Source organism: Rhizobium sp. BR 250, assembly GCF_047445855.1.
In the GTDB taxonomy this organism is placed as follows: Bacteria; Pseudomonadota; Alphaproteobacteria; order Rhizobiales; family Rhizobiaceae; genus Agrobacterium; species Agrobacterium tumefaciens_I.
This window is the reverse complement of record NZ_JARWKW010000015.1, coordinates 1-57,374: the sequence shown is the minus strand read 5'-3', so window position 1 is coordinate 57,374 and position 57,374 is coordinate 1. Positions and strand designations below refer to the sequence as shown.

At 59.1% G+C, this 57,374-nt stretch carries 51 protein-coding genes, 1 tRNA gene and 2 pseudogenes; 27 read left to right on the top strand and 27 right to left on the bottom strand.

Annotated features, from left to right (window positions below; genetic code table 11):
- Positions 1–124: 124 nt before the first annotated feature.
- Genes bioZ through bioB form a run of 5 tightly spaced genes read right to left on the bottom strand, consistent with a single transcriptional unit; the run spans position 125 to position 5,235 of the window.
- Positions 125–1,111, bottom strand: a complete 987-nt coding sequence (bioZ, locus tag QD336_RS21355) for a 3-oxopimeloyl-[acyl-carrier-protein] synthase BioZ (protein ID WP_499172106.1) — start codon at positions 1,109–1,111, stop codon at positions 125–127.
- A gap of 38 nt (positions 1,112–1,149) precedes the next feature.
- Complete coding sequence (locus QD336_RS21350; RefSeq protein WP_499172104.1) at positions 1,150–2,442, bottom strand: adenosylmethionine--8-amino-7-oxononanoate transaminase; 1,293 nt, start codon at positions 2,440–2,442, stop codon at positions 1,150–1,152.
- Positions 2,439–3,077 carry a dethiobiotin synthase gene (gene bioD, locus QD336_RS21345; protein ID WP_499172103.1) on the bottom strand — a complete coding sequence of 213 codons (639 nt, stop codon included), beginning with the start codon at positions 3,075–3,077 and terminating at the stop codon, positions 2,439–2,441. The genes QD336_RS21350 and bioD overlap by 4 nt, the downstream gene beginning before the upstream one ends.
- The gene (locus QD336_RS21340; protein WP_499172152.1) at positions 3,074–4,219 is read right to left on the bottom strand and encodes an 8-amino-7-oxononanoate synthase; all 1,146 of its coding nucleotides are present in this window, start codon (positions 4,217–4,219) and stop codon (positions 3,074–3,076) included. The genes bioD and QD336_RS21340 overlap by 4 nt, the downstream gene beginning before the upstream one ends.
- Entirely contained in the window at positions 4,216–5,235 is a 1,020-nt protein-coding gene (bioB, locus tag QD336_RS21335) for a biotin synthase BioB (RefSeq protein ID WP_499172102.1), read from the bottom strand. The genes QD336_RS21340 and bioB overlap by 4 nt, the downstream gene beginning before the upstream one ends.
- 235 nt (positions 5,236–5,470) lie before the next feature.
- On the opposite strand from bioB, the gene QD336_RS21330 reads away from it, so the two are divergent.
- From QD336_RS21330 to QD336_RS21290, 9 genes are all read left to right on the top strand, one after another.
- A complete protein-coding gene (locus tag QD336_RS21330; protein ID WP_499172101.1) occupies positions 5,471–5,917 on the top strand; it encodes an acetyltransferase in 447 nt (148 codons plus the stop codon).
- 99 nt (positions 5,918–6,016) lie between these two features.
- Entirely contained in the window at positions 6,017–6,916 is a 900-nt protein-coding gene (locus QD336_RS21325; RefSeq protein WP_499172100.1) for a helix-turn-helix domain-containing protein, read from the top strand.
- A gap of 82 nt (positions 6,917–6,998) precedes the next feature.
- Positions 6,999–7,931 (top strand): hypothetical protein, encoded by a 933-nt coding sequence (locus tag QD336_RS21320; protein ID WP_499172099.1) that lies wholly within the window; start codon positions 6,999–7,001, stop codon positions 7,929–7,931.
- Between the two features lie 110 nt (positions 7,932–8,041).
- Positions 8,042–8,452, top strand: a complete 411-nt coding sequence (locus tag QD336_RS21315; RefSeq protein WP_499172098.1) for a hypothetical protein — start codon at positions 8,042–8,044, stop codon at positions 8,450–8,452.
- A gap of 87 nt (positions 8,453–8,539) precedes the next feature.
- The gene (locus tag QD336_RS21310) at positions 8,540–8,770 is read left to right on the top strand and encodes a hypothetical protein (RefSeq protein ID WP_499172097.1); all 231 of its coding nucleotides are present in this window, start codon (positions 8,540–8,542) and stop codon (positions 8,768–8,770) included.
- Positions 8,767–10,245, top strand: a complete 1,479-nt coding sequence (locus tag QD336_RS21305) for a TolC family protein (protein ID WP_499172096.1) — start codon at positions 8,767–8,769, stop codon at positions 10,243–10,245. The genes QD336_RS21310 and QD336_RS21305 overlap by 4 nt, the downstream gene beginning before the upstream one ends.
- Positions 10,246–10,259: 14 nt before the next feature.
- Positions 10,260–11,609: a multicopper oxidase family protein gene (locus QD336_RS21300; RefSeq protein WP_499172095.1), complete on the top strand. Its 1,350-nt coding sequence runs from the start codon at positions 10,260–10,262 to the stop codon at positions 11,607–11,609.
- Between the two features lie 54 nt (positions 11,610–11,663).
- Positions 11,664–12,140: a cupredoxin domain-containing protein gene (locus QD336_RS21295; RefSeq protein ID WP_499172094.1), complete on the top strand. Its 477-nt coding sequence runs from the start codon at positions 11,664–11,666 to the stop codon at positions 12,138–12,140.
- Between the two features lie 23 nt (positions 12,141–12,163).
- On the top strand, positions 12,164–12,448 hold the full coding sequence (locus QD336_RS21290) for a copper-binding protein (protein ID WP_499172093.1): 285 nt from the start codon (positions 12,164–12,166) through the stop codon (positions 12,446–12,448).
- Between the two features lie 86 nt (positions 12,449–12,534).
- On the opposite strand, the gene QD336_RS21285 is transcribed toward QD336_RS21290, so the two are convergent.
- Positions 12,535–13,347 carry a phosphatase PAP2 family protein gene (locus tag QD336_RS21285; protein WP_499172092.1) on the bottom strand — a complete coding sequence of 271 codons (813 nt, stop codon included), beginning with the start codon at positions 13,345–13,347 and terminating at the stop codon, positions 12,535–12,537.
- Positions 13,348–13,518: 171 nt separating this feature from the next.
- On the opposite strand from QD336_RS21285, the gene QD336_RS21280 reads away from it, so the two are divergent.
- From QD336_RS21280 to QD336_RS21270, 3 genes are all read left to right on the top strand, one after another.
- Positions 13,519–14,217: a response regulator gene (locus QD336_RS21280; RefSeq protein WP_269347405.1), complete on the top strand. Its 699-nt coding sequence runs from the start codon at positions 13,519–13,521 to the stop codon at positions 14,215–14,217.
- Positions 14,214–15,371, top strand: coding sequence for an ATP-binding protein (locus tag QD336_RS21275; protein WP_499172091.1), 1,158 nt, complete (start codon positions 14,214–14,216; stop codon positions 15,369–15,371). Before QD336_RS21280 ends, QD336_RS21275 begins: the two co-directional genes overlap by 4 nt.
- A gap of 151 nt (positions 15,372–15,522) precedes the next feature.
- Positions 15,523–16,476 carry a DUF535 family protein gene (locus QD336_RS21270; RefSeq protein ID WP_499172090.1) on the top strand — a complete coding sequence of 318 codons (954 nt, stop codon included), beginning with the start codon at positions 15,523–15,525 and terminating at the stop codon, positions 16,474–16,476.
- A gap of 42 nt (positions 16,477–16,518) precedes the next feature.
- Here the strand turns inward: QD336_RS21270 and QD336_RS21265 are convergent, their stop codons facing one another.
- Positions 16,519–18,039: an MFS transporter gene (locus QD336_RS21265; RefSeq protein ID WP_499172089.1), complete on the bottom strand. Its 1,521-nt coding sequence runs from the start codon at positions 18,037–18,039 to the stop codon at positions 16,519–16,521.
- A gap of 132 nt (positions 18,040–18,171) precedes the next feature.
- On the opposite strand from QD336_RS21265, the gene QD336_RS21260 reads away from it, so the two are divergent.
- Entirely contained in the window at positions 18,172–19,044 is an 873-nt protein-coding gene (locus QD336_RS21260; RefSeq protein WP_499172088.1) for a LysR family transcriptional regulator, read from the top strand.
- Here QD336_RS21260 and QD336_RS21255 read toward each other — a convergent pair.
- Positions 19,041–19,658 (bottom strand): 3'-5' exonuclease, encoded by a 618-nt coding sequence (locus QD336_RS21255; protein ID WP_499172087.1) that lies wholly within the window; start codon positions 19,656–19,658, stop codon positions 19,041–19,043. The two genes, QD336_RS21260 and QD336_RS21255, sit on opposite strands and share 4 nt — an antisense overlap.
- 225 nt (positions 19,659–19,883) lie before the next feature.
- Here QD336_RS21255 and QD336_RS21250 point away from each other — a divergent pair, with 225 nt between their 5' ends.
- Positions 19,884–20,666, top strand: coding sequence for a pyrroline-5-carboxylate reductase (locus tag QD336_RS21250; RefSeq protein WP_499172086.1), 783 nt, complete (start codon positions 19,884–19,886; stop codon positions 20,664–20,666).
- 54 nt (positions 20,667–20,720) lie between these two features.
- Here QD336_RS21250 and QD336_RS21245 read toward each other — a convergent pair whose 3' ends face one another.
- The 6 genes from QD336_RS21245 to QD336_RS21220 form a co-directional block, all read right to left on the bottom strand.
- Positions 20,721–22,319, bottom strand: coding sequence for an MFS transporter (locus tag QD336_RS21245; protein WP_269347415.1), 1,599 nt, complete (start codon positions 22,317–22,319; stop codon positions 20,721–20,723).
- Entirely contained in the window at positions 22,316–22,756 is a 441-nt protein-coding gene (locus QD336_RS21240; protein ID WP_499172085.1) for a DoxX family protein, read from the bottom strand. Before QD336_RS21240 ends, QD336_RS21245 begins: the two co-directional genes overlap by 4 nt.
- A gap of 216 nt (positions 22,757–22,972) precedes the next feature.
- Positions 22,973–24,955 carry an amidohydrolase gene (locus QD336_RS21235; protein ID WP_499172084.1) on the bottom strand — a complete coding sequence of 661 codons (1,983 nt, stop codon included), beginning with the start codon at positions 24,953–24,955 and terminating at the stop codon, positions 22,973–22,975.
- Positions 24,955–25,245, bottom strand: coding sequence for a XapX domain-containing protein (locus tag QD336_RS21230; RefSeq protein ID WP_499172083.1), 291 nt, complete (start codon positions 25,243–25,245; stop codon positions 24,955–24,957). The genes QD336_RS21235 and QD336_RS21230 overlap by 1 nt, the downstream gene beginning before the upstream one ends.
- Before the next feature lie 70 nt (positions 25,246–25,315).
- Complete coding sequence (locus QD336_RS21225; protein WP_499172082.1) at positions 25,316–26,005, bottom strand: hydrolase; 690 nt, start codon at positions 26,003–26,005, stop codon at positions 25,316–25,318.
- A 146-nt stretch (positions 26,006–26,151) separates the two neighbouring features.
- Positions 26,152–27,084: a VOC family protein gene (locus tag QD336_RS21220; RefSeq protein ID WP_269347474.1), complete on the bottom strand. Its 933-nt coding sequence runs from the start codon at positions 27,082–27,084 to the stop codon at positions 26,152–26,154.
- Between the two features lie 117 nt (positions 27,085–27,201).
- Here QD336_RS21220 and QD336_RS21215 point away from each other — a divergent pair, with 117 nt between their 5' ends.
- From QD336_RS21215 to glf, 6 genes and pseudogenes are all read left to right on the top strand, one after another.
- Positions 27,202–28,101: a LysR family transcriptional regulator gene (locus QD336_RS21215; RefSeq protein ID WP_499172081.1), complete on the top strand. Its 900-nt coding sequence runs from the start codon at positions 27,202–27,204 to the stop codon at positions 28,099–28,101.
- A gap of 681 nt (positions 28,102–28,782) precedes the next feature.
- Entirely contained in the window at positions 28,783–28,914 is a 132-nt protein-coding gene (locus QD336_RS21210) for a hypothetical protein (RefSeq protein WP_499172079.1), read from the top strand.
- A 9-nt stretch (positions 28,915–28,923) separates the two neighbouring features.
- Positions 28,924–29,004, top strand: a pseudogene (locus QD336_RS21205) (hypothetical protein); the annotation flags it as partial.
- Positions 29,005–29,019: 15 nt separating this feature from the next.
- Complete coding sequence (locus tag QD336_RS21200) at positions 29,020–29,709, top strand: hypothetical protein (protein WP_499172151.1); 690 nt, start codon at positions 29,020–29,022, stop codon at positions 29,707–29,709.
- Between the two features lie 308 nt (positions 29,710–30,017).
- Complete coding sequence (locus QD336_RS21195) at positions 30,018–32,063, top strand: O-linked N-acetylglucosamine transferase, SPINDLY family protein (RefSeq protein WP_499172078.1); 2,046 nt, start codon at positions 30,018–30,020, stop codon at positions 32,061–32,063.
- A gap of 98 nt (positions 32,064–32,161) precedes the next feature.
- Complete coding sequence (gene glf, locus QD336_RS21190; RefSeq protein ID WP_269347430.1) at positions 32,162–33,319, top strand: UDP-galactopyranose mutase; 1,158 nt, start codon at positions 32,162–32,164, stop codon at positions 33,317–33,319.
- A gap of 24 nt (positions 33,320–33,343) precedes the next feature.
- Here the strand turns inward: glf and QD336_RS21185 are convergent, their stop codons facing one another.
- Positions 33,344–34,975: an EAL domain-containing protein gene (locus QD336_RS21185; protein WP_269347432.1), complete on the bottom strand. Its 1,632-nt coding sequence runs from the start codon at positions 34,973–34,975 to the stop codon at positions 33,344–33,346.
- 370 nt (positions 34,976–35,345) lie between these two features.
- On the opposite strand from QD336_RS21185, the gene QD336_RS21180 reads away from it, so the two are divergent.
- Positions 35,346–36,425 carry a DUF7256 domain-containing protein gene (locus tag QD336_RS21180; protein ID WP_499172076.1) on the top strand — a complete coding sequence of 360 codons (1,080 nt, stop codon included), beginning with the start codon at positions 35,346–35,348 and terminating at the stop codon, positions 36,423–36,425.
- Positions 36,426–36,730: 305 nt separating this feature from the next.
- Here QD336_RS21180 and QD336_RS21175 read toward each other — a convergent pair whose 3' ends face one another.
- Positions 36,731–37,372 (bottom strand): hypothetical protein, encoded by a 642-nt coding sequence (locus QD336_RS21175; protein WP_499172075.1) that lies wholly within the window; start codon positions 37,370–37,372, stop codon positions 36,731–36,733.
- Between the two features lie 278 nt (positions 37,373–37,650).
- Between QD336_RS21175 and QD336_RS21170 the strand changes: the two genes are divergently transcribed.
- Entirely contained in the window at positions 37,651–39,084 is a 1,434-nt protein-coding gene (locus QD336_RS21170; protein ID WP_499172074.1) for a sensor histidine kinase, read from the top strand.
- Positions 39,081–39,722: a response regulator gene (locus tag QD336_RS21165; protein WP_499172073.1), complete on the top strand. Its 642-nt coding sequence runs from the start codon at positions 39,081–39,083 to the stop codon at positions 39,720–39,722. Before QD336_RS21170 ends, QD336_RS21165 begins: the two co-directional genes overlap by 4 nt.
- Here the strand turns inward: QD336_RS21165 and QD336_RS21160 are convergent.
- Positions 39,719–40,249, bottom strand: coding sequence for a hypothetical protein (locus QD336_RS21160; protein WP_499172072.1), 531 nt, complete (start codon positions 40,247–40,249; stop codon positions 39,719–39,721). The genes QD336_RS21165 and QD336_RS21160 overlap by 4 nt on opposite strands.
- Before the next feature lie 461 nt (positions 40,250–40,710).
- On the opposite strand from QD336_RS21160, the gene QD336_RS21155 reads away from it, so the two are divergent.
- Positions 40,711–42,732: an aq_1923 C-terminal domain gene (locus tag QD336_RS21155; RefSeq protein WP_499172071.1), complete on the top strand. Its 2,022-nt coding sequence runs from the start codon at positions 40,711–40,713 to the stop codon at positions 42,730–42,732.
- Positions 42,733–42,812: 80 nt separating this feature from the next.
- On the opposite strand, the gene QD336_RS21150 is transcribed toward QD336_RS21155, so the two are convergent.
- Entirely contained in the window at positions 42,813–43,271 is a 459-nt protein-coding gene (locus QD336_RS21150) for an Lrp/AsnC family transcriptional regulator (RefSeq protein ID WP_269347445.1), read from the bottom strand.
- Positions 43,272–43,394: 123 nt separating this feature from the next.
- Here QD336_RS21150 and QD336_RS21145 point away from each other — a divergent pair, with 123 nt between their 5' ends.
- Positions 43,395–44,678, top strand: coding sequence for a cystathionine gamma-synthase family protein (locus QD336_RS21145; protein WP_269347447.1), 1,284 nt, complete (start codon positions 43,395–43,397; stop codon positions 44,676–44,678).
- Between the two features lie 246 nt (positions 44,679–44,924).
- Here the strand turns inward: QD336_RS21145 and QD336_RS21140 are convergent, their stop codons facing one another.
- The 7 genes from QD336_RS21140 to QD336_RS21110 form a co-directional block, all read right to left on the bottom strand.
- Positions 44,925–45,662: an ABC transporter ATP-binding protein gene (locus QD336_RS21140; protein ID WP_499172070.1), complete on the bottom strand. Its 738-nt coding sequence runs from the start codon at positions 45,660–45,662 to the stop codon at positions 44,925–44,927.
- Positions 45,662–46,468, bottom strand: a complete 807-nt coding sequence (locus tag QD336_RS21135; RefSeq protein ID WP_499172150.1) for an ABC transporter permease — start codon at positions 46,466–46,468, stop codon at positions 45,662–45,664. The genes QD336_RS21140 and QD336_RS21135 overlap by 1 nt, the downstream gene beginning before the upstream one ends.
- Before the next feature lie 47 nt (positions 46,469–46,515).
- Entirely contained in the window at positions 46,516–47,484 is a 969-nt protein-coding gene (locus QD336_RS21130) for an aliphatic sulfonate ABC transporter substrate-binding protein (RefSeq protein WP_499172069.1), read from the bottom strand.
- Positions 47,485–47,812: 328 nt separating this feature from the next.
- Positions 47,813–49,066: an acyl-CoA dehydrogenase family protein gene (locus QD336_RS21125; RefSeq protein ID WP_499172068.1), complete on the bottom strand. Its 1,254-nt coding sequence runs from the start codon at positions 49,064–49,066 to the stop codon at positions 47,813–47,815.
- Between the two features lie 46 nt (positions 49,067–49,112).
- A complete protein-coding gene (locus tag QD336_RS21120) occupies positions 49,113–50,204 on the bottom strand; it encodes a rhodanese-like domain-containing protein (RefSeq protein WP_499172067.1) in 1,092 nt (363 codons plus the stop codon).
- Between the two features lie 38 nt (positions 50,205–50,242).
- A complete protein-coding gene (locus QD336_RS21115; RefSeq protein ID WP_499172066.1) occupies positions 50,243–51,850 on the bottom strand; it encodes an ABC transporter substrate-binding protein in 1,608 nt (535 codons plus the stop codon).
- A 299-nt stretch (positions 51,851–52,149) separates the two neighbouring features.
- Positions 52,150–53,001 (bottom strand): LysR family transcriptional regulator, encoded by an 852-nt coding sequence (locus tag QD336_RS21110; RefSeq protein ID WP_499172065.1) that lies wholly within the window; start codon positions 52,999–53,001, stop codon positions 52,150–52,152.
- Between the two features lie 90 nt (positions 53,002–53,091).
- On the opposite strand from QD336_RS21110, the gene QD336_RS21105 reads away from it, so the two are divergent.
- A complete protein-coding gene (locus QD336_RS21105; protein ID WP_499172064.1) occupies positions 53,092–54,339 on the top strand; it encodes an MFS transporter in 1,248 nt (415 codons plus the stop codon).
- A gap of 80 nt (positions 54,340–54,419) precedes the next feature.
- Here QD336_RS21105 and QD336_RS21100 read toward each other — a convergent pair whose 3' ends face one another.
- The gene (locus QD336_RS21100) at positions 54,420–54,746 is read right to left on the bottom strand and encodes a LysR substrate-binding domain-containing protein (RefSeq protein WP_499172063.1); all 327 of its coding nucleotides are present in this window, start codon (positions 54,744–54,746) and stop codon (positions 54,420–54,422) included.
- 501 nt (positions 54,747–55,247) lie between these two features.
- Between QD336_RS21100 and ggt the strand changes: the two are divergent.
- Positions 55,248–57,003 (top strand): annotated as a pseudogene (gene ggt / locus QD336_RS21095) (gamma-glutamyltransferase).
- Positions 57,004–57,245: 242 nt separating this feature from the next.
- On the opposite strand, the gene QD336_RS21090 reads toward ggt, so the two are convergent.
- Positions 57,246–57,322: transfer RNA gene (locus QD336_RS21090), tRNA-Met, on the bottom strand.
- Between the last annotated feature and the right edge of the window lie 52 nt (positions 57,323–57,374).

Genomic DNA, 57,374 nt, shown 5'->3' with positions numbered 1-57,374 from the left:
CAGGTTTGCCGAATTTTGACTTCGGGGCACTGTCGCACGGTCTAATGCGAGTTTTCGTGTAGCTGCGCCCGGAACCCGTGGCTCTGTCACCTGCGCATCGACCACTTGCCAGCATGCCAGACACTCAAACCCGATAAACGGCCGCCCCACCCGTCATGCCTGCGCCGGCAGCGGTCAACAGCAGGTTTTCGCCCTCCACGAAGGGTCTTTCGGCGTGGGCGACCGACAGCGAAAGCGGAATGGTTGCGGCAGAAGAATTGCCGAAGGTCTCCACCGTTCGCACCATCTTTTGCCGGTCGATGCCGAGATTGCCGCAAACCGCGTCGAACATGCGGGCGTTGGCCTGATGCGGCACGAAACGGGCGATATCGGCCGCTGTCATTTCCGCTTCCTGCAGAACCCGTTGCGAAGTCTGCGTCATCAGCGCCACGGCGCGGGAGAAGACCTCGCGGCCGTCGCGCATCGTCATCAGGGCATTTTCGGCAGGCATATCAGCGGAAAAGGGCTGGCTGCTGCCGCCTGCGGCAATCTGGATGAGATCGTAACCGCTGCCATCCGCCACGAGATCGGCCGATAACAGGCCACGCGGCGCCTCCCGACAGGGGCTGAGCACGACGGCGCCGGCCGCATCGGCGAAGAGGACCGCACTTGCCCTTTCCACGGGGTTGATGCGGCGGCTCAGAATATTGGCGGCGACGATGAGCACGGCACGGCCATGGGTGCGGACAAAACCATCCGCGAGGGTGAGCGCATAGAGAAAGCCGGAACAGGCCCCGGCAAGATCGATCGCGCCGGATCGCGCCAAACCGAGCCTGTGTGCCAGCAGCGGTGCGGAAGGCGGCAGAAGATGGTCCGGCGTGGAGGTCGCAAGCAGCGTCAATGCGATGTCATCGGCGTTGATTTTTGCATCTTCCAGCGCCATGCGGCCGGCTTTTGCGGCAAGGCCGCTCAGCGTGTCGCCCTCTTCCGCCCAATAACGCGTGCGAATGCCGGTTCGCCGCTCGATCCAGCCGGCTTCCAGCCCGAGGCTGGCCTCGATCTCGGCATTGTCGACACATCGTGACGGAACCGCATGGCCAAAACCGGCCATGCGGGAAGAACGTGTCCGCATCGTCAGAACTTTCGCAATAGTCTCAACATGGCTGCCCTCTATCTCCCGACGGTGCATGATTTCGCCGATGCAACGTCGGTGACGATCCCTGCAACCTCATCGATAACGTCAAAGGCGCGGGTAAGATCTTCGCCTGTCGAGCAATAGGGCGGCATCAGGTAAAGCACGTTGCCGAGCGGGCGGATGAGGAAGCCACGCTCGCGGAACAATTGCCGCATGCGGGGCCCTGCCTCGGCAAGATAACCGCCGGCCGGCACCACGAGATCGAGCGCGGCAATGGTGCCTGCCTGCCGGATGCCGGTGAAACGGCCATCATCCGCAAATCGCTCGAGATTGTCGCGCAGCGCCTGTTGCACCTGCCCGACGCGCTGGAGAACCGGTTCATCCCGCCAGACCTGAAGATTGGCGACGGCGGCAGCGCAGGCGATCGGATTGGCCGTATAGGAACTCGAATGGAAAAAGGTCTTGCGGCGGTCGGTCGAAAAATGCGCATCGAAAATCTTTGCGCTGCACAGCGTTGCCGCCAGCGGCAGGGAGCCGCCGGTCAGCCCCTTGGAGGTGCAGAGAATATCCGGTGGAACTCCCGCCTGTTCGCATGCGAACAGGGTTCCCGTCCTGCCCCAGCCGGTCATCACCTCATCGGCGATGACGAGGCAGCCGTGGCGTTCAGCGATCTGCTTCAACCCGGCCAGCACATCCGCGCCGTAAATCTTCATTCCGCCGGCCCCAAGCACCAGCGGTTCGATCAGCAGGGCGGCGACACGGCCGGAACGGCAAAAGGCCTCGAACATGTCCAATGTGCGCTGTTCGCTGCCCGCCTGCGGAAAGGCCAGTCGGTCGACGCCGAAGAGCAGCGGCTCATAGGCGGCATTGAACACGCCGCGCTCGCCGGTCGACATGGTGCCGATCGTATCGCCGTGATAGCCATGCTCCATCACCACGATGCGATCGCGCTTTTCACCGCAATTGTGGAAATAACCAAGCGCCATTTTCAGCGCCACTTCCACCGCCGTCGAGCCGCTATCGGAATAAAACACATGGCTTAGTCCGGCGGGGGCGAGTTCGATCAGCCCCTTTGCCAGCGTCTCGGCGGGTTCATGGGAAAATTCGGCGAAGATGACCTGGTCCAGGGTCTCGGTGGCGGCGCGGATGGCCGCCATGATCGCCGGATGCCGGTGCCCATGAGTGATAACCCACCAGGATGAAATGGCATCGAACAGGCGATTGCCATCCTCATCGACCAGAAAAGCCCCTTCCGCCGAGACCACACGTTTCATCGGCGGTTCCAGCCCATGCTGGGTGAAGGGATGCCAGACGGGGAAACGGCTCATGCCGGCACCTCCAGAAAATCAGCGAGATTGAAGTGTTGCGCGAAGGCCTGATGCAGCACTTCGGTGCTGATTTCCGGCAGGCGCGGCAAACGGCCGAGCGGGCGCACCGCGCCGATATCGATTATGACGCGCTCGTTTTCCCGATTTTCATCGCCGATGAAAACCACGCCCTGCACCGGAATGGCCCTGTGCCGCAGCGCCTCAAGCGACAGCAGCGTGTGGTTGATGGTGCCGAGCGCGGTTCTGGCGCACAGGATGAGCGGAATTTGCCAGCGGGCGAAAATATCGGCGAAGAGCACCGTGTCCGTCAGTGGCACCAGAATCCCGCCTGCCCCCTCGATCACCAACGCTCCATCGATTTGCGGCGGCTGTAAAAGCGCGGGATCGATCGTGATAGTGTCGAGGCGGGCTGAAAGATGCGGTGAGGCGGGCGTTTTCAAACGATAGGCCTCCGGCACGATGCGCGAACGCGGCACACCGCCCAGCCGCTCCACCGTCTCGCTGTCGGTCTCTTCCTCCAGTCCGGATTGCACCGGTTTCCAGTAATGCGCCTGTAGGGCATGGGTCAGCGCTGCGGCAAAAACCGTCTTGCCGATGCCGGTATCCGTACCGGAAATGACGAAACGCAGGCTCATGCCGCGTCCTCCTGCAGCGAAAGGGCGAGCAGCCCCACCATGGCGGCAATCTGGCTTTCATCCACATTGAGCGTGATGGCGATGCGCAAGCGCGCCGTTCCCTCCGGCACCGTCGGCGGTCGGATCGCCCGCACATCGAAACCGCCGTCTCGCAGACGCGCCGCGATTTTGAGCGCGCGGGCATTGTCGCCGATCATCACCGGCAGGATCTGCGAACCGCCGGGCGTCACGCCGAGCCGCGAGCGCAGTTCTTCGCCGGCAAAATTTACCAGTTCCGCCAGCCGTAGGCGCCGCCAGGGTTCATCGGCAATGATGCGCAGGGCTTCCCGTACCGCCGCCGCCATCAGCGGTGAAGGCGCGGTCGAATAGATAAAACCACGGGCGCGGTTGACGAGGTAATCGGCAAGAACCGCAGGCAGGCTCAAAAGTGCACCGGAGAGGCCGAGCGCCTTGCCACAGGTGTGAAGCGCCAGCACATGGTGCCGGCCTTCCAGTTCTGCGGCGAGGCCACGGCCGCCGGGGCCGAAGACGCCGGTGGCATGCGCCTCATCGACAACCAGAAAACCGCCATGCCGTTCGGCAAGATCGGCGAGGGCCGCGAGCGGCGCGCAATCGCCATCCATGGAATAAAGGCTCTCGACCGCAATCCATGGCCGCCCGCTACCGCCCGCCTGCCGCCAGCGGATTATCTCCCGCTCGAATGCCTCGACCTGATTATGCGGCACGGCCGCCGCCCTGGCCTTGCCCGCCGCGATGCCATCATGCACGCTGGCATGGATCAGGGCATCATAAAGGACGAGATCGTCCCGCAACGGCAGGGTGGAAAAAAGCGCGACATTGGCGGCAAAACCGCTGCCGAAATAGATCGCTTTTTCGGCCCCGAAAAACGCCGCCGCTTCCGCTTCCAGCGCCTCATGTTCGGGGTGGTTGCCGCGCAGCAGCCGTGAGCCGCCGGCACCCACCGGCACACCTCTTTCGATGGCGTGGGTGATTGCCGCCTTCAGGCGGGGCGTTTCGGCAAGCCCGAGATAGTCGTTGGAGGTGAAATCGATCCCCTCCCGCGGCGCAAGCGCGCGCAGACGCGATTTGCGGCTGAGGCCCGCAAGTTTCGTCTCATAGGCAGAGAGCGCCGAGACCTTCACCGGCACCCTCCCGCCTCCACGGGCTGCAACTCCATCGGCTTCAGGCCCAGCCGCCGGAAGAGCGCAGTATCGTGGTCCTCCCCCGGATTATCCGCCGTCAGCAGCGTTTCGCCGATGAAGATGGAGTTCGCGCCAGCCAGGAAACAGAGCGCCTGCGTTTCATCGCTCATCTCCGTGCGCCCGGCCGAAAGCCGCACATGCGAACGCGGCATCAGGATACGCGCGAGCGCAATGGTACGCACAAAATCGATCGGATCGATGGGATCGGCATTGGCAAGCTTCGAACCGGGGATCGGGATCAGCATGTTGATCGGTACGCTTTCCGGCGGAGCCGGCAGGTTGGCGAGCGTTACCAGCATCGAAATCCGGTCTTCGACCGTCTCTCCCATGCCGAGAATGCCACCGGCGCAGACCTTGATGCCGGCGTCGCGGACATTGGCGAGCGTTTCCAGCCGGTCCTCGAAGGTGCGGGTGGTGATGATCTCGGAATAAAACCGCTCCGACGTATCGACGTTGTGATTGTAATAATCGAGCCCAGCATCGGCCAGCTGTTCGGATTGTTCCGGCGTCAGCATGCCGAGTGTCATGCAGGTCTCCATGCCGAGCGCCTTCACGCCTTCCACCATGGCGACCACCGCCTCCATGTCGCGTTCCTTGGGATTACGCCAGGCCGCACCCATGCAATAACGCGTCGCCCCGCCTTCCTTCGCCTTTCGCGCCTCGGCCAGCACCCGCTCCACCTCCATGAGCTTGGAAGCCTTCAGACCGGTCGGATTGCGGGCGGACTGGCTGCAATAGCTGCAGTCTTCGGGGCAGCCACCGGTCTTGATGGACAAGAGCCGGCTCATCTGGATCGCATTCGCATCGAAATGACAGCGATGCACCTGCTGCGCACGGAACAGCAGATCGTTAAATGGCAAATTATAGATAATTTTCGCTTCTTCGAACGAAGAATTGGCTTCAATCACCGGAATCGAGACCGGGTTTTCTTCGATTTGCACCGCGACATGGTCCATGAGTTAGCCTCTTTCCCAAAATAAATAGATAGAAGTCCTTTTTATCTATTTTTTTCCAGCGGCATTTTGCAAGCACTTTTTTTCAAGGCGGTTTTCCGGCACCGGTGACGGATGGCACCGGGTGGAAGCGGACAGGCCGGGTTTTGGCGCAGAAATTGATTGAATACGCATATGCTCATGGAAAAGATCGGACCCGCCCATGGTGCGAAAAGGCCGCAATTGCTAAGGGTGGAACATGATTACACTTCGTGCCTCCACCAGCCGCGACGCGACCCGCATCCTCGACATATGGAGCAGGGCCGTGGACGCCACCCATGACTTCCTTCTTCCGGCGGATCGCGCCGCGATCGGTGAGGAGGTCAAAGCTTTCCTGCCGCAGGCACCGCTGACGCTCGCCGTCAATGTTGAAGACCACGCGCTCGGCTTCATGTTTGTCCATGAAGGGCATATGGAGGCGCTTTTCATCGATCCGGCCCATCACGGCAAAGGCATCGGCAAGGCTCTCGTGCAAAGCGCGCTTACGCTGCACCCCGCGCTGACCACCGATGTCAACGAACAGAACGGCGAAGCGCTGGGCTTTTATCGCCGGCTGGGCTTCGAGCCGACGGGACGCTCCGACTTCGACGGACAGGGACGACCCTATCCGCTCATCCATCTTCGATTTCGCGCAACGGAACAATAGACCGCCGGGATCATCGGGGAGGGTCCAGTCACGAACACCATCATTCGTTTCGCAACCGATGATTTTCTGCCCGAGCACCGCTTCGACCAATGGCGCGAGGTGCGTGGCAAAAGCCTGTTCGGCGTGACGATCGAGCTTGCGCGGGACCGCCGCCACGCCTTCAAGGGTTCGTTTCAGGCACGCACCGTTGCTGGCGCGGTGGTGAGCGAGATGCGCGCCTCCTCTTACCGGGTGAACCGCACGGAAGCCGATATTGCCCGCATTGCCGGCGACAGCCTCTGCATCGGCCTTCAGGTGAAGGGGTCCGGGTTGCTGGATGCCGGCCGGGACCGGCTTCACAACGTCCGCGGCGGCGATATCACCATCAACTATTCCGACCTGCCCTATGACGCGATACCGGGCGACGAGGCGGATTTTCACTACAAGATGCTGAAGATTCCCGTGGACTACGAGGTCATGCTCGGCCAGCCGGCCGACGACCTGTTTGCGACGCGATATGCGGAAAATACTGCCATTTCCCGGCCTTTCCGGGCACTTTTCGACGCACTCAATGCAGACCGTGGCAGGCTCATCGACCCCGCCCGCGACGTGGCGCATATCGCACGGCTCGCCATGGCGGTGCGGGGCCGGCTTTCACCTGCCATGCCGGAGGTACGCGCCGCGCTGAGGACCGGGCTCTGTTATGCGGCCCAGGAGATCATGATGCGGAAAAAATCCTGGCAGCACCTGACACCGGCTGCGGTGGCGAAGGAACTCGGCATTTCGCTGCGGCAATTGCACGTCGTCTTCGAAGGCGCGGAACTGTCGTTTTCCCGTACGCTCTCCGCCATGCGGATTGAGGAAGCGAGGCGATTGCTGCTGGCATTGCCCGCTTTGCCCGTCACACAGATCGCCTATGGCTGCGGCTTCGACAGCCTGGCGACCTTCTACCGGGTGTTCGCCAGTACCTATGGCATGACGCCGGGCGAAGCCCGCGCTGCGGATATGCCGCCAGCTTAAAATTTCGCCTCTGCGCGCAATGAGAAGACGCGCCATTTCAGCTTCTGTTAGGCCGGAGGAATATTCCCGAGGAGCCTAGCCCATGACCAATTTTTTCGACTTTGCGATTTCCGGCCTGCCGGCCGCTACCGCCGATGCCCGCCGGCCATCGCCCTGCGAAATAGAGGCGCTGCTCCAAAACCACGCCTTCGCGGCCGCGCTGCGCCTTCTGGCGGGAGGTTTCATTACCCTCTACGGGGGCGCGCCCGACATGACTGCGCTTTTTGCGACACGACAGAGCCGACTTTTATGCCACGCACTTCTGGCGCTCTATTTTGAAAAATGCGACGCCTGCGAGACCGCAGGCGGCGAAGCCGCGCTGACGCGGAAAGATTTCGCCCATATGGCGCTTCGATACGGCCTTGCCAGCCATGATGTCGCTTATGCCTTCTTCAGGGAGGCACTGAAACGCGGGCTGACGATACCGGCAGACCAATCCGATGAAGGGCGGGTCAACGCAGCGATACCTTCGCAGCCGGCCATGGCGATGCTCACCCAATGGTACGACGTTCATTTTCAGGCGCTGGACCTGCTCGACGAGGGGTTCAGGGCCTCACGGTTCATCAAGCGGTCAGACGTCATGCTTCCACGCATCCATCCCCGCGTGTCGCAGGCGTTCCTGTCCCATCCAGAGATGCGCTGCCCCGGTCCGCTTTCCATCATCTTCAACTGGTTCGATGCGGGCGGGCTGCTGATGGACCGCCTGATCGCCGGGATCGACTGGGAACGGCGGCCTGAACAGGGCAGACGCCTGACCGACGTACAGACGGTCACACAATTGGCGACCTCACTTTCTGTGTCGCGTATCCATATCGGCCGCAAGCTCGCGGCAGCCGAGCTGATCGGCGGCATCGGCTGGAGCGGACGACGCGGCCGCTCCGCGCTCTGGATCTCGCAGGGTTTTTACGAGGAATATGCCCGCACGCAGGCACGCAAGCTTCTCATTCTCGATGACGCCTTGATTGGGTTTGTATGAGGGGATTGGTATGAGGCGGAAGCGATATTCAGCCTCATAACAAGGTTTTCATCAATGGTTATGAAGTATATCCATTGACAAATCACGGGACTCCGGCTTTTCTAAAGCACATGCGTGAAACGTTGCGAGCATCGAAATTGCTGGCCCTTCTGTTCAGACTGGTGATGATCCTATCACTGGCGGGCTACAGCGTTTCCACCGTCAATGCCGCAATGCATGGTCCCGAAACCGGGGGAATGCGGCACGATCAATCCGTCATGATGGATCACGGCAAGATGATGGATCATGGCGGTTCGGCCATGACGTCCGACAATCATGACAACCACGATATGGCCGACAATGACAGCGGCGCCAAAAAGCCCGCGAAGCCGCAATGTTGCGGCGATTTCTGTCTCGGCATGGCGGTTCTGATCGGCCACGACACCATTGGCACGCCCGTGGTCAGCAGCATCCGTACCTTCCCCGATGACAGCAAGGCGCCGGGCCAGAGCCCGCTGCTGCACCGTCCGCCTAATATCTGAACAGGCAGAGCCCACCTTTGGGCAATGACCGTGCGTGAGCGGCTTTAGCGCCGCTGCGCCGTTGTATCTCCTGTTCGGAAAACACCCATGAACCCAATCCATATTGTGGTTGCGGCGCCCCTGCTTCTGGGCGGCTGCACAGCCACATCCATGATGAATAACGCCGCCGCCTATGACGATGCGGCAAACCCGGCGCTTGGCGCCGCACCCATTCGTTACCAGACCCCGGTCTCGGGCTACACCGCCCGCATGCCGGTCGATCCGAAACCCTGGCGTGACCAGAACAATGCGCAGGCTCCGAAAGGAGACGCATCATGACACGCCGGGCATTCAAACTCGGGGCGAAACTTGCAGCGGTCCTATCACTGCCGGTTTTTCTCAGCGGCTGTATCACGGCCGCGCAATATGCCTCCCGCGACGCCGGTTTCAGCAATGTCTCGGCGAAGACGTCCGAGGCGACCGGAAAGCAGACAGTCTGGGTGCAGAACCGGGCCGAAGCACAGGCAACACAGGCCCGCGTCAAGTCGCTGATGGCGGCCAGCAAGACCCTTGATGTCGAGACGGCGGTGCAGGTGGCGCTTCTGAACAACAAGGGCCTGCAGGCGGCCTATGCCGATCTTGGTGAATCCGCCGCAACCGCATGGCAATCGACCATGCTGGTCAACCCCACGGTCGGCATCGGGCTGACGGGGATCGGCACGCCGGGTCTCAGGGCCTACAAGGCGATAGAAGGTGTCATCGCCACCAATATTCTGGCGCTCGCCACCCTCAAAAAGAACGCCGAAATTGCCGATACCGGTTTCCGCAAGGCGCAGCTTGGTGCTGCGCTGAACACGCTGCAGCTGGCGGCGGATACCCGCCGCGCATGGATCAATGCTGTTGCCGCCGTCGAGAATGTCGGCCAGCTGGCACAGGCGCAGACCGCAGCGGATGCCGCCTCGGAACTCGCCAGAAAGCTTGGCGAGTCGGGCTCACTCAACAAGGAAGGCCAGGCGCGCGAGCAGGTCTTTTATGCCGAGCTGACCGGCCAGATCGCCAAGGCACGGCTGGAGGCCCGCCTTGCCAAGGAGGAACTGACGCGGCTGATGGGACTGTGGGGAGCGGATATAGAATACAGCATCCCCAATCGCCTGCCGCCGCTTCCCAAGGCGCTGGCCAAACGAGATATGATCGAGGCCGAAGCCCTGCAACGCCGCGTCGATCTGCAGATGGCCAAGCTCGATCTGGAGGCGACCGCACGGTCCTTCAAGCTCACCGAAGCCACCCGATACGTCACCGATCTCGGCCTCCGCTCCGGTTTCGAGACCGAGCGCGAAAGGGATGAGGACGGCATCGAGAAACAGACGACCGGCCGCGCGGAACTGGAATTCGTCATCCCGATCTTCGATTCCGGTCAGGCGCGCATGCGGGAATCCGAACTCGCTTACATGCGCGCGGCAAACCTCCTGGCGGAAAAGGCGGTCAATGTCCGCTCGGAAGCCCGCTCGGCCTATCAGGCCTATCGCTCGAACTACGACATCGCCCGGCATTACCGCAACAGCGTGGTGCCCCTGCGCACGAAGATCGAGGAGGAGTCGCTGCTCACCTATAACGGCATGCTCACCAACACTTTCGAGCTGCTGGCCGACAGCCGGGAAAAGGTCAATTCGAACCTGCTCGCCATCGATGCCAAACGCGACTTCTGGCTCGCAGAAGCCGGTCTCGCCCCCGCCATTTATGGCGGCGGGGCGGGCGCGGCTGGCGGAGAGACCGAGGTTGCTGCCGCGTCCGGCGGTGGTGGTGGCGGACATTGAGAAAGGAAACGACCATGTTCAATAGAAGACAACTTCTGGGCGTCAGCGCCGCAATGGTCTCCTCGGCGGCCTGGGCGAAAACCTCCAACAGCAGCCTGCCGGAAGCGGCCTTGATGGAAACGGCGGCGACACAGGCCCCGGTGAAACCCACCACCGGGCCCGACTACAATCCGGTCGTCACCCTCAACGGCTGGACCCTGCCCTTCCGGATGAACAATGGCGTCAAGGAATTCCACCTTGTCGCCGAGCCGGTGGAGCGCGAAATGGCGGAAGGCATGACCGCCCGTCTCTGGGGTTACAACGGCCAGTCGCCCGGCCCGACCATCGAGGCCGTCGAAGGCGACCGGGTGCGCATTTTCGTGACCAACAAGCTGCCGGAACATACGACGATCCATTGGCACGGCATGATCCTGCCATCCGGCATGGATGGCGTCGGCGGCCTGTCGCAACCGCATATCCCGGTTGGCAAGACCTTCGTCTACGAGTTCGACCTCGTGAAGTCGGGCACCTTCATGTACCACCCGCATTCCGACGAGATGGTGCAGATGGCAATGGGCATGATGGGCTTTTTCGTCATCCATCCGAAGGATCCGGCGTTCATGCCGGTGGACCGCGATTTCGTGTTCCTGCTCAACGCCTTCGACATCAATCCCGGCGCCTCGGTTCCCAAAATCATGACGATGACGGATTTTAATCTGTGGGCGTGGAACAGCCGGGTGTTTCCGGGCATCGACCCGCTGGTCGTCTCCAAGGACGACCGGGTGCGTGTCCGGGTCGGCAACCTGACCATGACCAACCACCCGATCCATATGCACGGTTACGATTTCGAGGTGACCTGCACGGATGGCGGCTGGGTGCGACCCGAGGCGCGCTGGCCGGAGGTCAGTATCGATATCCCCGTCGGCGCCATGCGGGCCTATGAGTTCGACGCCAAATATGTCGGCGACTGGGCGATCCATTGCCACAAGTCGCACCATACGATGAACGCCATGGGACATGACGTCCCCACCTTCATCGGCGTCGACAAGAAGACAGTCACCGAAAAGATCCGCAAGGTCCGGCCGGACTATATGCCGATGGGCACCGCCGGCATGGCCGACATGGGTGCGATGGAAATGGAAATCCCGGAAAATACCGTTCCCATGATGACGGGATGGGGCCCGCACGGCCCAATTGAAATGGGCGGCATGTTCTCCGTGGTGAAGGTTCGCGAAGGCATCTCCGCGGGCGATTACACCGATCCCGGCTGGTACGAAAACCCGCCCGGCACCCAGGCCTGGGAATGGACCGGCGAGCTGCCGGATACGCAGAAAAACATCGACCCCAAAACGCAGATCACGCCGCAACCGATGAAACACGGCTGAATACGACCCAACGACACCAGAACCCCAACTCCATTAGAACCAAGGAACAATGAAATGATCAGACTGAAACTTGCACTGCTTATTGCCGCCCTCGCCACGCCAGCCTTCGCATCAGGCACCCACGGCGGCGGCCATGAAGCAATGGCGATCGGCGAACCCGGCGACAAAGCCAAGGTGACCCAGACCATCCAGGTGACGATGAAGGAAACACCCGATGGCAAGATGGTGTTCACGCCCGGCAAATTCGAATTCAAGAAGGGCAAGACCGTGCGTTTTGCCGTGAAGAATATCGGCGAGCTGGACCATGAGTTCATTCTCGACGAACAGAAAGCCAATCTGGAGCACAAGGCCGCGATGGAGAAGGCTCCGGAGATGGAGCACGACAATCCGAACGCCATCAGCCTCGCGCCCGGCGAAAGCGGGGAAATCATCTGGAAGTTCACCAATGACGGCATGTTCGAATTCGCCTGCCTGAAACCCGGGCACTACGAGGCCGGCATGCGCGGCGATCTCAAAGTTTCGGCAAAGTAATCCAGCAACAAAGGACTCTGATCATGAAAACCATCGTTAACATCACACTCGCAGCCGCACTTCTGCTCACCGCGCCCTTCGGCGCCTTCGCCCAGGAATTCACCAAGGGCACGGTCAAGAAGGTGGATGCTGCCGCCAAGAAGGTCACCATTACCCATGAAGAGCTGAAAAACCTCGACATGCCGGGCATGACCATGGTGTTCCGAGTCAAGGACGATGCCCTCCTCGCCAAGCTCAAGGAAGGCGCGAATATCGAATTCGTCGCCGAACGCGCCGAAGGCAAGCTGATAGTCGCGCAGGTGAAATAAGGCGCCAACAGCAGCGCCCGTTCACGACGGGCGGGCGCATTCGAAAGAACCTGCAAGGGCAGCGGTCTTCCGCTGCCCTTGTCGTCTTATGGTCTTCCTTCTGCGGCCCGCCGCGCCCGGCTGATCCTGCGGGAGAAGGCGACATCGATCGCCTGCCGATACCTCGTAAAGGGCGAGTGGAGCAGCAGAAACACCACAAACATCAAAGGCCATGCAATCAGGACATCGGAAAGGAAATGGGCCCCCATTGCGACCCTGTTCAGCGAGACAATCACTACGAACGGCACCAATATCGCGGTACCGATCAGGCGAAGCTTCTCCGGCAGGAAGATGATCACGGCCAGCACAGCGACTGCGGAAGCGCTTTCACCTGAAGGAAAGGAGCAATTGCGGAGGCAACCGCCATCGAGGGAAAGAACCGGCGTAAAAAACATATCTCCCCCGAACTCGCCGAGATGGCGCGGTCTTGCCCTGCCGAACAGCTTTTTCAAAACATGAACGGCGACACCCGGCCCCAGAGCAAAAAAGGCGATGACAAGCAGCAGCTTGTGAGGGGGGAAAACCCGCAGCAGGCCTCGCGAAAACAGCGTGGCGACAAGCAGACACACAAGCCCGGGCAATAAAACAGCTGGAAGCATGCGGTTCAGATCGCGGACGGAAAGCAGGAACTCATCCTCGCTGAGGCGGAAGCCGTTCGTGAAGAACTGCCGGCTAACAGCCATGTCGATATCGGGCCTGACCGTGAAGAACACCATCAGCGCCAGCACGACCAAAAGAGCCAGCAGCAAGTAGCTGCCCAGGGCACGCGCAAAAGCCTGGTGGGCGACACGGATGGCGCTTGCGCGAAATTTTGGATTTCGCTTTTTCTCGTGGGTTCTGCTGGCGATAGACTGGTGCATGGCCAGTTTTCTTCCGCAGAAATGTCAAGGCTTTGCGGAGAAAGATACAAGACTGCACGGAAAGCGGTGCCGGCAGTCTTCATTCCCGGCCATGGGCTCTTGCCCGATGTTTCGCATACGCTTAGCGTCCGGCTCGTAACACGGCTTGTACAGGTAGTTTGCGGGTTCAGCATGGACAAAGGGCTTATTCTGATCGTCGAAGACGACCCCGATATTATTCAGATTCTGGACGCCTATCTCATTCGCGAGGGATACAGAACCGTCAGAGCCAGCGACGGAGAAACGGCGCTGACCCATTTCTCCATGTTGAGGCCGGATCTGGTTCTCCTCGACATTCGTTTGCCGAAGTTCGATGGCATCGAGGTGTTGAACCGCATCCGGCGGGAACGGGATACGCCTGTCATCATGGTCACCTCCCTCGCGGAGGATATGGACAAGCTGACCGGCCTGCGCCTCGGTGCTGACGACTACATCGTCAAACCTTTCAACCCCCACGAATTGATCGCGCGGGTGAATGCCGTGCTGAAACGCACACGCCAGCCGGCCGGTGGAGGGGTCCTGCGCTTCGGCGCCATCGAAGTGGACACCGAAGCTTATGTCGCGGCTGTTTGCAGCGATGCGGGGCGAACCGTTCTGCCCCTCACGCTGAGCGAGTTCAGGATACTCGCCCATATGGCGCGCCGCCCCACCCATGCCTTTCAGCGCGCCGATATTCTGGACGCCTGCCTGCCGGAAAGCGATGCGCTGGCGCGCACCATCGACACGCACATCGCCAACCTGCGCAAGAAACTGGCGGATCACGGCGCCTGCGGCTATCTGGTCTCCGTGCGCAGCGTCGGTTACCGACTGGCCGGGGAGCAAAAATCATGAAACCCTGGCGGCTCAGCCTGAGCACCATGACGGCGATCACAATCACGACGATGCTGATCTTTGCGGTCGCGATGGTCTATCACGGCGTCTCCTGGTATTCGGATAACATGGAGGAGCGTATCGTTGCGACGTTGTCGCCCGATGCCGCCAAGGCTTTTTCGGATATCGACCGGGGCGTGATGCCGGACCAGAAGCAACTGCGGGCTCTTGTCGAGGTTTTGCCCAGGATAGAGGACGAGGCTGACGACGAGCTTCTCGCCTCGGTCTTCGGATTCGGCCTGCTCGGTGTCCTGCTGTGCAGCCTGCTCGGCTATTTCATCTCCCGGCGCATTGCCGCGCCGCTTGAGAAGCTTACCGTCGCCACGCGGCGCATGGCATCCGGCGATTTCAGCAGCGGCGAAACCGTCAGGGCGAACCACATCGTCGAAATCGCGTTTCTGGTCGACAGTTTCGACACGCTGACGCGGGAACTCCAGATGATGGAGCGCCGGTTGAAGTTCAACACCATGGCCGTGGCGCATGAACTGCGCACCCCGCTTACCATCCTGCAGGGCCGTCTGCACGGTATCGTGGATGATCTCTTTCCTCTCGACAAGGAGGCCATTCGTCACCTCATCGTCCATGTGGAAGGGCTGACGCGCCTTGTCGACGATCTGCGGACGCTCTCCCTTGCGGAAACCAACAGCCTCGTCCAGGAAACGCAGCCGCTCGATCTTGCCACCGAATGCGCGGCGGCGGTGGAAGCGGCACGGCCACTGATGGAAGAGGCCGGCCTCACTCTCGATATGTCGCTCGCAACCGCTTCCGTTTACGGTGACCGTCAGCGTCTTCGACAGCTGCTGCTGATCCTGATGGACAATGTGCGCCGTTATGCGGCCAGCGGTAAGAGCCTGCGCTGCTCAACCGGACTTCGCGACGGGCGCCCCTTCGTGGCGATCGAGGATAATGGCCCGGGTTTCCCCCCCGGCGTCGAGGCGCACGGCATCGAACTCTTCTGGCGGACAGAACCGTCACGCGCACGCAAGACCGGCGGCACCGGCCTTGGCCTGTCGATTGCAAGAGCGATCGCGCAGGCGCATGACAGCGATCTGCAGATAAAGGCAGGAGAGACCGGCGGAACCGTCGTGACGGTTCTCTTCAAGGCAGCCACCTGAAAATTCCGAGGGGGCAATCGTCTCCTCCCCTTCCAGTTCTCTTGCCCCGCGCCGCCACATCTTCACATGAAACCGGCTGTTTCTCGACAAAGTCTTCACAAACCCGGCGCATGCCTCGGCCGAATGCCGATCTTCGCCGGAAGCCCACTCCATGTCACGCACTCAAGATGCTGCCGCTCTGGCAGAGAAGTTCCCGGTCCCCGATGATGTGGCCGAGACCGTTTCAGATACAGCCCGCTTTTTATTGTTCTGGAGAATCATAACCTTCGTACAGCGCGCCCGTTGGAAGCGGGCGGTGCTTTTCTGGATGCGTTTTGCGGCAAACCCTTTCGTCACCTTTCGATGGTGGTGGTTTCTGGCAGCGTTTTCGGCAAGGCAAAAATTGCCGCCGCCGCATGATGAGCTTCTGCAAAAACCCCTGTCGAAATTCCTTCTCAACAAAGTCTCGCAGAAAAGGCGGCTGGCTTTTCTCATCGACAATTTCGCAATTGCGGACCGGCATTTTTCCCGGAATGTCATGGCCGGTCTCTGGGCGGGAAAAACCGTGGAATTGGGCGCCATTCGCGGCCGAAACGATGAATATCGGTGTATTTTGACCCTGGCTGACCGTTGCGGTGGCCGCCACGAGGGTGCTTTTGCCGTCAGACTTCTGCGCGACCATGACGATGCCGTTCTGTGGACGGCGACGTTTATTTTTCTGCAACAGTGCGAAAGCGTGCGCCACACGATCGTCGTTGGAGGCATGCAGGGGCCGCGGGCTGCGAAGGAGCAGATGGTGTCGGTCACGCGCGACCTTGCGGGACTTCGCCCCAAGGAAGCGACATTGATGGTTCTGCAGGGCCTCATCTCGGTGAATGCGTGTCACTATCTCGCCATCGGCCATTCCAGGCACCCCATCCGCTATCGCCGCACGCGACGGCAGAAAATGATGGTTTCAGACATCGATGCCTTCTGGCGGGAACGCTCTGCCGAACCGGAGGAAACATTCGGTTTTAAGGTTCCCGTCTCCAGCCTTGAGGGCACGGACAAACGAAGCCGGATGAAACTTTGCTTTTACAAGCTCGGCCGTGGGCTTGCGGGGAGCAAACCAGATAAAAGCGAATAGGTTGGGGCAAGACAACTCGCCCCTTCCTTTTCGTGTCCCGCTTTAGTCTCGAGCCGGTTGCCGCGCCGGCCCGAAGATCACGAAGCTGAGCCCGGCAAGCAGCCAGACACCGATGCCCGCATAAAGCATGACCAGACCAAAACCATCCGCAAGCGCCTGATGGACGAGCGTTTCCGAAACGCCCTGCGCCGATGTGCCGGCGGTTCCCGCCGCAATCTTTTCCGCAAGCGATTGCAGGGCAGTCATATCCTTGCCGGCGGGCAGGTTCGCCCGCAACGAAGCCCGGACGCCCTCCACCAGAATGAAGCCCATGATGGGAATGTTGATGGCAAGCGAGATCATGCGGGCGCTCATGTCGATGCCGGATGCCATGCCGGAACGGGCGGGGGAAACCGCGCCGGTGGTGGTATTGGTGACCGGCGTATTGGTCAAGCCAAGCCCGATGCCGGCAAGGATGCAGCCGGGCAGCATGGTGAGCCAGCTCGCATTTTCGATGCCGCTTCCGATTTTCATCAGCATGAAACCCAGACCGATGGTGAACAGCCCGGCCGGAATGACGAGGCGCGGCTGATAACGCAGCGACAGGCGCTCTGCGAGCGGCGGCACCACCAGCGCCGGCAGAGTATAGGCAAGCAGGCCGAGGCCGGCGGTGACGCTGTCATAACCGAGACCGGCCTGAAACCAGATCGGCAGATAGATCATGAACGGCCAGAAGCTGATATTCATTGCCGCCGAACCGATGATCGCCCCGGAAAAAGGCCGGATGCGGAATACGGAGAAATCGAACATCGGCCTCCGCGTGCGCTTTTCAGCGACCACAAAAGCAATGAAGCTCGCAACCGAGACCCCGAGGATAAGAAGCGACGTGGGGCTCGCAAAACCGAGCTCGGGCCCCTGCGTGATGAAAAAGGCGAGGCAAAAAACGGCGGCCGAAAGCGTGGCCATGCCGGCAAGATCAAGACGCGCCGCCTCCGGATCGCGCGATTCCCCGACACCGCCTGCGGCGAGCAGCCAGGTCACGATGCCGAGCACGACATGAACGAGGAACACCCATTCCCAGCTCCACAACGCGACGATGGCGCCGCCGATGATCGGGCCGAAACCCAGCCCCACGCCGGAGATGATGCCCCACCAGCCGAACGCCATGCCACGCTCCCGGGCCGTGCGGAACTGGTGCGACAGGATGGCGATCTGGCACACCAGCATCGCCCCGCCGCTCAAGCCCTGAAAGAAGCGGGCCCCGATCAGCACGGAAACATTCTGCGTCATCCCGCAGGCGAGGGAAGAAAGCGCAAAAGCAGCGATGCTGGCAATAAAGACGCGTTTGCGGCCGAAGCGGTCGGCCAGCGCGCCCGTCGCCATCAGCACCATGGTCACACCGATCGTATAGGCATTCATGATCCACTGAAGCTGGCGGAAATCCGCCTGCAGCACCTCCTCGAGTGTGGGCAGGATTGCCGGAACACTGGAAATTTCCAGTCCGAACATCAGGGCGGAGAGACAAACGGCAGCGAGCGCCATGGCGCTTCTGCTGGCCGCTTGTTCGGTAACAGCAAGGGTCATTCTTCAGCCTTTCGTGGGTGGAGGCGCACGGGCGCCATCCGCTCAATAAACCGAAGGCAAACTAGCCAAGGCTTGACCATAACGGAATTGGATGATTGATTATTTCAGAGACAACAAATTGGAATGACCGAGATGAGCACGTTGGATGTGGAAGCCGTCGAGGCCTTCGTCACCATCGCCGATCTACAGAGCTTCACCCGCGCGGCCGAAGCGCTGGGCACCACCCAGGGCGCCATCAGTGTGAAGCTCAAACGGCTGGAAGACAGGCTTGGCCAGCGGCTGCTCGAAAGAACACCACGTTCGGTGCGCCTGTCCGCCCAGGGGGCGGTGTTTCTTGCACCCGCACGCGAATTTCTCGCGGCTCATGACCGGGCACTGGCAGGCCTTTCCTCGCCGCGCCGCCGTTTCGGCCTTGGCATTGCCGCGCATGTGGCGGGGCCAGAGGTGCCGACGCTTCTCGCGCGGCTCAACGATCACGACCCCGGCCTTACGATTGAGGTGCGGATGGACCATTCCCGCTCCCTGCTCGATGCCTTTGACCGTGGTGAAATCGATGCGGCCATCATCCGGCGCGAGGATGACCGGCGTGACGGCGAGGTGCTTGGATCGGAGCATTTCGGCTGGTATGCAACCCCGCAATTCGAACATCGCCAAGGAGAACCGCTCAGGCTCGCGGCGCTTTCGCCCGCCTGTGGCGTGCGCAACATCGCCACCCATGCCCTGGACGCGGCGGCGATTGCCTGGACGGAGGTGTTTCTCGGCGGCACGTCGTCTATGGTGACCGCAGCCGTCTCGGCCGGGCTTGCGATTTCCGTCTTTTCCTGCCGCCTTGCACCAACCGGGACAGTCGAGGTCAGCCAGCGTTTCGGCCTGCCGCCTCTGCCCTCCAGCGAAATCATCATGTTTTCGACGCTGACCGACAGCAGGTCCCGCGAAGCGTTGCGCGCACTTGCCGCCGCCTTTCGCGAGCACAGGCCGGGAACAATTCCGCCTGATATAGGCTAAGCGGCGAGCGCGAATTCTTCCGGCTTGAGCTTTCCGCTCCTCAGAAGATGTTGCAGGGTATAAGAAACTGAAAGCGCATCATCGAGCGCATCGTGGCCCTGCAAAGGCGGATGCTCAACGCCGTAATAGTCGGCGAGACGGTTGCTGGGCGTCTTGGCCAGATCCTCGACCGGCATTCCCGCCGTAAGCAGGAGCCTGACCGCATTGTCGAAGCGATGAGCAGGCATGGGCGGCTGGATACCCGCGACATAAGTGCTGATCGCCATCATGTTCAACTCGTCCTTGCCCCATGACCAGCATTGGGCACCCTCAGAGAAGCTGTCGAAGCTTGAGAGGGCATCCTGCAAGGGAACGCCTTGCGCCTCAATGATCTCCTCGGTGATACCCGTCAACCTGGTGAAGAACGGATCGATCGCATATCGCCTGCCATGACGGTCGACGGGAGAAATATGGACCTTGTAGGTCTCCAGAAGCGGAAAATCGCCTTCCAGCCCGAGCTTGACGGCACCGATCTGCGCGATGACAGGATCGGGATCATGGGCCGCACACCAGAATCTGCGTTGCGAACCCTCCAGGCAGAGAAACTCACAGTCGAATATGATTGCCTTTTTCATCGATGGCCCTCCTGCCCACAAGGTAACAACAGGTCAGCCGGAACAGGAAGTGGCGACCCCGCGTCAAATTCTATGGTAGTCTTATACCATCGAGTGCGGCGGGCTCCGTTTCAATTGCAAATTAACGCGCTCTGCTTGTCGACAATTCCCGGCGGAAAACTTAGCATCGGATGAAAATGGCACGGCCGATGCCTCTGTCGGTCCATTCGCCGTGGTGGAGTATTCATGTCCCTTCCCCAGAAAATCGGTTTTATCGGAACGGGCGCCATCACCGACGCGATGGTGCGCGGCCTGCTTGCCAAGCCCGCCGCCGTTCCACATGTCATGGTGTCCCAGCGCAGTGCCGATATCTCGGCCAGACTTGCCGCCGATTTTCCGCAGGTGATCATCTCCGGTGACAATCAGATGATCGTTGATGGCTGCGATACCGTCGTGCTGGCAATCCGTCCGCAGATCGCCGAAGAGGTCATCCGGCCTTTACGGTTCCGGGACGGGCAGAAGGTCATCAGCGTCGTGGCTGCAACCAGCCGCGACACACTTCTGGACTGGATCGGCGCGGATGTGCGTCTCAGCCAGGCGATCCCGTTGCCCTTCGTTGCCCGGCGCAAGGGCGTCACCGCCATTTACCCCGCCGATACGGATACCGCGGCGATCTTCAACGTGCTCGGCAATGCTGTGGAATGCGAAACAAAAGCGGAATACGACCTTCTGGCCGCCGCCAGCGCACTGATGGCCACCTATTTCGGGATCATGCAAACGACGACGGAGTGGCTGGCGGAGAACGGCCTGCCGGAAGAAAAGGCGCGTTCCTATGTCACGCCCCTCTTTGCCGGTCTCTCCGAGGTCGCCCTGCTGTCCGGCGGAAAGGCTGATTTCACCGAAATGAGCCGCGAATTCGCCACCAAGGGCGGCCTCAACGAGCAGGTCATGCACGATTTCGACAGAAAAGGCGGTTCCAGTGCGCTGAAAGAGGCATTGAGCCGGGTGCTGGAGCGGATCGCGCAATAACCGGCAGGCTTTAAAAAACGAGAACGAAAAAGGGGCCTTTCGGCCCCTTCCTGTTTATGCTTTTCCTGGACGATTGATCGTGAGGAAGTGGCGCACGACAGGCTTTTCCAGCCCGGAATGGTAAGCAAGCACCTTGCCCTGCAAATCCGCATCCGCATTGGAAACCCGCTTGTGCTGGCGAAGATGCTCGGCCCAGGATTCCACCATGAACCATTCGACGATCTTCTGCGGATCGGCGGAGTCTTCGGTGACACCCCAGCCATAGGCCCCGTCACGGCGGCGCTCCTGGGAGAGCTCATCCAAGGCATGCAGGAAAGCGGAGCGATGATGCTTCTCGACATTATATTCGATCAGGATCAGGACCGGGCCGCGATCATGGGCCACAGGCTCGGCAACGAGCGGTTCGGGCCAATGGTTGGACGGCACCATATCCGCATCGCCAGCCGGCAATTTCAGGCGGTGCATGACGAGACCCGCCACGAACAGGCCGGCTGCGCCGATCAGCAACGTGCCCGGCACGCCTGCCGCCTCGCCGACGGCACCCCAGCCGATGCTGCCCGCCGTCATGGCACCGTTGAAGACGGTGAGATAGACGGCAAGGCCACGGCCACGCACCCAGTTGGGCAGGATGGACTGTGCCGCGCCATTGAGAGTGGTCAGCGCCGTGATCCAGGCGCCGCCGAGGAACAGCAGGATGACGATGGCAAGCCATTTTGGCGGTGCGAGCGACAGGCCGGCCATGACGAGGGCGGTCGTGATGGCGGCGCCCAGAAGCAGGGCATCGGCATCAAAACGTTCACGCAGCTTAGGCATGACCAGCGCGCCGCCAATAGCGCCTGCCCCGACCGCGCCGAGCAAAATACCGTAGAAGCTTGCGTCACCGCCGAGCAATTGCCGGGCAACCAAAGGCAGCAACGCCCAGACGGCACTGGCAAAGGCGAAGAAGATCGCGGCGCGCAGCAGGACGACATGCAGCGGCCGGCTGGCACGCGTGTATCGCAGACCCGCACGGAAGGCGCCAAAAAAGTTCTCCTGCAGTGCATCATTGGCGTTCTTCGCCCGGGGCCACCACAAAAGCGCGGCGATGACCACGAAGTAACTCGCAACATCGGCGCCATAGGTGAAAGCCGCGCCGAAGGCTGCCAGCAGAATGCCGCCTGCGGCCGGGCCGATGGAACGGGCGATGTTGATACCCAGGGAGTTCAGCGCCACGGCGCTTTTGACATCCTCGCGTTTCACCAGCTCCGGCACGATCGCCTGCCAGGTCGGCCCCATCAGGGCTGCCCCGATACCGCCGAGGAAGGTAAGCCCTATCAGGGCGCTGACGGACAACAGGCCGGTATGGGCAAGAACCATAAGGGTGATGCTGACGGAGGCCAGCAGAAGCTGGACCGCGATCAGGAACTTGCGACGGTCGAGAATATCCGTCAGCACGCCAGCCGGGATTGCCAGAAGAAAGATCGGCAGGGTTCCGGCCGCCTGCACCATGGCGACCGCCGCCGGCGAAGCCGAAAGATCGGTCATCAACCAGGAACTGGCGACATCACGCATGAAGCTGCCGGTATTGCCGAGAACCGTCGCGGCCCAGAGGACGGCGAAGACCGGTTGCGCAAGAGGAGCAAAGCTGCTTGCGGAGGATTTTGCGGCACTCATTTGCCCGTTCCTTTCGTAAGATCGATTGCAGCGACGATAACAAAGGCGCCGGCCAGACCGAGATGTTCGAAGAAAGCATTGGTGGCCATCATGCGGTCCATGCCGGGCGCCATTTCCCAGAACCGCAGCGCGATGAAGGTGGCAAGAAGCGTGAAGCCAGCAAGTGCAAGGGCACCGGCCCAGCGCAGGAAGCCCGACACCACCAGAGCGGAGGCGGCAAGTTCGAACAGGATGACAACGACGGCGAATGCGGCCGCCGGCTGCAGGCCAAAATGGTTCATCTCCGCAATCGCGCCGGGGAAATCGAAGATCTTCGTGAGCGGCCCCTGAATATAAGCGGAGCACAGCGCCAGAAGCGCCAGGGTTTTTGTGGCGGGCGCGGCAACGATATCCGCAAGAAGCCCGCGAAGGCGAAGGGTCGAAGATGGATCGGTCATTCTAGTGCTCCTGGGATTGGCCGTCGGGTCGAGCGGCGCTGGGTTCATGTGATGGAGCGATATTGACCGAAACAATTATCGCCAACAATTGCATCAATAGTTTCGAGATAATTGCGTTATTTGCAATACTGGATGGAAACCGGGTTTCCGGTGTTCGCGCAGGAGAATGGGCAGCGGCATTCCGCTGCCCATTTGATTTCATTCGTCTGACGAGCCTCAGACGGCCCAGCAGGAGCAGCCCAGCGCGCCGAAAAAGCCCTTCAGATCGGCGATCGGCAGCTTTGATGTCCAGGCGCCGGCGTGGTCATGGCCATGGACACCGCAATCATGGGCGCAGCCGCAGGAAGAGATGGCCGCGCGTCTCAGCGAGTTCTTTCCGGCGCCCTGCGGTTCGCCCCAGGCGGCATAACCGCCGAAGGTGCGGACCGGCGACCAGTCGGGCATGGCTGGCGGAATGTTGCTTTCGTCGAGCGCCCTGAAATCGCCGGCACCATAGACGATCTTGCCGCCCACCATGGTCAGTTCCGAGGTGAGGAAGGATATTTCGTCTTCGGCGCAGGAGAAATAATCCTTGTCCGGCACCACCAGATCGGCGAACTGGCCTTTTTCGATGCGGCCCTTCTTGCCTTCTTCGTTGGAGAACCACGTGACTTTTTCGGTCCACATGCGCAGCGCCGTTTCGCGATCGAGGCAGTTGGCGCGCGGATAAAGCTGCATGCCGCCCACCGTCTTGCCGGTCACCATCCAGAACAGCGACACCCACGGGTTATAGGAGGCGACGCGGGTGGCGTCGGTGCCTGCCGAAACGTTGACGCCCTTTTCCAGCATCCGCTTGATCGGCGGCGTGGCTTCGGCGACGCCATGGCCATAACGCTCGACGAAATATTCACCCTGATAGGCCATGCGGTGCTGGGTGGCGATGCCGCCGCCAAGAGCTGCAATGCGGTCGATCGAGCGATCGGAGATGGTTTCGGCATGGTCGAAGAACCAGTTCAGCCCTTCGAGCGGGATATCCCGGTTGACCTTTTCGAAGACATCCAGCGCCCTTGAGATCGTCTCGTCATAGGTGGCATGCAGACGCCAGGGCCAGCGATTTTCCGCCAGAACCCGGACGACCTCTTCGAGTTCGCCTTCCATTTCCGGTGGCATATCCGGCCGCGGCTGACGGAAATCCTCGAAATCGGCCGCGGAAAAGACCAGCATTTCGCCCGCGCCATTGTGCCGGAAATAATCGTTGCCCTGCTTGTATTTGACCGAGGACGTCCAGTTAAGGAAATCCTCTTTCTCCTGCTTCGGCTTCTGGGTGAAGAGATTGTAGGCCAACCGAACCGTCATCTGGTTCTCATCCGACAGCTTCTGGATCACCTCGTAATCGTCCGGATAGTTCTGGAAGCCGCCACCGGCGTCGATCACGCCGGTCACACCCAGCCGGTTCAGCTCACGCATGAAGTGGCGGGTGGAATTGACCTGATAATCGAGCGGCAGTTTCGGTCCCTTGGCGAGGGTCGAATAGAGGATGCCGGCATTCGGCTTGGCGAGCAGCAGGCCGGTGGGATTACCGTTGGCATCGCGGGTGATCTCGCCGCCGGGAGGGTTCGGCGTGTCCTTGGTATAGCCAACGGCGCGAAGTGCCGCGCCGTTCAGCAGCGCCCGGTCATAGAGATGCAGAAGGAAGACCGGCGTATCCGGCGCCACCGCATTGATTTCCTCGATGGTCGGCAGGCGCTTTTCGACAAATTGATGTTCGGTGAAACCACCGACGACGCGCACCCATTGCGGGGCCGGCGTAATCGCCACCTGGCGCTTCAGCATGTCCATGGCATCGGCAAGCGAGCGAACGCCATCCCAGCGCAGTTCCATGTTGAAGTTCAGGCCGCCGCGCACGACGTGGGTGTGGTTGTCGATCAGGCCGGGCAGCACGCGCTTGCCCTTGAGGTCGATGACCTTCGTTTCCGGTCCGGCAAGGGCCATGACCTCGGCATCGCTTCCCACCTCCAGAAACAGACCATCCTTGATGGCGACTGCCGTTGCATTCGGATTGCCGCGATCAAGCGTCGTGACGCGGCCATTGTAAAGGATGGTCTCTGGATACATGGAAGAAGCTCCGCTCTTGATGAGATCGGCAGCCTTGGCCGATGAAAACAGATTCGGAAAGGCGAGACTGGATGCCGCGCCGAGGAAAGTGCGTCGTGTCGGCATCAGCTTCTCTCCCGGTTGGTCGGCTGCTGCGTCTGCGCGAGAGCCGTTGTTTCATCGCCACCCTTCGGCATATGGCCGAACATATGCGGCTTGATCTGGTTGAACCACGAAACGGCGGCCGGCTCCCTGTCGATGATCGCCTTTGCGAAGGGAATGACCTGTTCTCCGACCAATATGCCCAGCAGGCCGACAAGTGCAATGACGGGCGGAGCGGGCGAGCGCACATCAAGCAGGCTGTAGACGATGCCGACCAGCAGACCGGCGCCGAGGGACAGAAGATAGACTTTCATGGAAACCTCCTTGGATGAATGAAGCCGCGCCAGCGTGGATTAATCCCGCCGGCGCGGCATGGTTGAAAGCTTATTTCGCAGGGTTCGGGCCGATGCGCTTGCCGTGCTTGACGCGCTCTGCACCGCCATGGACATGGGTGACCGCATAATCGATGCCCATGCCATAGGCGCCGGAATGTTCCTTCACCAGCGAGGTGACGGCATCATAGGTTTCCTTGCGGGCCCAGTCGCGCTGCCATTCCAGCAAAACCTGCTGCCAGGTCACCGGGATCACGCCGGCCTGCACCATGCGGTCCATGGCATATTTATGCGCATCGAGAGACGTGCCGCCGGAGGCATCCGCCACCATGTAGATCTCGTAATCCGCGACATCATGCAGCGCCGAGAGCGCGAAGGTGGTGTTGCAGACTTCCGTCCACAGGCCGGAGACGACGATCTTCCTGCGGCCACCGGCGGCATTCTTTGCAAGCGCATCGCGAACATTCTGGTCGTCCCAGGAATTCATCGAGGTACGCTCGAGAATATCGTTTTCCGGGAAGACGGCGAGCAGTTCCGGGAAGGTGTTGCCGGAAAAGCTTTCGGTTTCGACCGTGGTAATGGTCGGCGGGATGTTGAAGATCTTGGCCGCCTTGGCAAGGCCGACGACATTGTTCTTCAGGGTCTGGCGGTCGATCGACTGCACACCGAAAGCCATCTGCGGCTGCTGGTCGATGAAGATCAACTGGCTGTTGGCGGGGGTAAGGACTTCGAGCTTCGACATGGTAGTTCTCCGTTCTGCTGGTGATTGCCGATTGACGGCGGTGGAAATTGACAAGGCTTCGCCGGCCGGCTGCCCACGCAGGGGCAACCGTCTTGGAAGAGTACAGATGTTATTATCGGTTAGTGGATGCGAGTGAGACGCCCGCCTTATGCCGCAAGCGGAACCAGGTTCGCCTCGATCTGATTGCGGAAAGGCTCGTACCGGTTCGGAAGCTTGAGCGCCTGGCCGAGATGCGCGGTATCCTCATCCCGGTCGAAGCCGGGCTCATTGGTTGCGATCTCGAACAGGATCCCGCCCGGCGTCCGGAAATAAATCGCCCAGAAATAATCACGGTCGATGACGGGGGTAACCTGATAGCCCGTGTCCATCAGGGCCTTGCGCACTTCCAGCTGCTTTTCGCGGTTTTCGACCGCAAAGGCGATGTGATGGACCGAACCTGCACCCGGACGGGCAAAAGGCGTCTTCGGCAGGGCCGCGAGATCGATCGTATCGGCTCCGTTACCGCCGGGAATGACGAAACGCGTGACATCACCGTCGACATCAGCCCGTTCATAGCCCATGAAGCGAAGAAGCTCCTCGGTCGCTGCCGTGTCGTTGAGATTGAAACGCGCGCCGGTGAAACCGCGTATGGCGTTGTCTTCGGAAATGCCTTCGGCAAGCCAGGCGGCACGGGCATCATTATCCGTTTCGATCAGCGAGAGACCATCGCCATCGGGACCGGTGAAGCGCAGGCGATTGGCGCCGAAGACCGTATCGGCCTGAATACCGGCGACACCCCTTGCAATCAGCCGTTCTTTCCAGAAGCCCAGCGCACCTTTCGGGATGGAGAACTGGGTCTCACCCACCTCGCCGACGCCGGGACGGCCCGCCATCATATTGGCGAAGGGAAAATAGGTCATGACCGTGCCGGGCGTTCCCTTTTCGTCACCGTAATAAAGGTGGTAAACGCTGGGTTCGTCGAAGTTGACGGTCTTCTTCACGCGGCGCAGGCCGAGCGTATCGGTGAAAAAGCTGTTGTTCTGCCGCGCATCCGAGGCCATGGAAGTGACGTGGTGCAGGCCCTTGATATCCTTGATCATCATTGGCGCCTTTCTTCTTTGGTGCCCGTTTCGATGGACAAAGATGTAACCCGCTTGATTGCATCGGTGAATTGCAATATTTCTCTCGAATGAATTGCGATTTTTGAAATAATCGAGATGAACGATCACAAAGCTCTCAAAACCTTTCTGATGGCGGCCGAAAAGCGCAACTTCGCTCAGGTCGCCCGTGAACTGGGCATGACGGCTGCCGCCGTCACCCGCGCCATTGCGGCGCTGGAAGATGATCTCGGCGTGCAATTATTTGTCCGCACCACGCGTCAGGTATCCCTGACGACGGATGGGGCCGTGTTCGCCGCACAGATCCAGCCGGCGGTCGAGGCGCTGGAAAATGCCCGGCGCGATGTCAGGAATGCCCACAAGGCCGACGAGGGACGGCTGAGGATCAGCGCGCCGACATGGCTCGGCAAGACGGTGCTGCCGCCGATCCTGTCGGGTTTCCGCGACTTGTACCCGAAAATGTGTTTCGAGATTTCCCTGTTGGACAGCATGGTCAATATTGTCGATGACGACTATGATCTGGCGATCCGCATTTCGTCGGCCCCATCAGACAAATTCACCATCTGGCGCAAGATCAGGGCCGTTCCGAGAATCCTGGTGGCGGCACCGGGCAGCCGGTTCACGCAGATGAAACATCCAGGCGAGCTTACCCCTGACGATTGTCTTGCCTATAGCGGTGAAAGCCGGCGGGAAAGCTGGATCCTCTCGGATGGCGGATCGAGCATCACCATCACGGCCGGTCGCGCCTTCAGCGCCAATAGTGGTGAGGTTCTGGCCGATATGGCAGCCGATGGCGCAGGTGTGGCCATGCTGCCGGGATTCAATATCGCCGAACATATCCGCAGTGGCCGGCTCGTCCATGTTCTGCCTGGCTGGGTCCCACCGGAACTCTGGCTGACGCTCTATTATCCGCCCTACCAGGCCCTGCCGCCCCGCATCGCAACATTCTCGAAATTCTTCGAGGAGCAACTGCCGGCCTATATGGTGATGCTGGACTAGGACGGGGAGCCTTCGCGTACCGCATTGAAACCGTCAGGCAGGGAGAGGCGGAGGTAGCCACCGCGCCGCCGTCGCGAGGAACTGAACCAAACATGGCGCCACCTCAAGCAACGCAGTCAGCACTTAACCGGTTTTGCACCTTCGGCACCAGGATTCGTGCCGAAAATTTAGCGCGCTGATCACTATTGTGATCCGACGAACTTGATTGCAATTTTCAGTTATTGATGGATACTTTGTACGGAAATTTTTGGAGAACCGCACTAATAAAGAAAATAATACAATTACTATTCATTGCAATATGTCTAATATTTTCGTTTAAACTCATGATATTATTGTATATATTTAGTTTATATATACTTTATTGAATTATAAAATAAACATAAAACAAGAACAACCAAACATATATCAAGTATTAACTCGTATTTAAATGTTAGACTGATATGAAATCTACGCCGCCAAATTTTAAGCGGCGACAATTATTAAGCGGCATTCGCATAAGCTAGCGTGGAAAATCCGGGCCATTCTCCGGCTCGAATTGCATGATGCCTTTCCAGCGCAGGTTCACAGGAGCCATGTTCTCCCCAATTTCGCTTATTTGCGGATCTCGGATCACTGTCATCAAGGGCAGTGTCTGGCGGCAGATAAGCGTGACCAGTCGCCCTTCGGTACAAGGACACGTTCATGACCTCCATTCTTTCCTCATTGTCTGCTGTGCAGATTTCCAAGCTCTCCACATCCGCAATCGCCGGTCTGACATCGGCAGACGTGAATGCCTTGGACAGCACCAAGATAAAAGCCCTCACCTCGTCTTAGATTGCCTCTTTGAGCACCGATAATCTTGCTCTTTTCAGCACTGACGACCTTCGTGCTATTTCGGTAAGCGCCCTTAAGGGACTAACCCTGTCCCAGATCGCAAAATTGAGCTCCACCCAAGTCAGCGGACTGTCAGCGTCCCAGGTCACGGCGCTATATACCAGCCAGATTGATGCCCTGACGACCGATCAGATCAAGGCGCTCACCTCCGATCAGATCGCCGGCCTCAGCTCCGCCCAGATAGCCACCATGAGCAGCAGCGAACTGGCGCTCTTCTCTACCGATGAGATCAAGGCTCTCAGCGCAAATGCCATTGCCGGTCTCACCACCGATGCCCTTAAGGGTCTCACCACCGAAAACGCCGCCGCACTGACGAAGACCCAGATCGTGGCCCTGTCCTCGGCACAGCTGGGCGCCCTCTCCTCCGATGCTCTCGCCACGTTCTCCACGGACGAGATCAAGGCGATCAGCACCAAACTCCTTGCCGGCCTCGACGCCAGCAAGCTCAGCACCGGAAACATCGCCGCTCTCAGCAAGACACAGATCGCGGCGCTCTCTTCCGCGCAGTTCTCAGCCCTGTCGACCGATCAGATCAAGGCGCTCACCTCCGATCAGATCACCGCCCTCAGCTCCGCTCAGATCGCCACCATGAGCAGCAGCGAACTGGCGCTCTTCTCCACTGACGAGATCAAGGCTCTCAGCGCCAAGGCCATCAGCGGCCTCACCACCGATACCCTTGCCGGTCTCGGCGGTACCAACGCCGCGGCGTTCTCTTCCCAGCAGCTGGGGCAATGAACGACGGGCAGATCGAGGCTATCATCAAGGCCTACAAGACAGCGTAAGGCTTAAAAGAACCAGAAAACGACGACGCGGCCAAAAGCCGCGTCGTAGTGCCGATGCATTTAGTTACAAAATTCTCCAGAAGAACATCGAATATCTGCCATCGCGAAGATGTAAAACTGGAAGAAGCTTCTATTTCGACAGCATGAGCCTGGCATGATCTTAGTCCGGACAGACAATACAATCTCAACACGTCCAGCCACAGGCAAGTTATACGAGATAGCTAAAAACAGCCCATTAATAGGTTGTTTCCGCAGGACGTCATGACCGCCAACCACGCCTCTCCTTCGAACGACGCCACCGCTCCCAGCGCGCTGTATCTCGCACAGAACCAACTGTTAAGTCTCATGGATCTGCTGCGGCTCACCGAGGCCCTCAGCGCTGCCGGCCAGAAAGCCGCCGCCGTGGAGCTCTACAAGACCTGGGTCGCGTTCAACGACAACAATCCCACAGTTCACCTCGCCTACTTCAACTATGCTGTCGCCCTCAATCAACTCGGCGATCGCGCAGGCGCGATACAGGCGTTCCGCGCCTGTTTGAAAGCCAATCCGCAATTTGCTCCCGGCCACATCAATCTCGGTCGTGTGCTTGAAGATGCCGGGTTTATCGGTCAGGCGGTGGAACAATGGGCCCTGTGCGCCGAGACGATGCAACATATAGACGCCGAGGCGATTGGGCATCGGCATATGATTCTGCAGAATATCGGCCGGGTCCTCGAAACTGCCGGGAAGCTTGAAGAGGCTGAAACCACTTTGCTGCAGGCGTTCGAACTACGGCCGGAATTGCCCGAAGCGGGCCAGCACTGGGCATCGCTGCGGCAGCGCCAGTGCAAGTGGCCGGTGCTTACACCGTCCGGCCACCTCACTTCCCGCAAGATGCTCGATGCAATGTCGTCGCTGACAATAAGCTGCTACGCCGACGATCCGATGTTCCAGCTGGCCAAGGCATATCGCTACAGCAAAACGTTGATCGGTGCGCCTCCGGACCTCAACCGTTTTCCACGCAGATTGCCGAAGCAGAAGTCCGGAACCGGCCAGCCTCTGCGCGTCGGCTACCTCTCGTCGGATCTTCGCGACCATGCCGTGGGCTTCGCGCTCTGCGAGGTTCTGGAATTGCATGACAAGAATAGCCTTGAGGTTTTCGCCTATTATTGCGGCAACGTCCGCAGCACGGACAACACGCAAGAGCGGATCAAGGCTGCGGTCCATTGCTGGCGCGATATTCACGGCATGGATGACGCCACGGCCGCATCGCAAATCATCTCCGACGAAATAGATATTCTGATCGACGTGAATGGCTACACCAAGGACGCACGCGCAAAGATTTTCGCCTATCGCCCCGCGCCGGTCATCGTCAGTTTCTGCGGCTACCCCGGATCTATGGGAAGTCCGTTCCATCACTATCTGATCTCCGACGGCTACATGATCCCGCCGGAGAACGAAATCTATTACTCCGAAAAGGTGCTGCGCATCGCGTGCGATCAGCCGCTCGACCGCAAGCGGCCCATCGCCACCCGGCCGAGTCGAGCGGAGGTCGGGCTGCCGGAGGATGCGTTTGTCTATGCCAGCTTCAACGGCATGCAAAAGATCACGGAAAACTGCTTCGCACGATGGATGACGATCCTGTCACAGACGCCCGGCAGCCTGTTGTGGCTGCTGACCGGCGATGAGGATGTCAATCAACGCCTGCGAGACATCGCAGAAAAAAGCGGTGTCGCCGCTGAACGGCTCGTATTTGCGCCGAAGGTCCCCAATCCGCAGCATATTGCCCGCATCGGTGTTGCCGATCTGTTTCTGGACACGTTCCCCTATGGGGCGCATTCCACCGCGGCGGACGCGATAACGTCCGGGCTGCCCGTCCTCACCATGTCGGGCAAGACGTTTGCAGCACGCTTCTGCGGCAGCATCGTCACCGCAGCGGGTGTCCCGGAGATGCTCTGCTCCTCACCGGAAGACTATGTCGCCCGCGCCATCGGCTTCGAACGGGACCGTAAAAGCCTTTCAGAGGTCAGAGACGCGATCGCCCGGCAACGCGACACGAGTGTGTTGCGGGATATTCCCGCGCTGGCAAGGCGGCTGGAAGAGCTGTTTTGGCAAATGCAGGGTGAATGTGAACGCGGTGAAACGCCAGTGCCGGATCTCTGCAATCTCGACCTCTACTATGAAATCGGTGCGGAAGCCGTATTGGAAAACATAGAGTTTGAAGACGAACAGGCTTACCGCACGCGCTACCTGAAAAAGCTGCGCGAGCAGCACGATTACGCCCCCATCCCGTATGACCGCCGTCTTTGGCAGAAACCCAACAGCTGAGCGGGGATCCTAGGCGCCGCTCGGCCGAAACGCGCACAGCAGCTTTCAATGTAAGGCTTACCGCCCATGGGGCGAAGTATGAACAGGATTGGTTCTCAATGAGCGCGGACGAAAGAATTGTCATTGTGGGCGCCGGGCTTTCCGGCGCGGTCATTGGGCGGGAACTGGCACTTGCGGGCCATATGATCGATATCCTCGATGTCCGCGATCACATTGCCGGCAATTGTCACACCGAGCGTGACGGTGAGACCGGCGTTATGGTCCATGTTTACGGTCCCCACATCTTCCACACCGACGACAAGGAGGTCTGGGACTATGTGAACAGCTTCCAGACTTTCATGCCCTACAAAAACCGCGTTAAAACGACCAGCAACGAGCGCGTCTATTCTCTGCCGGTCAATCTTCACACAATAAACCAGTTTTTCGGCAGGAACTTCCGGCCCGATGAAGCACGGGCATTCATCGAGGAAAAGGCCAACAAGTCGATTACCGACCCGCAGACCTTCGAGGAGCAGGCGCTGCGTTTCGTCGGCCGGGAACTCTATGAAGCCTTTTTCAAGGGATATACCGAGAAGCAATGGGGCTGCTCGCCGACAGACCTTCCGGCCTCCATTCTGAAACGCCTGCCCGTGCGCTTCAATTACGACGACAATTACTTCTTCCACAAATATCAGGGCATGCCGGAAACCGGCTATACGGACATGGTCGAACGCATCCTCGATCATCCGAACATAACGGTCAAACTCGGCACACAATTCCGTCGCGCCGAAGCACCGACGTCCAAACACGTCTTCTATTCCGGCCCGCTCGATGGTTATTTCGACTTCGAATTCGGCCGCCTGGCCTACCGGACGCTCGACTTCGAACGTTTCACCTATGACGGCGACTACCAGGGCTGTGCGGTGATGAATTATGGCGATGTTTCGGTGCCCTATACCCGCATCACCGAGCACAAGCATTTTTCGCCGTGGGAGGAGCAGGCCGGCTCCGTCTGCTACCGGGAGTTCTCCCGTGCCTGCGGCCCGCAGGATATTCCTTATTATCCCGTTCGATTGGTCCGGGACAAGGAACAGCTTGCCGACTATGTAGCGCGTGCCGAGCGGGAAGCATCGGTGACCTTTGTCGGGCGGCTTGGGACGTATCGTTATCTCGACATGGATGCGACAATCCGAGAGGCGCTCGATACCGCCCGCCTCTATCTCGCCAGACGATCCGAGGGCGGCTCCATGCCGGCATTTCTGCATTCGCCCGCCTGAGACGGACCGGTCGTTCCCGGCCGGCTATTCATTATTGGGAGGCGCGGCCGACACCGTCGGCTTGGCGGATGTGACCTGGATGACTTCGGGAGCGGAGCCATGTTTCGCCTTGTTATGCCGGTGAAAGGCGATGAATTCCTCGGCCGGCAGCGGCCTGGAGAACAGCCAGCCCTGACCAAAATCCACGCCATGTTTCCGCAGATAGTCCGCCTGTTCCTCCACCTCGATACCTTCCGCGACGGAAAACAGTCCAAGCTCACGCGCCATTTCGATAATGTGCAGTGTAACGGTGCTGGTCGCCGTATTCCTGCCGATCGTATCAACGAAGGACTTGTCGATCTTCAGGGCATCCAGCGGAAGGCCCTGAAGATATTGAAGGCTGGAATAGCCGGTTCCGAAATCGTCGATTGCCACCGAATGCCCCGCCTTGCGCGCCCTGTCCAGCGTCACGCGCGCCGCATCGATGTCGATAAAACCACGCTCCGTCGCTTCGAGCCATATCTGCTCCTTGCGGATATTCGCGCGGGCGAGACGCTGATCGATAAAGTCCAGGATCCGGCCTGATTTGACATCTTCGGCACAGAGATTGATGGCGATATGGGAACTGCGATCCCGGGCGAGCATGAGGCCAAGATCTGCAATAACGGCTTCGACGACCTGATCGGTAATAGGCTCAATCAGCCCTGTTTCTTCCGCAAGGGGAATGAAAAGATCCGGCCTCACCAGGCTGCCGTCCGGTCGCCGCCAGCGCACGAGCGCCTCCGCGCCAACGCAGATATTGGTCTTCAGCTCGATAATCGGTTGATAATGGACGATGAATTCGCGGTTTCGAACTGCTATCTCCAGCTCCGTTTGCGGTGACAGTCGCTTGCGCGACATCCAGATGACAACACCGACGATAAAGAGCGCGATGAATGCGCCGATCGGCAAAAGGATCGTCAACTCCTGTACCAGCTTCGTTCGCATCACCCCTCGCGGCTCAAGAACCACCGCCGTCAGCCCGTCTTCCTTCACCACGGAATAAAGCCATGCGTCGGTGGTGCCTCGGCCTTCCTGTGTCGGAAGCGTGGCGAGAGCCCCCGCATCCGGCAGGTTCTGCGTGCTGATGACCTGCCCCTTGTCGTTGAGGATCGCGAGAGATATGCCGTCCCGCAGCACGATATCAACAAAACGGGAGGGCGCGACGAGCGCATTGTACTGGCCGAGATGCAGGCTCGTCATCCGATCACCGCGGCTGATGCCCGGCTGGATACGCAACGTCACTTCGAGCCCGTCAGCCGTGACGTAGTCGACACGGGATTTGGCTATATTGCCCGTGGCGCGGCCCCAGGACGTACATTTGATGAAGCCGTTTTCGAAATAGCCGATCTCTTCGATCGAGGGAACGTTGACCGTCACCTTCCGCATTTGCGCGATATGCTGATCCGAACACGCGGGAAGGTGTGCGGCCTCGATGGCTTCCAAAGCACCCCGCGCTTCCCTGAAAGTATTGCCGGCGCGCACGAGCGATCTTTCAGCGACGAGATCCAGAATGAAAAGTTCTTTTTGAATGGCGACACGCCAGGACGCCCAGGCCATGGCGGCAATGGGCAGTGCGGCCCCGATTACGGCCAGAAAAACCCCCACGGCTATTACACGCCAGCGTCGTGCCTGCATTGTCACTCTCCAAACGGTAGTCCGGATATAAGTGCCGTATTCTCCTTAATTTTTGCTATGCTGCGACAATGTGAGGGGCCCGACGACCCGGACCGGCCGATCGGTCGAAACTGTATCCTTTTCAACGCTCGCGGTCGCTTCCGCCGAGATCTCGTTCTCTTCGCATTCCGGCCGCATCTTGGGCACCGGAGCCTCTGGTCCCAACCACTCTCATCGGGGCTGCGGTCTTGGTGAGCGCGGGCGATGCTCCCAATGGGTGGCCGCGGCCTGTGCACGATGACCGCCTGCGATTGCAGTTTCGGTGTCCCGTCTCATATAAAGTCTCTAGGTTCCAGGCGACGGAAACCTAGTTTGGCTTGAGGAGTAGCTTATGCGCAAGCGAGAATTCTTGGTGGGAGTGACGTCGCTGGCGATATCTCTAGGGCTGGGGGGCAAATGCATGGCAGCATCAAATCATCCGGCTGATGCAGCGGCGCTGGCAGCGTTACGACCAGGGATGCCGGTCGCAGCAGTGGAGAAAGCCATGGGCTCGAATTGGCGTGCTCCTGCCCCGCATAAAGGTGGCGTGATCGATATTTTGCAAAACACCTATGGTGTCGTTGTTCGTATCGATCGCAAGGGACTTATCGGACGGATCGACTTCAACTCCCGCTTCAAGCAAACCATCGCCGGTGTTCCGATGAGGATAGAACTCGCCGAGCTTCGCAGCATCGTACCGGACATGCAGATTGGCGAGGAAAGCAAGCTTCGCAGGAACACCCGCTTCGGCACGATGCGCCTGGCGGAAGGTGAGCTGACCGCCCGCATTAGCTATGACAAGGTTTCCGAGATCACCATATCGAATCCCGATGCCGAATATGCTGAGCCAACCGCGCCGCCTTATCCCGCCGCAAGCGGTGCCCCCGGTGCACCGTTCTCAGACCCTAACCTGAAACTGGCTGTCATGTCGGCGCTTTTACGCTTCAAGATGCTTGATCTCGGCACTCCCGAGCAACTTGCCACTCACGTTCTGGGGCGACCGGTTGATCTGGAGCAGGATGGCTATGAGTTGATCCCGCAAGCGCTGGATTATCTTGTTCGTTATCCACTGACCGATGAGCAGCTTGCGGCCGTTGACTGGGTTCAGTTCGATGGCGGCGAGGAAATCTACCCATATGCCTGGTACTTCTGGGGTGGCGAAGAAGGCGTTTTCGATATCCGTGATACATCGGATATTCATCTGTGCGTTAATCTGAGGGGCATCTCGGTGATTTCGATGATCGATCATTTCGATCTTCGCACGCTGGTTCCACTGCGAAAACTCGAGTGGGTGAGCATCAACGTTCCATCGGAAAACCTCGATGCATTGCTGGATATGCCATCACTCAAGAAAGCGGGCCGCTTCAAGGTGAACAATACGGCGAATGAGGTTCTCGATAAGCTGGAGCAACGGGGCGTGCAGGTGAACTGACGATAGGCGAACGTAAAACAGCACTTAAACTGCCGCGTGGGCTCGACTGCGCCGCTGCGCACCACAGGTGGTCGCTCAGATGATATCGCCGGATCGGGCCCCCCGCGGGCGGGCGGGTGGCACGACCCGGCGATAAAGCCAGTAGTTACACCGGCAAGGCAGTGGCGTTGATTGACGCCAAACTCGCAAACGACAACCGCGGAAAATTCGGCCGTCACAAGTGTTCAGTGATTGGAACGCTTCCGCCAGAACGCCGCTGCAGCTGCAGCGCGCTCAACGTTGACGCAGCGTTCTCGACTGGTGCCTCAGTTCTGGGTTTCTTTTTCCAGGGCCTCACGCACTTCCGCGATCTTTCCCGTGTCTGTACCCGCACCAAGAATGCTCTTTGCTTCGGCAAGCTCCTGGCTGGTCACAGGCCTGTTTGCCAGTTGTTGCAGCGCCGAACGCAGGGCACTGTCGCTTAACGCGGGATCCGTCGGCACGGCCGTTGTCCCGTATTGAATTTCAAACTCCGCATACGCCCTCACATAGGCTGCAAGCGCTGCCATCTTGGGATCATTGGAATTCAAATAGGCATGAAAATTTCTCTTCATCGAATTGATGCTGCCAGTGCCGAGTTTTGCGCTGTGCGTCTTCGATTTTTCATTCTGCGCTTTGGAATGTTTTTCCGACGAATGCGATTTCAGCGACGATGAAGGACCATGTTTCGTGGACGAATTTGATGAATCCTTGCCTTGGCTGGCGCCGGATTTTCCTTCACCATGCCCGCCACCGTTGCCACCGCCATTACCACCACCGCCACCATTGCCACCGCCGTTGCCGCCGCCATTCCCGCCACCGTCCTTGGCGAAAGCGGAATGTACGAAGTCAAATGCACTTCCTCCCACGGGGGCAATGGCCAACACGAGACCAAGGCTCGCAGTACCGACGACCGAGCGGATTTTCATGTGCAGTTCCTTTACAGATTGGCCGTCGCCTCAGGTGACAGCAGAATGTCCAGCAAATCGCTGCGCACTACAATATTGCCGAAATTCCAGGTTTCCACTCCGCTCGGACCTATGCCTTGGCCATTTGGACCATAGTCTGATTGATCGCGGTCATTGGTCTCTTGGTTTGGCAGAGGGAGTAACGGGATCATCTTCAAGCCGCAGGCCACACCATCGGGCAACAGTTGACAGCGGAATTCGCTGGGATAGCTATAGGGGTCAGGAGATCGGTTCTGATAATGCCAGTTCTGCGAACAAGCCGTAAATACAAGGTGTCTCCGGCAAGTCCGGTCGCACGCTGGAATTCTCAGTCCCTTGCGAAGCAGTTCCTGCTCGCGGGTGGCCTTGTTGCGATCTGTGCGATGGTCGTCGTGGGTTTCATCGTCACCAGCCTGATCGAAAATGCCGTGACGCGTAACTCCGCGGCAACGACGGCGCTTTATGTCGACAGCGTCATCGCCCCTCTTCTGCCCGACATGCAAACGACCCAGGTTCTGGACGACTCGGTAACGCGGGCCCTAGATGAGACGCTCGGCCAGGGTGCACTGGGAAAGCGCCTGTTTTCATTTCGGCTTTGGCGCAACGATGGAACAATCCTCTATTCCAGCGACAAGGCCCTTTCCGGCAAACAATTTCCGCTTTCAGACGATCTGAGAACAGCGTTTTCCGGCCGCATGGCCGCAAATTTCAATCGGATCGACAATCCTGAAAGCGAGGCCGAACGCAACAGCGGACAGCCACTCCTGGAAATCTACAACCCCGTTCTGCAACCCTGGTCCGGCAAGGTCGTCGCTGTTTCCGAGTTCTACGAAATCGCCAACGACTTTGAGTGGAGCCTCAATCAGGCCCGCCTGCTGAGCTGGCTCGTGGTTGCTGCATTTACGATGATCTTTTTCACCCTTTTGTCGATCATTGTGCTGCGCGGAAGCCGCACCATTGACAGCCAGCGCAAGGCACTCAATGACCGTATCGGTGAATTGTCGGCCCTGCTAAGGCAGAATGAGGCGTTGCGTGCACGCGTTCAAAGAGCGACGCAACGAGCAGCCTCGCTCAACGAAAGCTATTTGCGGCGCATCGGTGCCGACCTGCATGACGGCCCCGCACAGTTGATCGCTTATGCCTCTTTGCGTCTCGACAGTCAGACGCTCACCGATCCCAACACTCCAGCCCCGGAACGTGAGACATCGTTGATGACCATCAAGGGCAGCCTCGATGAGGCCATGACGGAAATCCGTGGCATTTGCAGCGGATTGATGCTGCCGCACATTGAGACGGATAACCTTGCGGCCCTGCTGAAACGCGCGATCCTCGCGCATGAGCAGCGCACGGGTGTCACCGTCGCCCTCTCCCTGGACAACATACCCGCGCACCTTTCCACCTCCGCAAAGATATGCGTTTATCGTTTTGTCCAGGAGGCACTCAACAACGGTTATCGTCATGCCGGCGGCATCGGGCAAAAGGTTGCGCAAACCTCGGAAGGCGGGCTGATTATCGTCGAAGTCATCGATGAAGGACAAGGTTTCGATATGAGCGATGTTGGCCCGCAAAAGCTCGGCCTTGCCGGCCTGAGGGACCGCGTCGAAAGCCTTGGCGGCACCTTTCACCTTTTCTCATCCGATCACGGAACCACCGTGCGAATGTCGCTGAATATCGAGGAAATGGAGCAGGCATGACAGCTTCAATCAGCCTGGCAGTCGTGGACGATCACCCCCTCTTCAGGGAAGGCGTCATCCGAAGCCTGACCGAAATGGATGGATTTAACATCGTTGGCGAAGGCAGCAGCAAGGAAGACGCGCTGCGCATAGCAACAGAACATCGCCCGGATGTCTTGCTGCTCGATATTTCGATGCCTGGAGGCGGGCTGGAAGCCATTTCGCCCATACTCGACCGGATACCCGGCCAGAAGATCGTGATGTTGACGGTCTCCGAGGCAAGCGACGACGTCATGGCGGCTCTCAGGAATGGCGCCAAGGGCTACGTCCTGAAAGGCGTTGGCTCACGGGCACTTGCCGATATTATCCGAAGCGTCGCGGCAGGCGATAGCTATGTTGCCCCGACCCTGTCCGCGCGTCTGATTTCGGAAAGCGGATCGGGCAACCGGGTCAATCCCTTTACCGCACTGACGGATCGGGAACGGGAAGTGCTGGAACTGGCATCTGCCGGATTGAGCAACAAGCATATCGGTCTGAAACTGGACCTGCATGAAAAGACGATCAAACATCATATGACGCAGATCTTCACCAAGCTCGAGGTGAGCAACAGAACGGAAGCTGCAATGGCGTTTCGCGACGAGCTTGAAAGGCGCCGTTAGTGGAGAAATGACCTAAGCCGCCGCTCGTCCGCGACGGTTGCATCACGGTTGACAATCGTACGGCCCTTTGAATCCTTCATCACGTATCGACCGCGCTGAACACGTTCGCTTATGCCATCCTTATGGCGAACGGTAAGCGTGCCTTTTCCTTCATCTGTCGCTTCATCGGTGTCGGCCTGGCTTTGCGTTGCACTTTTGGTGCCCGACGCTGAGCCATTATTGTTTTCCTTGCCGCTTGAACTGCTGTTCCCGTTGCCGCCACTGTTGCCATTGCCGCTTCCGTTCCCGCTCGCACCTCCATTGCCGCCGCCCCCGTTTCCATTGCCTCCACTACCTCCATTGCCTCCGCCACCACCATTACCGCCGCCATTGCCGCCGCCATTACCATTGTCATTCCGGGCTTCGGCTGTTTGCTCGACAAATGCCGCCGAAATACCGTGAATCTTTATCGTATAGGGGAGAGCCGTGCCGAACAGGGTCAACAGCAGGCATGGGAAGATAACGATCAGCTTGCGGCGCAATAACACATCTGGCTCCTGGGGTACCGATTGGATCCGGCGACGGACAGCGAGCAAAAACCGGTCGGCAAAGTTTTAAACTGCTTACAAGTCGTCGCGACGACGCGAGTGGTCAAGCCCCAATCTAAGGTGAAAGCCCTCTTTGGACTTCAGCAATCGCCTAAGAGACTTTTGCACGTGAATAACATTAGACCAAAGTCGGAGACCAGACGGACGGAAGCCCGATTATTCGTGTGCCCTTTTGGAAAGCAATGAAGGCCACAATGTCCTGATCAGTTGACGATCTTCGTTACCGGGGGTGGCATCTACTCTTCGCCGTCCTTTGGAGCGGCTTTGTCGGTCAGGATCCCCTGAACCGTCCAATTCAATGGCGACAGGTTCTTCGACTTTGGAACCGGGCGCACTTGCGAAGCAACTTTTGCGTGCTTAAAAGGCGTACAGTCTCAATTCGCGTCACAGAGGACGAATCCGTGGAACAGACAAATACCCAGACCGGCAAGGGCCGGCGCAAGGCTCTATGGGCGGCGGTTGCGATCATTGCTGTTGCTGCAGCCGGTGTCGTGGGAGGCAAAAGCTTCTACCAGGCCAAGGTCAGCGAACTCGTTGCCCGCAGTGGTGCCACGGCCGGCTCCGTGGAAGTCGATTTTCTCGGGAAAATCCATGTTCGCGATCTGACATTGCCGCTTGAAGAGGGCAAAAACATCAAGATTGCGGCCATTGACGGACGTCCAAAATTGCCATTCCTGGACGGCGCGCTGGACATGAATGACATCAAATTCGATATGCCCACCGGGAAAATCTCGATGGCGCATGCACGCGTCGAAAATGCCGCCTTTGAAAAGCCCGCGGCAGCGGCAGCCGATGGCAACGCCAATTCTCTGGCAAAGCGCATCGAGCGCTTCGCAGCATCGCGCATCTCTACGCCGGAACTGACCCTTACACAGTCCATCACGACCAGCGAGCAGAAGACCGTTTACAAGAACGTGGCGTTCTCTGATATCGCCGGCGGCCGGATCGCCCGTTATTCCATCGACAATGCCAACTTCGACATCCAGATGGACCTGCCGGACAATAGCGGCGCGATGGAAAAGAAGCATATGGTCGTGTCGACGGGCGCCGTCGCCGGTCAGGATATCGACGTCGCTTATCTCGCCCGGCTTTATACCGACAAAGCCGGTCCGGAAGACAAGGATGCAAAACCTCTCTACGGTCCGCTGTCCGTCCGCACGGTTTCGTTCTCGGAAGGTGATGGCCATTTCAGCTACGACGAAATCCGCAGCGACGGCTTTACCGCCCGCATGCCGGCCGAGCCGCTTCTTGAAACCTTGAAAGCCCTTACCGCGGACAATAAGCCTGAGGAGCTGTCCCCAGAGCAACGCCAGGCCTATTTCAAGAAGGTCATCTCCATTCTCGACATCGTCGGCAAGAGCAACATGCAGCTGCTCGGGTTCAAGATGGACGCCCCTGACGAAAGCGAGGCCGAGGCCGGCAAGAGGGTCAAGGCCACCATCGATCGTATCGACATGCAGATGGACGGCCGCAAGCTCGATTTCGGTCTGAATGGCATGTCGGTCGGGAATGGCGACGACACGATCAAATTCGATGAGGCAAGCCTCAAGGGTTTTGACTGGAGTTCGACGATCGACGCAATTTCCCAGCTCGCCGGGCTCGATGATACGGAGATCGAGACCTTCCCGTTCAACCGTCTGATACCGGAGCTGGGTACGTTCCGTGTTGGCGGCATCAATGTCGATGTGGCCGCACCTGAAAAGTCGGACGAAGAAACGGACGAGGAAACGAAAGGCACGCCTGAGCGCATCAAGTTCTCGCTCAAGAACTTCGAGATGGGACTGACGAAGCCCTTCAACGGCATCCCGACCGATATCAAAATCCGGCAGGACGATCTTTCCCTCCCTATCCCGGCAGACTCGTCGGAGGAGGTTTTTGTTGAAGCCCGCAAATTGGGTATCGAGACGCTCGCCCTGTCCTATGGCCTCTCCGCGGGCTGGGACGAACCGAACAGCAACCTGGTGATCCGGGAAATCTCCTTCAGCGGCAAGGATATTGGCAGCGTCAATTTCTCCGGTCTGGCGAGCGGGTTTACGGAAGAGTTCTTCTCCTTCGACATCAATCGGGCCCAGGCTGCGGTCTTCGGGCTGGCCGGTCGCGAGGTGAAACTCACGATCAAGGACGAAGGTTTGATGGCCAAGGCGATCAAGCTCTACGCCCTGCAAAATGATATGACCGAAGATCAGGTGCGCGGCGCTCTGACCTTGGTGGCCAGTGTAGGGTTGCAACAGATCGCAGCTGAACAGCCGAAACTCAAGGATGCGGTGGAGGCACTCGTCCGCTTCATCAGCGCTCCGGGAACCCTGACGGTAACGGTCCGATCCACAAGCGCAAATGGTCTCGGTCTTTTTGATCTGGTCGCAGCGTCCGATAACCCGATGCTTCTACTCGACAAGGTCGATATTCAGGCAACAGCTGAATAAGCGGTCCCATCACGCTTCCAGGCCGGCACAAGCGCGCGTTTTCGAGCTTGTGCCGGCCTGGAACGCGGCTTCTGCAAAACTCAGATGCGCCGCGCCTTGATTGTGTTCATGACGAAGCTGGTCTCGATCGTGTCGACACATTTCAGCTTCGCGATCTTCTCCTTGATGAAACGCTCATAATCTTCCAGCCCGCCGCACATGACCTTGAGCATGTAATCTTTCGAACCCGTGACGAGGTGACATTCGAGAACTTCGTCCCAGTCCAGAACGGCCGCCTCGAACATGCGGATTTCGTCATCATGCTGGCGGCTGAGGCGGACGGAGGCGAGGGCGGTCATGGTCCACCCCTCTATTACCGGATCGATGATCGCTGAATAGCCTTTGATCGCTCCCATCTCCTCCAGTCGCCGAAGCCGTCGCAGACACGCCGATGCCGACAGCCCGACCCGCTCGGCAAGTTCGTTGTTCGTGATCCTTGCATCGGCAGACAACTCCCGGAGGATTCGCCTGTCGATCGAATCTGCAATTTTCTGCGACATAAATCAGCATTCTCCGCAATATATTGCGTCATCAGACATGTCTGCGCTTTAGAATGCAAGGTATTTTGATCTGATTGCATGTAACCTGCAGACAGTTCAACACCAGCTGAGGGATCATCGGAAATGACTGCACCGCATCCGTCAAAAACCCATATCGGCAACCACGCTCTGCATCCTGAAACCCAGATGCTCAATTACGGCTACGATCCGGAATTGTCGGAAGGCGCCGTGAAGCCCCCGGTGTTCCTGACATCGACCTTCGTCTTCAAGTCTGCGGAAGACGGCCGAGACTTCTTCGACTACGTCTCCGGGCGCAAGGAGCCACCCGCGGGCAAGGGGGCAGGCCTCGTCTATTCGCGTTTCAACCATCCGAACAGCGAGATCGTCGAGGATCGTCTTGCCGTTTACGAACGTGCGGAGAGTTGCGCACTTTTCTCTTCCGGCATGTCCGCCATTTCGACAACGCTTTTCGCCTTCGCCCGGCCGGGTGACACCGTGCTCCATTCCCAACCTTTATACGGCGGCACGGAGACGCTGCTGGCGAAGACATTCCATAATTTCGGCGTTTCGGCCGTGGGTTTCGCCGACGGTGTCAGCGAGACCTCGGTGGCGGCCGCCGCAGAGGAGGCAATGGCGAAAGGCAGGGTGTCCGTCATCCTCATCGAGACCCCCGCCAACCCGACAAACAGCGTCGTCGACATCGCGATGATCAGCCGGATCGCCGACGTGATCGGCCAAAAACAGGGGCACCGGCCGATCATCGCCTGCGACAACACACTTCTCGGCCCGGTGTTTCAACGGCCCATCGAACACGGTGCCGACATCTCGCTCTATTCACTGACAAAATATGTTGGCGGGCACTCCGACCTCATTGCCGGGGCAGCGCTTGGTCGGAAGGATATCATGAAGCAGGTGAAGGCGCTGCGTGGAGCGATCGGCACGCAGCTCGATCCGCACTCGTGCTGGATGCTCGGGCGCTCCCTTGAGACGCTGCAAATCCGGATGGAGCGGGCAAACAGCAACGCCAGCATCGTGGCTGAATTCCTGAAGGCGCATCCCAAGGTCGAGAAAATCCATTACCTGCCGTTCAACGATCCGGCATCCCCGGTCGGCAAGGTGTTTGCCGCTCAATGCTCCGGCGCCGGGTCAACCTTCTCGTTCGACATAGCGGGCGGACAGGCCGCGTCTTTCAAATTCCTCAATGCCCTGAAGATATTCAAGCTCGCGGTAAGCCTTGGCGGCACGGAATCTCTCGCCTCCCACCCCGCAACCATGACGCATTCGGGTGTTCCCGCCGATGTTCGCCAGCGCATTGGCGTGCTTGATTCCACGATCCGGCTGTCAATCGGCATCGAGCACCCCGACGATCTCATCGCCGACCTGACCCTCTCGCTGGACGTCTCCTGACGAAGAGGAAAACGCCGATTGCCATAATAGCCTCAGACAGACCGTTCAGCTATTGTGCGGTCTCCACTACCTTGGGGAACCTCGCGACGCCTGGGACAAACCCCGTCGCTCGTATTACCAAGAATACCAACCGGTGACCCGAAAACGAACCCAAACCGCTACAATCCCGACGTCGAATGTTCTCCGCTCTCAAGGAGCCTGCCAGTCAAGATCAAGCAGGCAGCGAATTTCCGGCATTTTACCATCTCACGCACTCGCGAGTGAGGAGCCGAGAAGAGCCCTGGCCTCACGACGGTAGTGATCGACACCATCATCGTCCCGGTCGCGTCGGCCCGGCAGATCGACAGTGATTTCCTCAACGATGTGCCCTGGCCAAGGCTTCATCACGACGATCCGGTGCGCCAGCAAGACGGCCTCATCAATATCATGGGTAACGAGGATAATCGTCGGGCGGCTTTCTTCCCATATGTCCAGAATATGGTTTTGCAGGGCGGCCCGTGTCAGCGCATCGAGCGCCGAGAACGGTTCATCGAGAAGCAGGACTTCGGGCTGGGTCACCAATGCCCGGGCAATCGCGACACGCTGCGCCTGCCCACCGGAAAGCTCCTTGGGCAACCGGTCTTCGTATCCTTCGAGATGGACTTGCCCGAGAGCGAGACGAATTCGTCGATCCCGCTCGGGAGCCGGCAGATCGGCCAGGCCGAACGCAATATTGTCCCGGACCGTCAGCCAGGGCAGCAAGCGCGGTTCCTGAAATATCAGGTTGATCAGCGGATGCGGCCCTGTGACAGTTTCGCCATTGATTGCCACCGTTCCACGGCTCGGCCGTTCAAGTCCGCTGATCAGCCGTAAAAGCGTACTCTTGCCGCAGCCGGAACCGCCGATCACCACGAGGATTTCGCCGCGCGGCACGTCGAGCGTGAAGCCGCCAAGCGCCTGAACACCGTTGCCATAGGTCTTGGAAAGTCCGTTGAGCGACAGCATCACGCCCCCTCCCGCTTGAAATTGTCCTGCCAGGCGACAAGTGGCGATGTCAGCAACACGAGCAACCCATCGGACAGTTTGCCGATGATGGCGAAGATGATGATCGACGCCACGATCTGATCGGGCTTGCCGAGCTGCTGGCCATCAACCAACAAATACCCCAGGCCTTCGGAAGCGCCCATGAATTCGGCGGCAACCACGAACATCCAGCCAAGCCCAAGGCCCGAGCGCAACGAAACGATGAAGGATGGCAGGACCGCAGGAAACAGGATGCGGCGCACCAGATCAAAGCCGGACAGCCTGAAAATCCGGCCGACCTCGACGATCTTGCGATCGACGGAGAGAAGTGCCGTCGAGACGCCGAGATAGACGGGAAAAAACACGCCGGTCGCAATGAGGACGACCTTCGATGTTTCAAAAATGCCGAACCACAGGATGAACAGCGGAACCCAGGCGATCGACGGGATGGCACGCAGGGCCTGCAGCGTCGGATCGATCAGGCGTCGGGCAATACCAAAAAAGCCGGTTATGCTGCCGAGTAGGGCACCCGCCAGCGATCCCGCGACAAAACCGAACAGCACTCGCAGGCAGGTCGCGCCGACATGTTGATAGAGATCGCCCGCCTGCGCCAGCTGCCATAGCGTGGCGATGATCCGCGAAGGCGGCGGGACAAGGCGTCCCGTCGCCAATCCTGAGGAAACAGCCAGCTCCCAGATCAGAAAACCGCCGGCAGGCAGGAGTATGGCGAGCAGGGCGCGTGCGAGAACCGGTGGCCATACCTTCGTCGCACGGCTCTCTCCTTGAATTTCACCCTGCTCCGCCAGAATGTCGGTTGTGGTCACGTTCCGCACCGTTATTGAACGAGAGCTTCGCTGAAGCTTGGATCGATAAGCTTGTCAGTCTCGGCCGCGATATCGGCTCCGGCTGGCAGGACCCCCGCCTGCTGTAAGGCAAGTCCCGCTTTCAGGATGGTGTCGCGCTGTTCCGAGCCGATGCGGGAATATTGCAGATCGGTGCGCTCCAGCTGCTTGGCGATGACTGCGTCGGGCAGCTTGGCTGCTTCGATCAGGGCGGCCTTCAGTGCCGCCGGATCGGCAATCGCACGCTTGCGCGCCTGTTCATAGACACCCAGCACCCGCTTCACGATATCGGGGTGTTGGCCGGCGAAGGTTTCAGTGGTGTTCAGCACACCCCAGCTATTGTTCTCGGGCTTGCGATAGAACAGCTTTGCACCATCCTCCACTTCGGCGGCGGCCATCAGCGGATCGAGACCGGCCCAGGCATCGACGTCGCCGCGGGTCAGCGCAAGGCGGCCATCGGCATGCTGGAGCAGAACGAACTTCACATCACCATCCTTCAGTCCGGCATCGGCCAGCGCCCGGACGAGAAAGATGTGCGGGTCGGTGCCGCGGGTGACAGCAACCGACTTGCCTTTTAGGTCCGCAACGCTGGTAATCCCGGAATCCCTGCCAGTTACGAGGGCAGTCCATTCCGGACGCGAATAGACATAGACCGACTTGATGGGATTGCCGTTGACACGCGCGATCAGCGCGGCGGCGCCGGCCGTGGAACCGAAATCGATTGAACCGGCATTGAGAAATTCAAGTGCCTTGTTCGAGCCGGCCGATTGCACCCACCTTATGGCGATACCGTCCTTTTCGAATTCCTTTTCCAAAAGCCCCTCCTTCTTGAGAAGAAGGCCGACCGGATTGTAGGTCGCCCAGTCGATGCGAATTTCCGACAGATCGGCCGCCGTCGCCGGCGCCAGTCCCAGACCGATGAAGGCGGCAACCGCCGCAAGCCTCGCAATGATAGATCGCATGAATGAGCCCTCTCCGGCACGAATTGATAATCGTCGGAGCCTAGGCACTTGATCGCGTCAGGATAAGGAAAGATGTTCCATAGTATTGTTTATATATGGAATTTATCAGCTTAAATGAACCACGAGGTGACCCAAAATTTTGGCGCATACTCTTCTGGCAGCCGCCCGATACCAGGCAACCGAAATGAGCCCTTGCCATCGCCCACGCGCCTGAAGCTCCGGCAGGACAATATCGATGAATGTCTCACAGCTTTCCGACACCACTGTCCGGGTCAGGTTGAACCCGTCGATCCCGCTCTCCTCCACCCATCTGATCAGCCCGGTTTGATCATGCTCCGGCCTGCTCCTTCTCCGTCCGCGAGACTATCCCCACCCCTCCATGCGGCGTTGGTGAGATGCCGTTCACGGCGAAATCTCCCACGATACGATCGTGATAGATGCGGGGATTGTGCGAGGTGATGGTGCGGGCGTTTCGCCAATGGCGATCAAGACCATGGCTGCGTTTTGCCGCTGAGGCGCCAAGCGCGTCGAAGAGGACCGTGGATGCATCGAGGATCAGATTGCTGACCACCGTAACCGACTGGCTGACCTCAAGGTCTGCATTGCGATTTGCCAGCGCAATGCGTTTCACATCGCCTGAAAGATTGGCTTCATAGGCAACCTGTAACGCTTCCGCCGCCTTTAGCACGATGACACCGGCGCTATAGGCCGCTCCCCTCACTCGCCCCACGACCTGCAGCACCTGTGGATCTTCGGCAAAACGCGAGGCGTTGCTGCGCTGATAGACCCGCTTGCGCTCCGCCACATGGCGGGCGATTTCCGAGGCGGCCGCACGACCAATGCCGGCAAGCGAGGCCAGATGGACAAGCTGGAAAAAGCCGCCCGAATAGCTGAAGCGAAGGGCGCTGGGTTTGATGAGATCTTCGGAAATCGCCACATCGGTAAAACGTGCCGTACCGCTGGCCGTCAATGTCTGTCCAAAACCGTCCCAGTCATCGAGAATCTCGACGCCTTCGGCCTTCGTGGGAACAAGCGCGCCAATCGGCGCGCCATCACCATCCACGGCGCCCAGCGTGATCCAGTCCGCGTAAAGCGAGCCGGTTGTATAATATTTCTCGCCGTTCAGCCGCCAGCCGCTGCCATCGCGCGTGAGTTGGGTGGAATAGGTTCCAAGCCGGGCATCTCCGATTTCGGAAAACCCACTGCCGATGGTTTCTCCCTGCCCGATCCGCGTCAGCCATGCATCCCGCCATGGCGAAGGTTCTGCGTTAAGCAGATCCTCCGTGAACCCCAGATGGCTGCGGTAAGCATTGGTGAGATTGGGATCCGCTTCCGCCAGTTCGATGACCAGGCCGAAAAGTTCAGGCAGTGTCAGGCCGAGGCCTCCAAATTTTTCCGGCAGGCGCAGCCTGGAAAAGCCGACCTTTTTCAAAACATCATAGTCATTGAAACGAAGCTCGCGGCCAAGATCATGTTGTATGGCGTCTCTGCCGATATCGGAAAAAATCCCCCGAAATCTTTCAGCTATCGTGTCGAAGCGTTTGCTGGGCGCGGAACCCCAGGCCTGGCTGGCATTGGTCATTACAAATCCCTGTCTGTAGAGCGGTCTGGCGAAATTCGAGCCGCGCTTATGCCGCGGCGGCTTCGACACCCTGTTCGAAATCATGCAGATGAACAGCGATTTCAAAACCCCGCCGTTTCAGCCAATGCGCCACGACCCGGGCGCGGGCGCCCAGCAGGTCATCCACGAGAATGATCCGGGCGCCGCGCACGGCAACCGTGCGATAGGCGACACCGAGAAGCTGCCCGCCCTCCGAAGAAATGGAACCGTCAAGATGCGAAGCCGCGAATTCTTCCGGCGTTCTCACATCAAGAAAATAGGTCGTTCGCGCCTTGTCCCGCAGCCATGTTTCGGCCGTCGGGCGGTCGATGAACAGCAGATCGTCGTCACGGGAGAATGTTTCGAGCCGCGCCTTCGCAATGTCCTTGGCATCGTCACTGGCGGGCGGAAATGTCCGTGAACGCCCCGTTTCCAGTTCAAACCCGTCATCCGTCCAGCCGCGCGTCCCCTCGTGCAGATAGCTGACATCGTTTTCGACACCGGCATCGATCAATGTCTGCGCGCCCAGAATTGCGCGGGGCAGACCCGCGCAGGAAACGACGACCCTCGTTTTGGGTGACGGCACGACATCGGCGAAACGCAGCAGAAGTTCTGCACCCGGCACGCCGATGGCGCCCGGCACGTGTGCCTTTTCATATTCTGCGATTGTGCGGGTATCGATGACGACGACATCCTCGCCGGCACCCTTCCAGGCCTTCAGTTCCCGCGCGAAAACGACCGGCGTACCCTTTTCCTGCCGCACCTTCTGGACGAAAGGAACGCCGGGAATATCGAATGTCGGCAGGTTATCGACGCCGCCTTCGATCCATGCCGGAATTCCACCAAGCAGAAAATGAATGTCGCTCCAGCCGTTTGCGGCAAGCCGCCCCGCCGCCTGTTGTGCGCTTCCTTTTCCATCGTCCACCAGAACGGTCCGTACGACAGGGCGCGGGATGAAGCGGTCTATTTCCGCCTCCAGCCGTTCTACCGGAAGATTGGTCGCAAATAGCGGCGATGCATATCCCACCTCTTCACTAGGACGGATATCGAGAACGGCAAGCTCCCTGCCATCTCCCAGCCATTCGATGAAACGATCCTTGGTTAGCGCCTGCACAGACATCGCATTTCCTCCTGAAAGATTGGTTTTTACGTGAAGGTTCAGGCCGTCGGGTCAAGCCAGAGATCGCCGAAACTCCAGTTGAGCCCCTGCGCGCCGGTGACGTAATTCCTGACCCGTTTGTGCGCCACGATCTGGCTGCCCGCCGCCACAAGATCGACCGAGGCGACTTCGTCATGGATAAGTCGCTGGAACCTGCTCCAGATCACCCAGCGTTTCTTCGGATCGGACTCGATGGCCGCCGCTTCCAGAAGCGCATCCGCCTCCGGATTGGCGTAGTTGGCCGCGTTGGAGAAAGGCAGCCCGATCTTGAAATTCTTGCTCCAATAGGCGCGCTGGATGCCGAGCGACGGATCGAAGGTGTTGGAAAGGGATTCCACCACCAGATCGAAGGCGCGGTCCGTATAAACCGTCTTCAGATAGGTCGGCAGATCGTATTTCCGGATTTCGACCGCGATGCCGATCTTTTCAAGCTGGCTGCGAAGAACATCGGCATAGCCGGGCGTCAGATAGGAATTATAGGTCAACCGCACTGGAAAACGCTTGCCGCCATCCTCGCGCGGATATCCCGCCGCATCGAGCAGCCTTTCCGCTTCCTTCGGGTCATAGGCATGGGCCTTCACCGACGCGTCATACCAGTTCGGCAGGGCCGTGCTGACGGGACTTGGCGATATCTGCGCATAACCGAAGAGCGCCACATTGACGATTTCATCGAGATTGATCGCCTTTGCAACGGCGAGGCGGACATCTTTCTTGCGGAAGATCTCGTTATCGTAATTGAAAAACAACTGCTGCTGTGGCCCCGCATAGGCATAGGTGTTGGTGTCCAGAACGAGATCGGGGTTCTGCTTCAGCCGCTCGAGATCCGCCAGCGGAACCGGATTGTCGCCGATATCCACCTCCCCCGTTTCCAGAGCCACCGCCCGCGCGGCGGGATCGGTGATAATGCGCAGGATGATGCGGTCGAGATAGGGTTTGCCCGCATCCCAGTAATCGGGATTTCTTTCGAAGATCAGGTGGCTACCCGGCGTCCATTCCGTCAGTTTGAAGGGACCGGTGCCGATCGCGGTCTGCAGCGTCTGGCCATCGGCGGGCTTCAGTTTTTCGAAAATATGCTTCGGTACGATCGGCGATTCCGAACTTGATTGCGCGGCGATCAGGAACGGCGCCGGCTTGGACAGAACGATGATGGCAGTCAGCGGATCCGGCGTTTCCACCGCCTCGACGTTCTGATAGGTGATGCGGCCGCGTGGATGGGCTTCCTTCAGCCGGAAAATTGAAAACGCGACATCTTCCGACGTGAAATCCCGGCCGTCGTGCCATTTCACATTCGGGCGGAGCTTGAACGTATAGCGCAGATTGTCATCAGAGACGGACCACTGCGTGGCCAGCAAGGGCTGTGGATTGAGGTCGAAATCGAATGTCAGAAGACCTTCCACGATCTTCGGGCCGATCGCCTGCCCCGTTCCTGAGGATGTGTTGATGGCGAAAAGCGCGTTGCCGGGATCGACACGATAGAGCAGCTTGAGAGTGCCCCCGGAGACGGGGCGGCTCGCCTCGCCATTCACTGCGAATACCGAACCCGGCAGGGCCGTTCCTGCCGTTGCCAGAAGAAGCATCTTGTTGAACTGGCGGCGTCCTATCATCATGAAAATCCCCGTTTGAAACAGCGTTTCGATGACAAAAGCATCGGGGCAAAGCGACGCGTCGCTAAGAAGAAAATTCTTCTCGACCTACAAAGGAAACATTTCTTGCAGAATTTTATTTCAAAACGTATGCACCAAGGCACCAAAATTTGTGCTGAATTATTGGGTTGCCTTGGATCCCCGTTGCGTTTCTTCGCGACATGGGGAGATAAAAGGAAATTTCGACAACATGCCTTTCGAACGTTCTATGGAAATGTTGTTCCCTTGAAAAATCGCGAATGAGCAAGACATTGCTCACCGCTTCAGGATGGACGGAATGCCCCCGTGATCCGTCGCAGCACGGCGTTCGCATGATCGCCGGTAATCGTGGAGATCATCACGACATCCAGTTTCGGAAGTTCCGGCAGCGCGCGGCTCCTGACCTGCAGCACACCAGCGGGCGCCGCGCTTTGCGCCAGAAGCGCAACGCCGATTCCAGCCTCCGCAGCGGCTCCCACCGCCGTTGCGCCGGTGCCGACAAACACTTCTCGCCAGGCTATGTCCGCGCTGTCCAGCGCCCGAAGGGCCATGGCTCGCAAATTACAGGGTTCCGGTTGCAACACCAGCGGCACCGGAACATCTGAAGCCAGATCGAAATCCGAGCTGCAGTACCAGCCGAAGCTCTCCTGAAACAGAGCCTCTCCATCCCGGCGGATATCATCGTGCCGCAGCACAACGATCGCATCGAGTTCTCCGGCATCATAAAGGTCAAGCAGGGTTCTTGTGCCGGCGGTGCGAAGATGAAGCGTAACGCTCGTTTCACGCTCGCTGACAACCCGAAGTATCCGAGGCAGGTCGGCGCCGATCAGATGATGCGTGACACCGATCGCCAGACGCGTCGGCTCCTGACCGAAGACATCAAGCGCGCGACGGCCGGCGGCGACATAAGCGCGCGCGGGTTCCAGAAACCGTTCGCCCGCAGCGGTCAACCGCACACGGCGCGGCGTCCGTTCGACCAGGCGATGTCCCAGCATGTCTTCGAGCCGGCGCAACCGCAGGGATATGGCCGCCTGCGTCGTATTCATCACGCCCGCGACCCGTGTGAACGACTGAAATTCGGCAACAAGAAGAAAGGCCTCGACGGCCTCAGGATCCAATGAGCGCATGGCGCTCATAACAAACTGTTATCGCTGAAACTTGCAAGCCCCTAATTCTGTCATCTCTTCAAGGCGGCTATTGCACGATACTCTTGATAGGAGTTTTTCGTGTCGTCACAGATTTCCTCGCCCCTGCCCACCCTCGCGCCTACCGTTGATTCCCGCATATGGGCAGTGCTTGCCGTGGCGGTCGCAACACAAACCACAGGCTCATTCGTATCGCAGGGCATTTACATTCTCGTGCCTTTCTGGCGGGAAGCATTCGGCGTTTCTCTCGCATCCGCATCCCTTGCTGTCACCGTCATGAATGGTGTCCAGATCGCGACGATGTTTATGCTCGGCCGCGCCATCGATATTCATGGCGAGCGTCGTATTGTCGGCATTGCCATGCTCGGCATGGCGATCGCCATGGCCTGCGCGGCAACATTCGCAAACAGTCTGCCCGCGCTGCTTGTTTGCATCGCGTTTCTGGGCGGCACCTATGCGGCTGTCCAACCGGGCGGCACACGGGCGATCATGCGCTGGTTTCCACCCACCAAACGCGGAATCGCCACAGGGTTTCGGCAGGCCGCGGTTCCCTTCGGAACGATGATCGCGGCCGCTCTCCTGCCGTTCATGGCGGTCCGCTACGGGTGGCATGCCGCGGCCTGGCTCTGCGCCGGTGTTTCCCTCACGGGCGGTGCACTTTTCTGGGGGCTGTATCGCGAGGGAGGCGATGTGGCAGCGAAAACCGAGCGTCCGCTCCCCCTCGTAGAACTCGTCCGCATCGTCGGGCAGGATCGCAGCTTCTGGCCCGTATTGCGGCTTGGCATTGCCATGTCGGCGTTTCAATTCACCCTTACCGCACACATCATCGGCTTCATGGCCGACGGATTGGGGCTTGGCCTCTTTGTCGCCTCTTCAATGTTTGCCGGAACACAGCTTGCGGGCATTCCCGGCCGCATTCTTCTGCCCTGGCTCAGCGATCGCTTCCGGCCCGGTCTTCGCGGTCAATCGTTTGGGCTGGTATCCATCATTGCTGCCTGCGCCGCGGCACTCCTTGTGCTTCTCCCCATCGGCACCCCGCTGCCGGTAATCCTCCTCGTGCTTGTCATATTGGGGATATTCGGGATCGGCTGGTTTCCGCTTTATCTTCTACAGATCGCCGAGAGCGCACCAAAGGTCTCGATAGCCTCGACAATCGCCTTCGCATCCACGATCTGTTTGGCTGTCATGGCACTTGGCCCCTACCTGTTCGGGCTCCTGGTCGATCATTTCGGTTATGGGGCAGCATGGTCGGCCCTGATCGCGCCAGTGGTTGTAACGGCGCTGCCTCTGGCCACGCCGCCGCGCCTTGCCACACAACGGAAAATGTGAGTGCTCCCAATTCGACAGCAAATTAAATTGCATGCTTTCGACGAGAAACGACTTGGACGCTGCCCGCCTGTCTTTTTAAGTCACGAAACATGCTTTCTCGTCTGCCGGATCAACCAGTCGCGAAAGAGAATGATATTTGCATTGTGCGATTTCCGTTCGGGGTAAACAGCAAAATAGGAGTCGTCCGACCGAGTGGGATCGCCAAATGGCATATGAAGCAGGCCCTCCTCCAGTTCCCGCTCAATATAGAAAGTGGGGATAACGGCGATGCCGATGCCGTGGACCGCAGCATTGATAATCATCTCATGACGAGAGAAGCGCGAACCCTGAATCCTACCACTGTAAGATAGCCCGGCGAGCCTCAGCCAGTTCAACCAGAGACTTGGCCGCCCCGAATTTTGCAACATGGGATAGTTTGAAAATCGAGCGGCGCTCGTTTTTCACCCAGCGGGATGAGACCTGGAGACGCCACAACGGCAAGAGTTTCCGGAAAGAGTTCGATGGAGCGAGCATGCAACCATATCCCCGCTCCTCTTAAAATGGTTATGTCGAGGCGCGTCGTCTCGACGTCCGTGGCTGACGCCACCGGCATATTTCAAGCGGTATTTCCGGATGTGCATTTATGAAGGTCGAAAGGCGCTCGGGAAGCCAGCGCGATGCCAAAGTTGGGTGCGTGCCGATCATCAATGAACTATCGACTGTTCGCCCCCTTACGGCGTCGATGGAAATTTCCTGAAGCCTATCAAGGGACAAAGCGACGTCCCGATAATAGTTTGCCAAGCCGGGCCTTTACCGGAGCAAAGAGAGTGCGGAAAATCACCCGCCTGAGTCATTGGGGGTTGACCTTCCGGCCCGGTTGGATGCTCTTTTCACATTAACGGGTTATCCCTCTCTGGAGGATAAGGCTAATGAAAATGAGATTTCTCGGTGAGGCTGTTCTCGCCGTATTGCTTTCCCGCAATTGCCTCCGCCCAGCAGGCCTCTGATACGGTTGCACCGGAGAAAGCGGCGGGTGTTGCGACTGCGAGACGTGTCGAGGCAAAGGGCTTCATGGTCGCGGCAGCCAATCCGCTGGCGGCCGAGGCGGGACGCGAGGTGATCGCCGCGGGCGGTAACGCTATCGATGCGATGGTGGCGGTGCAGACCGTGCTGGGCCTCGTTGAACCGCAGAGTTCTGGTCTCGGCGGCGGTGCCTTCCTCGTCTATTACCACGCCAAAAGCGGCAAGCTGACGACGTTGGACGGCCGGGAGACGGCGCCGATGGAGGCCACGCCCAAGCTCTTTCTGGATGACAAAGGTCAGCCGCTTAAATTCATGGACGCAGTAGTCGGCGGCCGCTCCGTTGGCACACCGGGAACGGTGCGACTTCTGGAGGAAGCCCATAAACGCTATGGAAAGGCGGAATGGGCAAGCCTGCTGAAACCGGCGGAAAAGCTGGCGACCGAGGGTTTCAAATTGTCGCCGCGTCTTGCCTCCCTCATCGCGTCCGAGGGCGACCGGCTGAAGAAATATCCAGAGGCCCGTTCCTATTTCTTTGACCCCTCCGGGGCGGCCCTGCAGACAGGTACCCTGTTGAAGAACCCGGCCTACGCCGAGACGCTTGCGGTGCTCGCCAAAGGCGGCGCAGACGCCTTTTACAAGGGGAGAATTGCCGAGGCGATCGTCAAGACTGTGCGCGAGGCAGCCGACAATCCCGGCGTGCTGTCGCTTTCCGATCTTTCCAACTATCGCGTTATCGAGCGCGGGCCGGTCTGCTTTATCTACCGTGCTTTTGACGTTTGCGGCATGGGACCGCCATCGTCAGGCGGCATCGCTGTCGGCCAGATGCTCGGCATGGCGGAGAATTTTAATCTCAGGTCCCTGGGGCCGAATAATGTCGAAAGCTGGCGCATTATCGGCGATGCGCAGCGTCTCGCCTTCGCCGACCGCGAACGTTACGTCGCTGACACCGGTTTCGTGCCGCTACCAGCCAAGGGCCTGCTGGACAAGACCTATCTAAGCGAGAGGGCAAGGCTGCTCGACGGTGACAAGGCCTTGGCCAAAGACGCCGTCAAGGCCGGCGAACCGGAATGGGACCACGCTCTGCTTTTCGGCCGGGATGCCGCGCTCGAGTTACCCTCCACAAGCCATTTTGTCATTGTCGACAAGGAAGGCAACGTGGTCTCGATGACGACGACGATCGAAAATGGCTTCGGCTCGCGTCTGATGACGAATGGCTTCCTGCTCAATAACGAGTTGACGGACTTTTCCTTCAAGACCCATGACGGTGGCCTGCCGATCGCCAACCGCGTCGAGCCCGGCAAACGGCCGCGCTCCTCCATGGCCCCGACGATCGTGATGAAGGATGGAAGACCGCTGCTCGCCATTGGTTCACCCGGCGGCAGCCAGATCATTGGTTATGTGGCACAGGCACTGATCGCCTACATTGACTGGGGCATGCCGGTTGAGGCGATCGTCGCCCAACCGCATCTCATCAACCGGTTCGGCACTTACGATATCGAGGCCGGTACCAGCGCGGAAAATCTGGCCGGGCCGCTGAAGGCGCTGGGTTACGAGGTGAAACCGGGTGAGATGAATTCCGGTTTGCATGCCATCGAGATGACCGCGCAAGGTCTGGCCGGCAGCGCCGATCCACGACGCGAGGGAGCAGTTATAGGGGAGTGAACGCCCCACCTGTGGAAAGGTGCGGGGAATGGTCCATTCTCAGACATCAATCGCAGATTACCGGGTAGACTTTCAGAGGCGCTGTTAAACAACACTGCCTGCGACGATAGTCACCGCCTCACCATCTTGTCCGTTTTCGGATTTATGGCAATGCCGCGGGTGGAATTTGAGAGGATTGTTTTGCCGATAATGCCCGAACGCAAAAACCCCGCTGTTTTAAGAGCGGGGTTTTAGATAGAATTTGGTTGCGGGGGCAGGATTTGAACCTGCGGCCTTCAGGTTATGAGCCTGACGAGCTACCGGGCTGCTCCACCCCGCGTTGATAGTTTTATTATAGCATAAAGGCCGCAGTAGCGGCCTTTTGATTGGGG

Bases quoted from the DNA above. Each gene is read 5' to 3' on its own strand.
- bioZ (WP_499172106.1), bottom strand. From the start codon at position 1,111: ATGCGGACACGTTCTTCCCGCATGGCCGGTTTTGGCCATGCGGTTCCG.
- QD336_RS21350 (WP_499172104.1), bottom strand. From the start codon at position 2,442: ATGAGCCGTTTCCCCGTCTGGCATCCCTTCACCCAGCATGGGCTGGAA.
- bioD (WP_499172103.1), bottom strand. From the start codon at position 3,077: ATGAGCCTGCGTTTCGTCATTTCCGGTACGGATACCGGCATCGGCAAG.
- bioB (WP_499172102.1), bottom strand. From the start codon at position 5,235: ATGGACCATGTCGCGGTGCAAATCGAAGAAAACCCGGTCTCGATTCCG.
- QD336_RS21330 (WP_499172101.1), top strand. From the start codon at position 5,471: ATGATTACACTTCGTGCCTCCACCAGCCGCGACGCGACCCGCATCCTC.
- QD336_RS21320 (WP_499172099.1), top strand. From the start codon at position 6,999: ATGACCAATTTTTTCGACTTTGCGATTTCCGGCCTGCCGGCCGCTACC.
- QD336_RS21315 (WP_499172098.1), top strand. From the start codon at position 8,042: ATGCGTGAAACGTTGCGAGCATCGAAATTGCTGGCCCTTCTGTTCAGA.
- QD336_RS21310 (WP_499172097.1), top strand. From the start codon at position 8,540: ATGAACCCAATCCATATTGTGGTTGCGGCGCCCCTGCTTCTGGGCGGC.
- QD336_RS21305 (WP_499172096.1), top strand. From the start codon at position 8,767: ATGACACGCCGGGCATTCAAACTCGGGGCGAAACTTGCAGCGGTCCTA.
- QD336_RS21300 (WP_499172095.1), top strand. From the start codon at position 10,260: ATGTTCAATAGAAGACAACTTCTGGGCGTCAGCGCCGCAATGGTCTCC.
- QD336_RS21295 (WP_499172094.1), top strand. From the start codon at position 11,664: ATGATCAGACTGAAACTTGCACTGCTTATTGCCGCCCTCGCCACGCCA.
- QD336_RS21290 (WP_499172093.1), top strand. From the start codon at position 12,164: ATGAAAACCATCGTTAACATCACACTCGCAGCCGCACTTCTGCTCACC.
- QD336_RS21285 (WP_499172092.1), bottom strand. From the start codon at position 13,347: ATGCACCAGTCTATCGCCAGCAGAACCCACGAGAAAAAGCGAAATCCA.
- QD336_RS21280 (WP_269347405.1), top strand. From the start codon at position 13,519: ATGGACAAAGGGCTTATTCTGATCGTCGAAGACGACCCCGATATTATT.
- QD336_RS21275 (WP_499172091.1), top strand. From the start codon at position 14,214: ATGAAACCCTGGCGGCTCAGCCTGAGCACCATGACGGCGATCACAATC.
- QD336_RS21270 (WP_499172090.1), top strand. From the start codon at position 15,523: ATGTCACGCACTCAAGATGCTGCCGCTCTGGCAGAGAAGTTCCCGGTC.
- QD336_RS21265 (WP_499172089.1), bottom strand. From the start codon at position 18,039: ATGACCCTTGCTGTTACCGAACAAGCGGCCAGCAGAAGCGCCATGGCG.
- QD336_RS21260 (WP_499172088.1), top strand. From the start codon at position 18,172: ATGAGCACGTTGGATGTGGAAGCCGTCGAGGCCTTCGTCACCATCGCC.
- QD336_RS21255 (WP_499172087.1), bottom strand. From the start codon at position 19,658: ATGAAAAAGGCAATCATATTCGACTGTGAGTTTCTCTGCCTGGAGGGT.
- QD336_RS21250 (WP_499172086.1), top strand. From the start codon at position 19,884: ATGTCCCTTCCCCAGAAAATCGGTTTTATCGGAACGGGCGCCATCACC.
- QD336_RS21245 (WP_269347415.1), bottom strand. From the start codon at position 22,319: ATGAGTGCCGCAAAATCCTCCGCAAGCAGCTTTGCTCCTCTTGCGCAA.
- QD336_RS21240 (WP_499172085.1), bottom strand. From the start codon at position 22,756: ATGACCGATCCATCTTCGACCCTTCGCCTTCGCGGGCTTCTTGCGGAT.
- QD336_RS21235 (WP_499172084.1), bottom strand. From the start codon at position 24,955: ATGCCGACACGACGCACTTTCCTCGGCGCGGCATCCAGTCTCGCCTTT.
- QD336_RS21230 (WP_499172083.1), bottom strand. From the start codon at position 25,245: ATGAAAGTCTATCTTCTGTCCCTCGGCGCCGGTCTGCTGGTCGGCATC.
- QD336_RS21225 (WP_499172082.1), bottom strand. From the start codon at position 26,005: ATGTCGAAGCTCGAAGTCCTTACCCCCGCCAACAGCCAGTTGATCTTC.
- QD336_RS21220 (WP_269347474.1), bottom strand. From the start codon at position 27,084: ATGATCAAGGATATCAAGGGCCTGCACCACGTCACTTCCATGGCCTCG.
- QD336_RS21215 (WP_499172081.1), top strand. From the start codon at position 27,202: ATGAACGATCACAAAGCTCTCAAAACCTTTCTGATGGCGGCCGAAAAG.
- QD336_RS21210 (WP_499172079.1), top strand. From the start codon at position 28,783: ATGACCTCCATTCTTTCCTCATTGTCTGCTGTGCAGATTTCCAAGCTC.
- QD336_RS21195 (WP_499172078.1), top strand. From the start codon at position 30,018: ATGACCGCCAACCACGCCTCTCCTTCGAACGACGCCACCGCTCCCAGC.
- glf (WP_269347430.1), top strand. From the start codon at position 32,162: ATGAGCGCGGACGAAAGAATTGTCATTGTGGGCGCCGGGCTTTCCGGC.
- QD336_RS21185 (WP_269347432.1), bottom strand. From the start codon at position 34,975: ATGCAGGCACGACGCTGGCGTGTAATAGCCGTGGGGGTTTTTCTGGCC.
- QD336_RS21180 (WP_499172076.1), top strand. From the start codon at position 35,346: ATGCGCAAGCGAGAATTCTTGGTGGGAGTGACGTCGCTGGCGATATCT.
- QD336_RS21175 (WP_499172075.1), bottom strand. From the start codon at position 37,372: ATGAAAATCCGCTCGGTCGTCGGTACTGCGAGCCTTGGTCTCGTGTTG.
- QD336_RS21170 (WP_499172074.1), top strand. From the start codon at position 37,651: ATGCCAGTTCTGCGAACAAGCCGTAAATACAAGGTGTCTCCGGCAAGT.
- QD336_RS21165 (WP_499172073.1), top strand. From the start codon at position 39,081: ATGACAGCTTCAATCAGCCTGGCAGTCGTGGACGATCACCCCCTCTTC.
- QD336_RS21150 (WP_269347445.1), bottom strand. From the start codon at position 43,271: ATGTCGCAGAAAATTGCAGATTCGATCGACAGGCGAATCCTCCGGGAG.
- QD336_RS21145 (WP_269347447.1), top strand. From the start codon at position 43,395: ATGACTGCACCGCATCCGTCAAAAACCCATATCGGCAACCACGCTCTG.
- QD336_RS21140 (WP_499172070.1), bottom strand. From the start codon at position 45,662: ATGCTGTCGCTCAACGGACTTTCCAAGACCTATGGCAACGGTGTTCAG.
- QD336_RS21130 (WP_499172069.1), bottom strand. From the start codon at position 47,484: ATGCGATCTATCATTGCGAGGCTTGCGGCGGTTGCCGCCTTCATCGGT.
- QD336_RS21125 (WP_499172068.1), bottom strand. From the start codon at position 49,066: ATGACCAATGCCAGCCAGGCCTGGGGTTCCGCGCCCAGCAAACGCTTC.
- QD336_RS21120 (WP_499172067.1), bottom strand. From the start codon at position 50,204: ATGTCTGTGCAGGCGCTAACCAAGGATCGTTTCATCGAATGGCTGGGA.
- QD336_RS21115 (WP_499172066.1), bottom strand. From the start codon at position 51,850: ATGATGATAGGACGCCGCCAGTTCAACAAGATGCTTCTTCTGGCAACG.
- QD336_RS21110 (WP_499172065.1), bottom strand. From the start codon at position 53,001: ATGAGCGCCATGCGCTCATTGGATCCTGAGGCCGTCGAGGCCTTTCTT.
- QD336_RS21100 (WP_499172063.1), bottom strand. From the start codon at position 54,746: ATGTTGCAAAATTCGGGGCGGCCAAGTCTCTGGTTGAACTGGCTGAGG.